This window comes from Oerskovia sp. NPDC057915, assembly GCF_042887685.1.
Taxonomy (GTDB): domain Bacteria; phylum Actinomycetota; class Actinomycetes; order Actinomycetales; family Cellulomonadaceae; genus Oerskovia.
Genome location: NZ_JBHVOS010000002.1, coordinates 57,672 through 114,631, shown reverse-complemented (window position 1 = coordinate 114,631; position 56,960 = coordinate 57,672). Strand labels below are relative to the sequence as shown.

48 protein-coding genes (2 of these 48 cut by a window edge) are annotated in these 56,960 nt (G+C 73.2%); 25 read left to right on the top strand and 23 right to left on the bottom strand.

Annotated elements, in window-relative coordinates; genetic code table 11:
* Positions 1-934 carry the 5' portion of a glycine betaine/L-proline ABC transporter ATP-binding protein gene (locus ACFVQ3_RS01870; RefSeq protein WP_387634354.1) on the bottom strand. The gene continues 494 nt to the left of window position 1, outside the view, so the window shows 934 of its 1,428 coding nt (coding positions 1-934); its start codon is at positions 932-934; its stop codon lies beyond the left edge, outside the window.
* Positions 935-1,554: 620 nt separating this feature from the next.
* Positions 1,555-2,433: a hypothetical protein gene (locus ACFVQ3_RS01865; RefSeq protein ID WP_387634351.1), complete on the bottom strand. Its 879-nt coding sequence runs from the start codon at positions 2,431-2,433 to the stop codon at positions 1,555-1,557.
* 417 nt (positions 2,434-2,850) lie between these two features.
* Here ACFVQ3_RS01865 and ahcY point away from each other — a divergent pair, with 417 nt between their 5' ends.
* The 5 genes from ahcY (at position 2,851) to ACFVQ3_RS01840 (ending at position 10,041) form a co-directional block, all read left to right on the top strand.
* Positions 2,851-4,383 carry an adenosylhomocysteinase gene (gene ahcY, locus ACFVQ3_RS01860; protein WP_387634349.1) on the top strand — a complete coding sequence of 511 codons (1,533 nt, stop codon included), beginning with the start codon at positions 2,851-2,853 and terminating at the stop codon, positions 4,381-4,383.
* 300 nt (positions 4,384-4,683) lie between these two features.
* Positions 4,684-6,117, top strand: a complete 1,434-nt coding sequence (locus tag ACFVQ3_RS01855) for a hypothetical protein (protein ID WP_387634346.1) — start codon at positions 4,684-4,686, stop codon at positions 6,115-6,117.
* A gap of 131 nt (positions 6,118-6,248) precedes the next feature.
* On the top strand, positions 6,249-7,712 hold the full coding sequence (locus ACFVQ3_RS01850; RefSeq protein ID WP_387634343.1) for a sensor histidine kinase: 1,464 nt from the start codon (positions 6,249-6,251) through the stop codon (positions 7,710-7,712).
* A gap of 79 nt (positions 7,713-7,791) precedes the next feature.
* Complete coding sequence (locus ACFVQ3_RS01845; RefSeq protein WP_387634340.1) at positions 7,792-8,451, top strand: response regulator transcription factor; 660 nt, start codon at positions 7,792-7,794, stop codon at positions 8,449-8,451.
* Between the two features lie 186 nt (positions 8,452-8,637).
* Positions 8,638-10,041 (top strand): acyltransferase family protein, encoded by a 1,404-nt coding sequence (locus ACFVQ3_RS01840; RefSeq protein WP_387634337.1) that lies wholly within the window; start codon positions 8,638-8,640, stop codon positions 10,039-10,041.
* Here the strand turns inward: ACFVQ3_RS01840 and ACFVQ3_RS01835 are convergent.
* Positions 9,953-10,774, bottom strand: a complete 822-nt coding sequence (locus ACFVQ3_RS01835; protein ID WP_387634334.1) for an RDD family protein — start codon at positions 10,772-10,774, stop codon at positions 9,953-9,955. The two genes, ACFVQ3_RS01840 and ACFVQ3_RS01835, sit on opposite strands and share 89 nt — an antisense overlap.
* 117 nt (positions 10,775-10,891) lie before the next feature.
* On the opposite strand from ACFVQ3_RS01835, the gene ACFVQ3_RS01830 reads away from it, so the two are divergent.
* Positions 10,892-11,881, top strand: coding sequence for a stage II sporulation protein M (locus ACFVQ3_RS01830; protein WP_387634331.1), 990 nt, complete (start codon positions 10,892-10,894; stop codon positions 11,879-11,881).
* Positions 11,882-11,969: 88 nt separating this feature from the next.
* Here ACFVQ3_RS01830 and ACFVQ3_RS01825 read toward each other — a convergent pair whose 3' ends face one another.
* The 6 genes from ACFVQ3_RS01825 to ACFVQ3_RS01800 all read right to left on the bottom strand — a co-directional run bounded on the left by ACFVQ3_RS01825 (position 11,970) and on the right by ACFVQ3_RS01800 (position 19,313).
* Positions 11,970-13,151, bottom strand: coding sequence for a winged helix DNA-binding domain-containing protein (locus ACFVQ3_RS01825; protein ID WP_387634328.1), 1,182 nt, complete (start codon positions 13,149-13,151; stop codon positions 11,970-11,972).
* A 381-nt stretch (positions 13,152-13,532) separates the two neighbouring features.
* Entirely contained in the window at positions 13,533-14,825 is a 1,293-nt protein-coding gene (locus ACFVQ3_RS01820; RefSeq protein ID WP_387634325.1) for a DUF58 domain-containing protein, read from the bottom strand.
* Between the two features lie 24 nt (positions 14,826-14,849).
* Positions 14,850-15,791, bottom strand: a complete 942-nt coding sequence (locus ACFVQ3_RS01815) for a MoxR family ATPase (protein ID WP_210411104.1) — start codon at positions 15,789-15,791, stop codon at positions 14,850-14,852.
* Between the two features lie 236 nt (positions 15,792-16,027).
* Entirely contained in the window at positions 16,028-17,287 is a 1,260-nt protein-coding gene (locus tag ACFVQ3_RS01810) for a DUF4350 domain-containing protein (protein WP_387634322.1), read from the bottom strand.
* Positions 17,284-18,039 (bottom strand): DUF4129 domain-containing protein, encoded by a 756-nt coding sequence (locus ACFVQ3_RS01805; protein WP_387634320.1) that lies wholly within the window; start codon positions 18,037-18,039, stop codon positions 17,284-17,286. Before ACFVQ3_RS01805 ends, ACFVQ3_RS01810 begins: the two co-directional genes overlap by 4 nt.
* Positions 18,036-19,313, bottom strand: a complete 1,278-nt coding sequence (locus tag ACFVQ3_RS01800; protein ID WP_387634318.1) for a hypothetical protein — start codon at positions 19,311-19,313, stop codon at positions 18,036-18,038. The genes ACFVQ3_RS01805 and ACFVQ3_RS01800 overlap by 4 nt, the downstream gene beginning before the upstream one ends.
* 208 nt (positions 19,314-19,521) lie before the next feature.
* Here ACFVQ3_RS01800 and mtrA point away from each other — a divergent pair, with 208 nt between their 5' ends.
* The 7 genes from mtrA to secA all read left to right on the top strand — a co-directional run bounded on the left by mtrA (position 19,522) and on the right by secA (position 30,155).
* Entirely contained in the window at positions 19,522-20,205 is a 684-nt protein-coding gene (gene mtrA, locus ACFVQ3_RS01795; protein ID WP_030150009.1) for an MtrAB system response regulator MtrA, read from the top strand.
* Positions 20,202-22,001: an MtrAB system histidine kinase MtrB gene (mtrB, locus tag ACFVQ3_RS01790; RefSeq protein WP_387634314.1), complete on the top strand. Its 1,800-nt coding sequence runs from the start codon at positions 20,202-20,204 to the stop codon at positions 21,999-22,001. Before mtrA ends, mtrB begins: the two co-directional genes overlap by 4 nt.
* A complete protein-coding gene (locus ACFVQ3_RS01785) occupies positions 21,998-23,731 on the top strand; it encodes an LpqB family beta-propeller domain-containing protein (RefSeq protein ID WP_387634312.1) in 1,734 nt (577 codons plus the stop codon). Before mtrB ends, ACFVQ3_RS01785 begins: the two co-directional genes overlap by 4 nt.
* Positions 23,732-23,870: 139 nt before the next feature.
* On the top strand, positions 23,871-24,833 hold the full coding sequence (locus ACFVQ3_RS01780; protein WP_387634310.1) for a ComF family protein: 963 nt from the start codon (positions 23,871-23,873) through the stop codon (positions 24,831-24,833).
* Between the two features lie 97 nt (positions 24,834-24,930).
* Positions 24,931-25,578 (top strand): ribosome hibernation-promoting factor, HPF/YfiA family, encoded by a 648-nt coding sequence (gene hpf / locus ACFVQ3_RS01775; protein WP_387634308.1) that lies wholly within the window; start codon positions 24,931-24,933, stop codon positions 25,576-25,578.
* A 115-nt stretch (positions 25,579-25,693) separates the two neighbouring features.
* Complete coding sequence (locus tag ACFVQ3_RS01770; RefSeq protein WP_387634306.1) at positions 25,694-26,965, top strand: winged helix-turn-helix domain-containing protein; 1,272 nt, start codon at positions 25,694-25,696, stop codon at positions 26,963-26,965.
* Positions 26,966-27,149: 184 nt separating this feature from the next.
* Positions 27,150-30,155 carry a preprotein translocase subunit SecA gene (secA, locus tag ACFVQ3_RS01765; protein ID WP_387634303.1) on the top strand — a complete coding sequence of 1,002 codons (3,006 nt, stop codon included), beginning with the start codon at positions 27,150-27,152 and terminating at the stop codon, positions 30,153-30,155.
* A 33-nt stretch (positions 30,156-30,188) separates the two neighbouring features.
* On the opposite strand, the gene ACFVQ3_RS01760 is transcribed toward secA, so the two are convergent.
* Positions 30,189-30,719 carry an Rv3235 family protein gene (locus tag ACFVQ3_RS01760; RefSeq protein WP_387634300.1) on the bottom strand — a complete coding sequence of 177 codons (531 nt, stop codon included), beginning with the start codon at positions 30,717-30,719 and terminating at the stop codon, positions 30,189-30,191.
* Between the two features lie 92 nt (positions 30,720-30,811).
* Complete coding sequence (locus ACFVQ3_RS01755) at positions 30,812-31,942, bottom strand: hypothetical protein (protein WP_387634297.1); 1,131 nt, start codon at positions 31,940-31,942, stop codon at positions 30,812-30,814.
* 172 nt (positions 31,943-32,114) lie between these two features.
* Here ACFVQ3_RS01755 and ACFVQ3_RS01750 point away from each other — a divergent pair, with 172 nt between their 5' ends.
* Entirely contained in the window at positions 32,115-32,639 is a 525-nt protein-coding gene (locus ACFVQ3_RS01750; protein WP_387634294.1) for a hypothetical protein, read from the top strand.
* Positions 32,640-32,734: 95 nt separating this feature from the next.
* On the opposite strand, the gene ACFVQ3_RS01745 is transcribed toward ACFVQ3_RS01750, so the two are convergent.
* Positions 32,735-32,950, bottom strand: coding sequence for a helix-turn-helix domain-containing protein (locus tag ACFVQ3_RS01745; protein ID WP_138823467.1), 216 nt, complete (start codon positions 32,948-32,950; stop codon positions 32,735-32,737).
* Positions 32,951-33,128: 178 nt separating this feature from the next.
* On the opposite strand from ACFVQ3_RS01745, the gene ACFVQ3_RS01740 reads away from it, so the two are divergent.
* Genes ACFVQ3_RS01740 through ACFVQ3_RS01730 form a run of 3 tightly spaced genes read left to right on the top strand, consistent with a single transcriptional unit; the run spans position 33,129 to position 35,750 of the window.
* On the top strand, positions 33,129-33,815 hold the full coding sequence (locus ACFVQ3_RS01740; protein WP_387634291.1) for a hypothetical protein: 687 nt from the start codon (positions 33,129-33,131) through the stop codon (positions 33,813-33,815).
* Positions 33,812-35,221: a CpaE family protein gene (locus tag ACFVQ3_RS01735; RefSeq protein WP_387634288.1), complete on the top strand. Its 1,410-nt coding sequence runs from the start codon at positions 33,812-33,814 to the stop codon at positions 35,219-35,221. Before ACFVQ3_RS01740 ends, ACFVQ3_RS01735 begins: the two co-directional genes overlap by 4 nt.
* 4 nt (positions 35,222-35,225) lie before the next feature.
* Positions 35,226-35,750, top strand: coding sequence for a DUF6912 family protein (locus ACFVQ3_RS01730; protein WP_387634285.1), 525 nt, complete (start codon positions 35,226-35,228; stop codon positions 35,748-35,750).
* Positions 35,751-35,853: 103 nt separating this feature from the next.
* Here the strand turns inward: ACFVQ3_RS01730 and hisN are convergent, their stop codons facing one another.
* From hisN to ACFVQ3_RS01705, 5 genes are all read right to left on the bottom strand, one after another.
* The gene (gene hisN, locus ACFVQ3_RS01725) at positions 35,854-36,633 is read right to left on the bottom strand and encodes a histidinol-phosphatase (RefSeq protein WP_387634282.1); all 780 of its coding nucleotides are present in this window, start codon (positions 36,631-36,633) and stop codon (positions 35,854-35,856) included.
* 3 nt (positions 36,634-36,636) lie between these two features.
* Complete coding sequence (locus ACFVQ3_RS01720; RefSeq protein ID WP_387634279.1) at positions 36,637-37,755, bottom strand: ribosome small subunit-dependent GTPase A; 1,119 nt, start codon at positions 37,753-37,755, stop codon at positions 36,637-36,639.
* Positions 37,755-39,098 (bottom strand): 3-phosphoshikimate 1-carboxyvinyltransferase, encoded by a 1,344-nt coding sequence (aroA, locus tag ACFVQ3_RS01715; RefSeq protein WP_387634276.1) that lies wholly within the window; start codon positions 39,096-39,098, stop codon positions 37,755-37,757. The genes ACFVQ3_RS01720 and aroA overlap by 1 nt, the downstream gene beginning before the upstream one ends.
* Positions 39,099-39,291: 193 nt before the next feature.
* Positions 39,292-39,918: a DoxX family protein gene (locus ACFVQ3_RS01710; protein ID WP_387634273.1), complete on the bottom strand. Its 627-nt coding sequence runs from the start codon at positions 39,916-39,918 to the stop codon at positions 39,292-39,294.
* Between the two features lie 280 nt (positions 39,919-40,198).
* Positions 40,199-40,744 carry a ferritin gene (locus ACFVQ3_RS01705; RefSeq protein WP_030149991.1) on the bottom strand — a complete coding sequence of 182 codons (546 nt, stop codon included), beginning with the start codon at positions 40,742-40,744 and terminating at the stop codon, positions 40,199-40,201.
* A 161-nt stretch (positions 40,745-40,905) separates the two neighbouring features.
* Here ACFVQ3_RS01705 and ACFVQ3_RS01700 point away from each other — a divergent pair, with 161 nt between their 5' ends.
* Both ACFVQ3_RS01700 and rsrA read left to right on the top strand, forming a co-directional pair.
* Positions 40,906-41,712 carry a sigma-70 family RNA polymerase sigma factor gene (locus tag ACFVQ3_RS01700; protein ID WP_372440752.1) on the top strand — a complete coding sequence of 269 codons (807 nt, stop codon included), beginning with the start codon at positions 40,906-40,908 and terminating at the stop codon, positions 41,710-41,712.
* On the top strand, positions 41,709-42,035 hold the full coding sequence (gene rsrA, locus ACFVQ3_RS01695; protein WP_387634268.1) for a mycothiol system anti-sigma-R factor: 327 nt from the start codon (positions 41,709-41,711) through the stop codon (positions 42,033-42,035). The genes ACFVQ3_RS01700 and rsrA overlap by 4 nt, the downstream gene beginning before the upstream one ends.
* A gap of 342 nt (positions 42,036-42,377) precedes the next feature.
* Here rsrA and ACFVQ3_RS01690 read toward each other — a convergent pair whose 3' ends face one another.
* Positions 42,378-42,452 carry a 50S ribosomal protein bL37 gene (locus ACFVQ3_RS01690; protein WP_370449906.1) on the bottom strand — a complete coding sequence of 25 codons (75 nt, stop codon included), beginning with the start codon at positions 42,450-42,452 and terminating at the stop codon, positions 42,378-42,380.
* A gap of 148 nt (positions 42,453-42,600) precedes the next feature.
* Between ACFVQ3_RS01690 and ACFVQ3_RS01685 the strand changes: the two genes are divergently transcribed.
* Genes ACFVQ3_RS01685 through ACFVQ3_RS01675 form a run of 3 tightly spaced genes read left to right on the top strand, consistent with a single transcriptional unit; the run spans position 42,601 to position 45,082 of the window.
* A complete protein-coding gene (locus tag ACFVQ3_RS01685) occupies positions 42,601-43,572 on the top strand; it encodes a DUF4097 domain-containing protein (protein WP_387634265.1) in 972 nt (323 codons plus the stop codon).
* Positions 43,572-44,174 (top strand): PadR family transcriptional regulator, encoded by a 603-nt coding sequence (locus ACFVQ3_RS01680; RefSeq protein WP_387634262.1) that lies wholly within the window; start codon positions 43,572-43,574, stop codon positions 44,172-44,174. The genes ACFVQ3_RS01685 and ACFVQ3_RS01680 overlap by 1 nt, the downstream gene beginning before the upstream one ends.
* Positions 44,171-45,082 carry a DUF4097 domain-containing protein gene (locus tag ACFVQ3_RS01675; protein ID WP_387634259.1) on the top strand — a complete coding sequence of 304 codons (912 nt, stop codon included), beginning with the start codon at positions 44,171-44,173 and terminating at the stop codon, positions 45,080-45,082. The genes ACFVQ3_RS01680 and ACFVQ3_RS01675 overlap by 4 nt, the downstream gene beginning before the upstream one ends.
* A 170-nt stretch (positions 45,083-45,252) precedes the next feature.
* Here ACFVQ3_RS01675 and ACFVQ3_RS01670 read toward each other — a convergent pair whose 3' ends face one another.
* Both ACFVQ3_RS01670 and ACFVQ3_RS01665 read right to left on the bottom strand, forming a co-directional pair.
* A complete protein-coding gene (locus tag ACFVQ3_RS01670; protein ID WP_387634256.1) occupies positions 45,253-45,900 on the bottom strand; it encodes a GDSL-type esterase/lipase family protein in 648 nt (215 codons plus the stop codon).
* A gap of 144 nt (positions 45,901-46,044) precedes the next feature.
* A complete protein-coding gene (locus tag ACFVQ3_RS01665; protein ID WP_387634253.1) occupies positions 46,045-46,959 on the bottom strand; it encodes an aldose 1-epimerase family protein in 915 nt (304 codons plus the stop codon).
* Positions 46,960-47,104: 145 nt separating this feature from the next.
* Between ACFVQ3_RS01665 and ACFVQ3_RS01660 the strand changes: the two genes are divergently transcribed.
* On the top strand, positions 47,105-48,100 hold the full coding sequence (locus tag ACFVQ3_RS01660) for an aldo/keto reductase (RefSeq protein ID WP_387634251.1): 996 nt from the start codon (positions 47,105-47,107) through the stop codon (positions 48,098-48,100).
* 133 nt (positions 48,101-48,233) lie between these two features.
* On the opposite strand, the gene ACFVQ3_RS01655 is transcribed toward ACFVQ3_RS01660, so the two are convergent.
* The 3 genes from ACFVQ3_RS01655 to ACFVQ3_RS01645 all read right to left on the bottom strand — a co-directional run bounded on the left by ACFVQ3_RS01655 (position 48,234) and on the right by ACFVQ3_RS01645 (position 54,256).
* Positions 48,234-52,088 carry a multifunctional oxoglutarate decarboxylase/oxoglutarate dehydrogenase thiamine pyrophosphate-binding subunit/dihydrolipoyllysine-residue succinyltransferase subunit gene (locus tag ACFVQ3_RS01655; protein WP_387634248.1) on the bottom strand — a complete coding sequence of 1,285 codons (3,855 nt, stop codon included), beginning with the start codon at positions 52,086-52,088 and terminating at the stop codon, positions 48,234-48,236.
* Between the two features lie 255 nt (positions 52,089-52,343).
* Positions 52,344-53,498 (bottom strand): ATP-binding protein, encoded by a 1,155-nt coding sequence (locus ACFVQ3_RS01650; RefSeq protein WP_387634246.1) that lies wholly within the window; start codon positions 53,496-53,498, stop codon positions 52,344-52,346.
* Positions 53,495-54,256, bottom strand: coding sequence for a response regulator transcription factor (locus ACFVQ3_RS01645; protein ID WP_225227495.1), 762 nt, complete (start codon positions 54,254-54,256; stop codon positions 53,495-53,497). Before ACFVQ3_RS01645 ends, ACFVQ3_RS01650 begins: the two co-directional genes overlap by 4 nt.
* Positions 54,257-54,490: 234 nt before the next feature.
* Between ACFVQ3_RS01645 and ACFVQ3_RS01640 the strand changes: the two genes are divergently transcribed.
* Together ACFVQ3_RS01640 and ACFVQ3_RS01635 are read left to right on the top strand one after the other, a co-directional pair.
* Positions 54,491-55,975: a hemolysin family protein gene (locus tag ACFVQ3_RS01640; protein WP_387634243.1), complete on the top strand. Its 1,485-nt coding sequence runs from the start codon at positions 54,491-54,493 to the stop codon at positions 55,973-55,975.
* Positions 55,972-56,960, top strand: partial view of a hemolysin family protein gene (locus tag ACFVQ3_RS01635; protein ID WP_387634240.1) — the 5' portion only. 127 nt of this gene lie beyond the right edge of the window; 989 of the gene's 1,116 nt are visible here — the first part of the coding sequence; the start codon lies at positions 55,972-55,974; the stop codon falls past the right edge of the window. The genes ACFVQ3_RS01640 and ACFVQ3_RS01635 overlap by 4 nt, the downstream gene beginning before the upstream one ends.

The window sequence follows — 56,960 nt, the reverse complement described above, 5'->3', positions numbered from 1 at the left end:
GGGTGCGGTCGACGTCGGCGACGAACTGCGCGACGTAGTCGTTCGCCGGGTCGGAGAGGATCTCCTCGGCCGTGCCGATCTGGACCGTGCGCCCGTCACGCATGACCGCGATGCGGTCGCCCAGGTGCATGGCCTCGTTGAGGTCGTGCGTGATGAAGATGATGGTCTTGCCCAGGGTCTGCTGCAGGTCGAGGAGCTGCTCCTGCATCTCGCGCCGGATGAGCGGGTCGAGCGCGGAGAAGGCCTCGTCCATGAGCAGCACGTCGGTGTCGGCGGCGAGCGCGCGGGCGAGCCCCACGCGCTGGCGCATGCCACCCGAGAGCTGCGACGGCAGCGAGTCCTGCCAGCCGCCCAGACCCACGAGGTCCAGGGCCCGCTGCGCCTTCTCGCGGCGCTCGGCCTTGCCCATGCCCTGGATCTCGAGCGGGTAGGCCGCGTTGTCCAGGACCGTGCGGTGGGGGAGCAGGGCGAAGTGCTGGAACACCATGCTCACGCGGCTGCGACGCAGGGCGCGCAGCTGCTTGGCGTTCACGGTCGCGAGGTCCTCGTCGCCGAGGAGGACGTGGCCGGCCGACGGCTTCCACAGGCCGTTGAGCATGCGGATGAGCGTCGACTTGCCCGAGCCCGACAGGCCCATGACGACGAAGATCTCGCCCTGCTTGACGTCGAAGCTCGCGTCGATCACGGCGGCCGTGCCCAGGGTCTTGACGTCGGCGCGGCTCGCGCCGTCCTTGAGGCGTCGGACGGCCTCCTGCGGACGGCGGCCGAAGACCTTGTAGACGCCCTGGACGCTCACGGCCACGGGCCGGTCGTCAGGCAGGGGGGCGGCGCCGTGGGCGCCGGGGAAGGGCTCGGTCTCGACAGGGATGAGGACGGGGGCGGTGCTCGTGGGTGGCTCGGTGCTCGTACTCGTGCTGGTGCTGCTGGCGGTCATGCTGGCGGGTCTCGCCACCTTCCGGGTGTCGTGGCAGGTCCGGAACGCTCCGCGGAGGGCGCCAGGGTGACCTGGCTGCGACCTCCCGGTGCGCTCAGCGCCGCGAGGCGCGTCACGGTCCACCGGATCGAGGCCCGCCGCCGGGGGCCACCCGGGTGGGTGGCCGCCGCGAGGCGCAGCGGGCGCTGACCTGTCGTGGGCCCGGCGCGAGCCGGTCCTGGACAGGTCGATCTGTCTCCAGCACCCTGCCCGATCTCAGGGCGAATTGCTACCGAGTGGCCGGTGTGCATGGCGGTTTCCAGGGAGATGCTTGACCGTACAATCGTTGAAAGCGCGCGGTTTTGACCATTCGCGGGATCGTTATCGCTTCGTGACCTTGATATGGTCAAGCACATTTGTTATCGCGCGCGGGCGCGAACTGTTCATCTGCTGCGGCTCGGCTGCTGGGGCCGCCGGCGGTGACGCTCCGTTGCGCCGAGGGTGACGCTCCTGCCCGCCGGCGGTGACGTGCTGGTGCGCCGGCGGTGACGCTCCTGCCCTCCGAGGGTGACGCCCCGGTGCGCCGAGGGTGACGGTGAGTGACGCCGTCGGGCCGACGACCGCCGCGCGAGAGCCCACCCTCACCACCGAGGGCGCCGCGCCTGCTCGAACAGCGCGGCCACCGCCGCGAACAGGGCCTCGCGCCGGGCGAACAGCGCGTTGTCCACGACCAGCAGACCCCACCCGTTCGCACGCACCCGATCACCGCGCACCCGGTCCCTTGTCGCCTGGTCGGGACTGAGGTGATAGGCGCCGTCGTACTCGACGCCGACGCGGAGCTCGGGGTTCGCCAGGTCGAGCCGCGCCACGAACGCCCCGGCCGCGTCGTGGAGCTCGTGCTGCGCGACGAGACGCGGGAAGCCCTCCAGGGCGAGGAGCACCCGCAGCATCGACTCGCGCACCGACTCGGCGCCGGCGTCGACGAGGTCGAACGCGCGGGGAACCATGGTGATCCAGCGGGCTCCCGGGTTGCGTTCGACGACGGGCCAGACGTCGGCGACGCCCAGAGCGGTCGCCCGGACGAGCGCGTCCAGCCGCGGGACCGACCGCAGGAGCACGGGGTCGCGGGCGAGGTCGTACGCCGTACGAGCAGGTGTCGTGACGAGCCCCCAGGGAGAGCCCTGCACGTCGTCGGGGTGGAACGAACGGCCCCGAGAGGTGCGTCCGTCGGCGGACCGGACCCGTCTGCCGTGGTGGGCGCCGACCTCGACCGGGTGTGCAGCGCTCGCCTGGTCCACGCCGTGGATCCACGCGGCCGTCGTCCCGCACAGGACGGCGTCCGTCGGAAGCGCGAGCCGGGTCGCGCGGACCCGGTCGCCGTAGGTGAGGGAGTGCCGCGCCGGTGCGAGCACGTCTCGTGCGACACGTCGCAGGAGCGGGCCGCCCAGACGTGCCGGGACGAGGTCCCGGGCGTCGGTCGTGCGCAGGAGGAGCTGTCCGTGGTCATCGATGTTCCGCATGGCTGGATGGTGCCGAACGTGTCGCCGTGGCGTGCGGGACGCGGAGTCGGCTGTGGGCGGCGATCCGTGGACGTGGCCTGTGCACGGGGAGTCCCCTACGGGGGCGGGGGCACCGCTCGGCGTCCTCCCACACCCGGCGTCCGGCCTCGGGATCGCGCCCCGGGCGCGGCGCCGTCGACGCGGGATCCGGTCACCGCCGGCGGCGGTGTGCGTCGCCCTCGGCGGCCGCGTCCGTCACCGTCAGCGGCGGTGTGCGTCACCCCCGGCGCCCCCGGTGGTCACCCTCGGCACCCGGGGAGCCGCCCCCGGTGGTCACCCTCGGCACCCGGGGAGCCGCCCACGGTGGTCACCCCAGCACCCGGGGCGCCGTCGCCGGTAGTCTGGGGAGACACCGTCAGAACCGTCGTTCGGAGCACCATGTCTTCTGCCACGCCCGCCTCCCAGGCCTCGTTCGACGAGGTGCCCGGCCGCTACAAGGTCCGAGACCTGTCCCTCGCTGAAGCGGGACGTCACCAGATCCGCCTCGCCGAGCACGAGATGCCCGGGCTCATGGCGCTGCGTGCCGAGTTCGGCGAGTCGCAGCCGCTGGCCGGCGCGCGCATCGCGGGCTCGCTCCACATGACCGTCCAGACGGCCGTCCTCATCGAGACCCTCGTCGCGCTCGGCGCCCAGGTGCGGTGGGCCAGCTGCAACATCTTCTCGACGCAGGACGAGGCTGCCGCGGCGATCGTCGTCGGCCCGCACGGCACGCCCGAGGACCCCCAGGGCGTCCCGGTCTTCGCCTGGAAGGGCGAGAGCCTCGAGGAGTACTGGGACTGCACCGAGCAGATCCTGCTGTGGCCGGGCAGCAACGGCGCTGGGGGCGCGAACCTCATCCTCGACGACGGCGGCGACGCGACCATGCTCGTCCACCTGGGCCTGCAGTACGAGCGCCTGGGCACCGTCCCCCCGGACACGCTCCCGGGCGAGCCGGACCACACGCACGAGATGAACGTCGTGCGCTCGGTCCTGCGCCGGGCGCTCGCGGCCGACCCGCTGCGCTGGACCGGCATCGCGGACCAGCTGCTCGGCGTGACGGAGGAGACGACCACGGGCGTGCACCGCCTGTACCAGCTCGCCGAGTCGGGCGAGCTGCTCTTCCCGGCGATCAACGTCAACGACTCGGTCACCAAGTCGAAGTTCGACAACAAGTACGGCATCCGCCACTCGCTGCCGGACGGGATCAACCGTGCGACCGACGTCCTCATGGGCGGCAAGGTCGCGTTCGTCGCGGGCTACGGCGACGTGGGCAAGGGCGCTGCGGAGGCGTTCCGTGGTCAGGGTGCGCGCGTGATCGTGTCCGAGGTCGACCCGATCTGCGCGCTCCAGGCGGCGATGGACGGCTACCAGGTCGCACGCATCGAGGACGTCCTGAGCGAGGCCGACTTCTTCATCACGACCACGGGCAACAAGGACGTGGTCACGGCCGAGCACATGGCGGCGATGAAGAACAAGGCGATCGTCGGCAACATCGGCCACTTCGACAACGAGATCGACATGGCAGGCCTCGCCCAGGTCCCGGGCGTCACGCGCACCGAGATCAAGCCGCAGGTGCACGAGTGGACGTTCCCGGCGGCAGACGGCGAGGAGACTCGCTCGATCATCGTCCTGTCGGAGGGGCGTCTGCTGAACCTGGGCAACGCGACGGGCCACCCGTCGTTCGTCATGAGCAACTCGTTCTCGAACCAGGTCATCGGCCAGATCGAGCTCTTCGAGGACAGCAGGCGCGCTGAGGGTGAGCGCACGTACGAGCGTCAGGTCTACCGCCTGCCCAAGGTCCTCGACGAGAAGGTCGCGCGCCTGCACCTCGACGCGCTGGGCGTGCGCCTGACCGAGCTCTCGAAGAGCCAGGCGGACTACCTCGGCATCCCGGTCGAGGGGCCGTACAAGCCGGAGCACTACCGCTACTGAGCGGTCGCGCACGCCCCTGAGCGAGGGGCCCGACGACGGAGGGCCGGGTTCCGGGAGGAGCCCGGCCTTTCGTGTGCGGTCACCTTGGGCGAGGTGGGACGTCACCCTCGGCGGGCGACCTCGTCGCCCTCGGCGGGCGGTCACGTCGCCCTGGGCGCGGCGGTGCGTCGCCGTCGGCGGGCGGTCGCGTCACCGTCGGCGGTCCTCGGCGTCGCCCTCGGCGGGCCCTCTCGTCACCGTGGGCGCTTCCGGCACTCCTGCGCGAGGATGGTCCCAGCAGCGCGCCGACAGGAGAAGACGATGGCGACGATCCCGAGCGAGCCCACGATCAGCGACCCCGAACGAGCAGAGCTCGAGGCCCTGCGTGCGGAGGTCCGGCGACTGCGGGCCGAGCGCGCGACCCCGCCCCCCGGGACGGTTCCCGCCGCAGCGCCCCGTCGCGGCGGGTGGCTCCGCTGGACGGCCGTCGCGGTGCTCCTGGTCCTCGCGGGCGTTCTCATGCTCGGCTCGGTCCTCGCCCGGTACGTGCGCGGCGAGATCCTCGACACCGACCACTACGTCGCGACGGTCACCCCGCTGGGCTCGGACCCCGCGATCCAGGCCGAGATCAGCACCAAGGTCTCGGACGCGATCCTCGAGCGGATCGACCTGGAGACCGTCACGACGCAGGCGCTCGCGACGCTCACGCAGAACGTCGACCAGGTCCCGCCCCAGGTGCAGGGCCTGGCGCCGCTCCTCGCGAGCCAGGGCGAGTCGTTCGTCCGCTCGACCGTGGACCGCATGGTCACGTCGCCGAGGTTCGAGGAGCTGTGGATCGTCGCGAACCGCCAGGCCCACAAGAACCTCGTCGCGGTCCTCACGGGCGAGGGCGGCACGGCGGTGACGGCCGACGCGAACGGCCAGGTCACGCTCTCGCTCGGGCCCATGATCGACGAGGTCACGAAGCGGCTGTCGGCGAGGGGCTTCACGTTCGTCGAGAACCTGCCGTCGATCAACCCGCAGTTCGTGCTGTTCACCTCGGACGACGTCGTGACGGCGCAGCGTGCGGTGGCCGCCCTGAGCAAGGCAGCGAACGTCCTGCCGTGGCTCTCGCTCCTCGTCGCGGTCGGTGCGGTGTGGGCGGCCCCTCGCGGTCGACGCCGCCGGGCGGTGATCCTCGCGGGCGTCACGTACGTCGTCGCGATGGCGGTCCTCGCGATCGGGATCACGGTCGGCCGGTCGCTGTACCTGAGCGCCGTGCCGTCGGAGACCCTGTCGCCCTCGGCGGCGACAGCGCTGATCGACGCGGTGCTGGTCCCGCTGCGCACGTCGTTGCGTGCGGTGTTCGCGTTCGGGGTGGTCGTCGTGCTCGCCGCCTACCTCACGGGTCCCAGCCGGTCGGCGGTCGCGGTCCGCGGCGGGTTCAACTGGCTCGTGCGCGCCGTCAGCCGCGGCCACGCCGGGGACAGCGGGCGGGCTCCGCACCCGTTCGAGGTCTGGGTCGCGCGGCTGCGCTGGCCGCTGATCGCGCTCGTCCTCGCCGGGGCGCTCGCCGTCCTGGTGTTCTCGCGCTACCCGAGCGGGAGCACGATCCTGGTCATCGCGCTGGTCGCGGCCGTCCTGGTGGTCGCGGTCCAGGTGGTGTCGGCGCCCGCGCGTGGTGCGGCGAGGGTGAGCGGGCCGGGGGAGCCGGGGGCCGCCGTCGGGCAGGAGGGCCGCGCCGAGGAGGAGGCCGGCACGCCGGCCGCGCACTGAGCGGGGCGCCGTGAGAGGGGGGACATCCCCCCTGCACGACGGCGGCGCGCACCCTGGGCGTGCGGGCACCGGTCGGCGAGACTGGTGGTACCGCTCGAACCAGACCCAGGAGTCCTGCCACCATGTCTGCTGTGACATCCCCCCAGCCGCCGCTCGGCGACGCCGCGCCCGACGGCGGACCCACGCCCGGGTACGCGCCGCCCGCCGAGCAGGTCCCGTCCTTCGAGACCGAGCCGGTCGCACCCGGTGACCTGCGGCACGTCCACGCCGGGCTCGACCCTCGCTACGTTGACCTGCGCGAGCCGGTCGGCTTCCTGGCCGCCCCGTTCGCGCGCCAGACCTGGCGCGAGTTCGGCTACCTGTGGCTGTCGTTGTTCGTCGCGCCCTTTGCGTTCACGTACGTGATGTTCACCGTGAGCTTCACGGCGGGGATCCTCGTGACGGTCGTGGGGCTCGTGGTCTCGGGCGGCCTGGTCCTCGGGGCGCGCGGCTGGGGCGGCATGTACCGCACGATGGCGCGCTCGATGCTCTCGGTCGACGTGCTGCCACCCACGCCGCACACGCCGCGGCGCGGGTTCTGGCGCATGCTGTGGTCGAACCTGTCGGACGGTCCCGGGTGGCGGGCCATGACCTTCATGTTCGTGAGCTTCTTCCTGGCGCTCGTCGCCTTCGTCGTGTCGGTGACGTTCTTCTTCGTCTCGCTGGGGGCCGCGACGCACTGGTTCTGGTCGCAGTTCCTGCCCGCGCAGCTCGGCTCCGACGGTGAGTGGCACCGCGGTGCACAGATGGGGTCGGGCTGGTTCGTCGACACCCCGCTGCGCCAGTCGGCGCTCGCGGCCGTGGGGATCGCGCTGTGGTGGCTGTGGCCGCAGCTCGTGCGCGGGTTCGCCCAGCTCTTCCGTCTCCTGTCGGTCAACCTGCTCGGCCCGACCCGGGCGAGCCTGCGCGTGGCCGACCTCGAGAAGTCCCGCGGCAGGACCGTGGAGGACGCGGACGCCAAGCTGCGCCGCATCGAGCGCGACCTGCACGACGGCACCCAGGCCCGGCTCGTCGCGGTCGCGATGCAGCTCGGCGAGGCCAAGGAGCAGCTCGCGGCGGGCGGTGACGCGTCCGACGCCCTCGAGCTCGTCGACAACGCGCACGCGTCGACCAAGGAGGCGCTCGTCGAGCTCCGCGAGCTCGCCCGGGGCATCCACCCGCCCGCGCTCGACAACGGCCTCGCGGTCGCCCTCGAGACGCTCGCGGCCAGGTCCCCGCTGCCCGTGACGGTCGACGTCGACCCGGGCATCGCACCGTCGCCGGCCGTCGAGACCATCGCGTACTTCTGCGTCGCCGAGCTCGTGACGAACGCCGCCAAGCACGCGCGCGCCTCGGGCGTCTACGTGCTCGTCGAGGAGGACGGCTCGCGGCTGCGCCTGCGCGTGCGCGACGACGGGCAGGGCGGTGCACGCATCTCGACGCCCGACGCGCGCGGCCACCGCTCGGGGCTCGCGGGTCTCGAGGAGCGGGTCCGGTCGGTCGACGGCACGTTGGACCTCGTGAGCCCGGTCGGTGGGCCTACGGTGGTCACGGTCGTCCTGCCGAGCAGGGTGTGACCGGCCCCGACCCCCGGACCGGCCCGGGCGCCTCGACCAGGCGCCCGGGCCGACCCATCGACACAGAAGAGGTACCACCGTGCGGCTCGTGATCGCCGAGGACTCCGTCATCCTGCGCGACGGGCTCGTCGCACTGCTCACCCGTCGTGGCCACGAGGTCGTCGCGGCCGTGGGTGACGGTGACGCGCTCGTCGCGGAGGTCGGGCGCCTGGCCACGCTCGGCGAGCTGCCCGACGTCGTCATCATCGACATCCGCATGCCCCCGACGTTCACGGACGAGGGCCTGCGCGCGGCGCTCACCCTGCGTGCCGCGTCGCCGGGGCTGGGGGTGCTGCTGTTCTCGCAGTACGTCGAGACGCGGTTCGTGAGCGAGCTGCTCACGGGCGGCGCCGAGGGCGTGGGGTACCTCCTGAAGGACCGTGTCGCGGACGTGAGCGAGTTCCTCGACGCCCTGACGCGCATCGCCGCGGGCCAGACGGTGCTCGACCCGGAGGTCGTGAGCCAGCTCATGGGTGCGTCGCGCTCCGACGACGGCCTGGCACGTCTCACGCCGCGCGAGCGCGAGGTGCTCGAGCTCATGGCGCAGGGGCGCTCGAACACCGCGATCGCGGAGAACCTGTTCCTGTCCTACGGGGCCGTGGAGAAGAACGTCACGGCGATCTTCGGCAAGCTCGGGCTGCCGCAGGACGCGGGGGACCACCGTCGCGTGCTCGCGGTGCTGAGGTACCTGCGGGACTGAGCACGACGCCGCGGTACCAGCGGGACCGAGGTCGCCCGAGCTCGCTGGACGGGGGCGCCCGGGGGACATCCCCCGCACTGGTGACCGGACGGCCGCCCGGCCCTCGGGGGCGGCTCCCATTCCGGGACGTACCGGGATTTTCGAGACTGGTGGGGAACCCTTTCCCTCCGTCCCGAGGAGCATCCAGTGGCCGTCGTCGACGTCCCTCGCCTTCCTGTCCGGCCCGCCCGGACGCCCCGTCCGTCGCCGCTCGCCGGCCCGTCCTCGTCCCCCACGGGTCTCGCGGCCCGACGCCCGGAGCCTGCGCCCCGCCGTCGGGCCGTCGCCGGTTCCCCTGCCCGTCGCGACGTGTTCGTCGACGCGGTGCGTGCGCTCGCGACCCTCGCGGTCCTGAGCGTCCACTGGCTCATGCCCGAGGTCACCTGGGACGGCGAGCGCCTCGGGATCGGCAACGCCCTCGCCCACGGTGGGGCGTGGACGCTCACGTGGGTCCTGCAGGTCCTGCCGCTGCTGTTCTTCGCGGCCGGGGCGTCGGCGGCGTACCAGCTCTGGCGCCCGGGCACGGCGAGCGGGCCCGACGGCGCCGCTCGCCTCCCGGGGGCGGTGCGGCCGGGCGCAGCACCAGGTCTCGTCGCGGCCGGGTGGGACGTCGTGCGGCGCCGGATGCCGCGCATCTGGAAGCCGGTCGCGGCGTTCGTGGTCGCCTGGGCCGTCGCTGCCGTCGTGCTGGTCGCCGCAGGCGTGCCGGAGGCGGCCGTCCTGCAGGTCGCCCGGATCGCGCCGCAGCTCCTGTGGTTCCTCGGGGTGTACCTGCTGCTGCTCGCGGTCACCCCGGCCCTGCTGCGGGCCTATCGGGCGTGGGGCCGGCGCACGGTCGCGGTCGTCGTCGCGGCGCCCTTCGTCGTGGACGTGCTGCGCTTCGCGGCGGGCGCCGAGCACGTGGCCGTCGCGAACGTCCTGCTCGGCTGGGCGGTGCCCTACGTCCTGGGGATCGTCTACGTCGACCTCGTGCGGCGCGACGCGCTGCCCTCGCGGCGCACGCTCACCCTCGTGGCCACCGGCGCGCTCGCCGCGATGGCGGGCCTCGTCGTCGTCGGCCCCTACCCGCCGAGCCTCATCGGGATGCCGGGCGACGCGATCTCCAACCTCGGACCGCCCACGGCCCTCGCCGTGACCCACGCGGTGCTCCAGGTGAGCGTGGCGCTCGCGGTGCGCGACGTCGTCGTGCGCTGGGCGCAGGGGCGCGGTGCGACCCTCGTGGGGTGGGTCGCCGGCCGGTCCATGACGCTGTACCTGTGGCACCTGACCGCGATGTTCGTGGTGCTCGGCGTGGTCCTGCTGGGTCTCGGCACGCCTCTGCCCGCGTCGTGGAGCGCCGACTGGTGGGCGAGCCGGCCCCTGTGGTTCGGGGCGGCCGCGCTCGTCCTCGGCGCGCTCGTGCTGGCGTTCGGGCGCTTCGAGGCGGGGGCTCCGCGTCGGGCGGGCGTGCGGAGCGTGCGCGTCAGCTCCGGGGGTCGGGCACCGAGTACGGCAGGCGGTGCAGCATCTCGCCCTGCTCCTGCGCGAGGACGCGTCCCCGCTGGGCGCTGACCCAGTCCCGGCTGCGCCGCTCGGCCAGGACCGCGCACAGGAAGTCCTCGGGCGGCGTCCCGGGCGGCGGGCCGGGGGCCACGTACTGCTCGATCCGGCCTGCGAGGTCCTGGCCGATCCGGACGCGCGAGGCCGGGTGGAGCTGGGCGGCCCGCCCGAGGAACTGGCGCACCGCGAGGGCCAGGCCGTCCGGGAGCCTGCGCATGTCGGCGTGCGCGGCCCAGCCGGCCAGGTAGGGCGGCATCGCGATCGCCGCGTACGTCGGCTTCCCGCCGCGCACCCGGACCGCGTAGGTGCCGGCGAGCATGTCCCCGACCCGCTTGCCCTTGTCGTTCGACAGCGACGCGACGATCGCGACCGCACCGAACGTCATCCACAGCTCGCCCACACCCACGAGCGCACGGATGAAGGCGTGCCGGAAGCGGACGGGGCCGCCGTCGTCGCGCACGATCCGGACCCCCGTCGCGAGCTTGCCGAGGGAACGGCCCCGCGTGAGGGTCTCGACCGTCGTCGGGATGCCGACCATGACCAGGACCAGGAGGACGATCCACACCGCGGGCGCGAAGTCGATGCTGACGGCGTTGAGCGCCGCTCCCGCGACCGCGACGAGCAGGAGGACGAGGAGGGTCCCGAGCGCGACGAGGTCGATCACGGCCCCCAGGGCGCGCGTCACGAAGGATGCCGGTCGCGCGTCGAGCACCACGCCCTCGCCGGTCAGGATGCCGTCTCGCACGCGTGGTCCTCCAGGGTCGTCGACGCAGGTCGCAGGATCGTCGCCGCTCCCGAACGGTGACCGGGTGGCGACGAGGGGTCCGGCCCACTGTAGGGCAAGGTGTGGCAGGGTAGCCGCGTGGACCTCGATGCCTTCAGCGCCGTGCACAGCGACGAGTGGTCGCGGCTCGCCGAGCTGACCAAGAAGCGCTCGCTCGACGGCGCCGAGGCGGACGAGCTCGTCCGCCTCTACCAGTCGGTCGCGACGCACCTGTCGACGATCCGCTCGTCGGCGCCCGACCCCGTCCTCATCACGCGGCTCTCCGACCTCCTGGCCCGCGCGAGGAGCCGCATCGCGGGCGCGCACGAGCCCGCCTGGCGCGACGTGACGCGCTTCGCCACCGTCTCGGTGCCGGCCGCGCTGTACCGCATCCGGTGGTGGACCGTGACGGTCATGGTGCTGTTCCTCCTCGTCGCCGTGGTCGCGGGCTGGTGGGTCGCGACGACCCCCGACGCGCTCGCCTCGATGGGCACGCCCAGCGAGCGTGAGGCCTACGTCAACGAGGCCTTCGCGAGCTACTACGACCCGGGTGCGGACTTCGCGACGGTGGTCTGGACGAACAACGCCTGGATCGCCGCGCAGTGCATCGCCCTGGGGATCTCGGGCGTCTTCCCGGCCTACGTCCTGTTCTCCAACGCCGTGGGCGTCGGGTCCACGGGCGGCATGATGGCCTCCTACGGCGAGCTCGACACGTTCCTCACGCTCATCGCCCCGCACGGCCTGCTCGAGCTCACCGCGATCTTCGTCGCGGGGGCCGCGGGGCTGCGCCTGTTCTGGACCATGGTCGACCCGGGCCCGCGGACCCGCCTCCGTGCCCTGGCGGAGGAGGGGCGCGCGCTCTTCACTGTCGCGGTCGGGCTCGTGGTCGTCCTGGGCGTCTCGGGCCTCATCGAGGGGTTCGTCACCGGTTCGGGCATGGCGTGGTGGCTCAAGATCGTCATCGGCGCGGTCGCGCTCGCGGCCTTCTGGGCCTACACGATCGTGCTCGGTCGCCGGGCGGTGCGGGCGGGGGAGACGGGCGACCTCTCGGCCGACCTCGCGGGAGACGTCGCCCCGGTCGCGGGCTGAGCCTCCCGGCCCGACGGGCCGCGCGCCGTGGTCGTCCGAGGCGCCGCGCGCCGAGCCGCGCTCCCCGGCTCCGGTCGGTGGCCGCCCGCTACGCGGCCGCGACGGTGACGACGTGCTCCGACGCCTCGGGGGCGACGAACCGCAGCAGCTCGGCGCCGCGCGCGTCGAGGGCGGCCCGCTGGGCGCGCGTGAACGTGTGGCGGAGCGGAGCGACGTCGAGGTGAGCGACGGCGTCGGGCGTCGTGGTCGGCCGCGTCCCGGCACGCCGCACCTTCCACGTCGCGGCCACGTAGCCGTCCACGAGGACCGTCCCGGGCACCTGCCCGTTGACGGTCGTGATCGCCCTGCGGCGCACGTCGTCGACGACGCGCGTGCGGTCCGCGTGGCCCAGCACCAGGTTGTCGAACTCCGCCACGAGCACGAGGGGAGCGGGGACCCGTGCGCCGGGGCGCGGGGCGTCGGGCAGGTCGAGGAACTCCTTGCCGTCGGGGCCGGTGAAGGTCACGAGCTCGGGCCGCAGCCGCCCGACGGCGTCGCGCAGGCCGCTCAGCCCGGACCACCGCTGGGCGTCCATGACCGTGGCGGGACCGAACGCCGCGAGGTAGCGGCGGACGAGGCGCACGAGGGCCGCGGCGCGCTCGTCGGGGTCGAGGAGCGGGCGGCTCGGCCGTCCGAACCAGGCGTCGGCCGTGGTCCAGGTCGTCGTCGTGCCGGGGCCGTTGGCACCCCAGAGCCCGCGGGGCGTGACCTGGACGAGGGGGAGGAAGCAGCGGGCCGTGTAGGCCAGGTGCTGGGGGTGGACGTCGGGCCAGCGCTCGCCGAGCAGGCGTCCCAGGTCGCCCGAGGTCAGCGGGGACTCGCCGAGGAGGTCCCGTGCGGCGGCGGCGACGTCGTCGAGGTCCGTGCCGGCCAGCGCCTTGGCGTGCGCGCTGCCCGTGCGCACCCCCGACTCGAGCAGGGGGCGCAGCGCGCCCGGGAGCTCGAGGGCGTCGTCGGCCGTGACGAGATGGACCGTGCCGCGCATGACCGCGATGCGGGTCACCGAGCGGTCGAGGAACCGCTGCGAGAGGTCGTCGGTCCGGAAGCCGTCGAGGCGCGACCACAGCCCCGGGTAGGGGCTCGTCGGGGCCTGCGACTGGAGGCCCACGAGGTGGTCGACCTCGGCGACGGTCGACGACGCGGCGGGGGAGAGCAGGTGCTGGCGGGCCAGCAGCGCCCGGTTGAGGTCGTCGAGGGTGAGGCTGGGCCCGTGGCGGCCGACGGCGGTCATGGAGCCATCCTGCCGCGTGGCGCCCACGGCCGCGTGGCGCCCACGGCGGTCCCTGAGCGGCTCGGGACGCGGCTGGGGCATTCGCCCGGTGCGCTGAGCGCGCCCGGTCAGAAGATGAGGAAGCCCAGCGCCGGGATGACGAAGGTCGCGGACAGCGCGAAGATCACGATGATCGCGACCCGTCGGTTGCGGGCTTCACGGTCGCGTGGGGTGGCCGGTCGGGTCACGGTGCTGCTCCTCGGGAGTCGGGGGTGTCCACCCACCAGCCTAGGCCGTGGGGTGGGGGCATCCCGCCGGGACCGTGTGACGGTGGGGTGAGAGCCGGGCGGACGAGCCGTCAGGCCGAGGGCCCCCGAGGGCACGCTCGTCCTGACGGCTGGGTCACAGGCGCCCCGCGGCCTTGAGCGCGAGGTAGGTGTCGGCGAGCCGGGGCGCGAGCTCCTCGGGCAGCCCTTCGACGACCTCGACCCCCTTGCGGGACAGCACGGTGCGCACCGCGGTGCGTTCGAGCTCGACGCGTGCGGCTGCTGCGGCGTCGTAGACCTCGGCGCTCGAGTCCCGCGCGTCGCGCAGTGCGGCCACCTCGGGGTCGGCGACCGAGGCGACGACCACCTGGTGCTTGGCCGTCAGCTGACCGACGACGGGCAGCAGGCCCGTCTCGACCGCGGCCGGGTCGAGGGTCGTGAGCAGCACGACGAGCGCGCGCTGCGAGAGCCGCTGGTGGACCGAGCCGACGAGCCCGGGCCAGTCGGTCTCGAGCAGCGCGGGCTGGACGGGGGCGAGCGCGTCCGCCAGGGCGGGCATGAGCCGAGGCCCTGCCGCGCCCGCGACGCGGGCGCGCACGCCACGGTCGTACGCGAACAGCTCGACGCGGTCGCCCGCGCGGCCGGCGAGGGCCGAGAGCAGCAGCGCCGCCTCGATGCTCGCGTCGAGGCGGGGCTCGTCGCCGATGCGCGCCGCCGAGGTCCGCGAGGTGTCGAGGACGATCAGGACGCGGCGGTCGCGCTCGGGGCGCCACGTGCGCACGACCATGTCCGCGCGGCGGGCCGAGGCTCGCCAGTCGATCGACCGGACGTCGTCACCGATCACGTACTCCCGCAGCGAGTCGAACTCCGTCCCCTCGCCGCGCACCTGGACGGCCGAGCGGCCGTCCATCTCGCGCAGCCGCGCGAGCCTGCTCGGCAGGTGGCGGCGCGACGCGAACTCCGGGAGCACGCGCAGCCGACCGGGGACCTCGAGCGAGACCTGGCGGGCCGCGAGACCGAGCGGGCCCGAGGACCGGATCGTGACGGCGCCCGCCGCGCGGTCACCGCGCCGGGTCGGGACGAGCACGGTCACCAGGCGTGCCGACTCCCCGGGCGGCAGGTCGACGGGGTGTCGGTTGCCGTGCGCGCCCGCCGAGGGGGCCCAGGCGTCACGCACCACGGCGCGCAGCCGCCGCCCGGTCAGGTTCGTCACGACGAGCTGCGACGTCGCCCGCCCCGTGAGGCGCACCGAGCCGGGCACGCGCCGCTCGACGGCCACCTGGCGCGGGGAGGCCGCGAGGGTCACGTCGAGCGCGCACAGCGCCACCACGACGAGCGCCCAGACCAGCACCGTGCCGTACGAGGGCGCCACGAGGACCGCCACCACGCCGAGGGCCGCCAGCGCGACGGCGCGCCACGTCAGAGCCATGTCATCCCTTCAGGCACGCGGCGCTCAGCGGGGGACCGGCACGGAGGCCAGCACCGTGTCGAGCACGCTCTCGGCGGTCACGCCCTCGAGCTCGGCCTCGGGCCGGAGCTGGACGCGGTGGCGCAGCGTCGGGTGGGCCAGGGCCTTGACGTCGTCGGGCGTGACGTAGCCGCGACCGGAGAGCCAGGCCCACGCACGGGACGTCGCGAGCAGCGCCGTGGCGCCTCGCGGCGAGACGCCGAGCGACAGCGACGGCGAGTGGCGTGTGGCACGGCACAGGTCGACGGCGTAGCCGAGGACCTCGCGCGACACCTGCACCTGGGCGACCTCGGCACGTGCACGGTCCAGGACGTCGCGGCCCGCGACGGGCCGCACTCCCGCTGCGGCCAGGTCGCGCGGGTTGAAGCCTGCGGCGTGCCGCGCGAGGACCTCGATCTCCTGGTCACGCTCGGGCAGCGGCAGGACGAGCTTGAGCAGGAAGCGGTCGAGCTGGGCCTCGGGGAGGGGGTAGGTCCCCTCGTACTCCACGGGGTTCTGCGTCGCGATGACGAGGAACGGGTCCGGCAGCATCCGAGGCGTCCCGTCGACCGAGACCTGGCGTTCCTCCATGGCCTCGAGCAGCGACGCCTGGGTCTTGGGAGGCGTGCGGTTGATCTCGTCGGCGAGCAGCAGGTTCGTGAAGACGGGGCCTTCGCGGAAGCTGAACTCGGCCGTGCGTGCGTCGTACACGAGCGAGCCCGTGACGTCACCCGGCATGAGGTCGGGCGTGAACTGGACGCGCTTGGTGTCGAGGTCGAGAGAGGCCGCGAGCGTGCGCACGAGCAGCGTCTTGGCCACACCTGGCACACCCTCGAGCAGCACGTGGCCCTTGCAGAGCATCGCGATGAGCAGGCTCGTGACGGCGGCGTCCTGACCGACCACGGCCTTGCCGACCTCGGTCCGCACGGCCGCGAGGGCCGCGCGCAGCTCGTGCGAGGGGCCCGACGGCGCAGGCTGGGCGGGTGCGTCGGCGACCGGGTGCGCGGCGGGGGCCGCGGGCGCCGGAGGGACGGAGGCGCCGTACGCGGGTGGCTGCACCGGGGGCTCGGCCTGGGCCTGGGGGTGCGCCGCTACCGGGTGGGCGGGCTGCGCGGGCTGGGCCTGCGGCGGCGCGTAGCGGTCCGCGGGCTGCTGATAGGGGTTCGACCCCTCGGGGTGGTGCGTCACGGGTGGAAGACCTCGCTCTCCAACTGGTCAAGGTGACGTGCGAGCTCGAGCAGCGCTGCGTCGTCGGCGGGTGGTGGGCCGTACAGGAGGTGCGCGACCTGCTCGGCCGGGCGGTGCGTGGCGCGGACGACCGCGTCGATCAGCGCGGGGGCGGCGGCGGACCGGGGCAGGCCCAGACGTGAGGCCATGCGGTCGGCGCTGTGCGCCCGCAGGCCTGCCGCGGCGTGGCCGCGCGAGCGGGACCGGCGGTACAGGCGCCCCCGTCCGCGGGTGGTCTCCGACGCGCGGACGACGACCGGGAGGTCCTCGGTCACGAGCGGCCCGAGGCGACGTCCGCGCCAGAGCGCCGCGAACAGGGCGACGACCAGGAGCTGGACGAGGACGATCGGCACCCACGGCGGCAGCACGGCGGAACCCACGGTCGAGGTGTCCGTGGACGAGGTGTCCAGGAGGTCGGGGACGAACCACGTCAGGGTCTCGTGCCGACCGAGCGAGCGCAGCGCGAGGGCCGCGTTGCCGTCCTGGTCGATCCGGGAGTTGGTGATCAGCCCCGCGTCGTCGAGCGCGACGACCCGGCGCTCGCCCTCGTGGACCAGGTAGGCGCCGGTAGCGGGCGGGCTGTCGTCGCCGGGGAAGCAGACGACCGACCCGGGCCCGGTCGCGGTGAGACCGAAGCCCGTGCTGCGGATCTCCTCGGCGGCGGTCGCGTCGGGGTCGGCGCACTGCGGGCTCCGCAGCGCGTCGGGCGACGACCAGTCGTCACCCAGGGTCGCCGCGCCGCCGGTCGCGCCCTCGAGCAGGTCGTACCCCGGCTCGAGGAGCACCAGGTCGGCCTCGGTCGCCAGGATCGCGTCGACCTGCTCGGGCAGGAGGTTGAGGTCGGAGGTCACGAGGAGCGTCGTCCCGGCGTCGGCGCGCGAGACCGCCTCCGCGGTCGTGGTCACGTGCTCGACGTCGACCCCCTGGTCGCCCAGCACCTGGGCCAGGGCCCGGGCGCCGTTCGGCCCGGCGTTGTCCGGGGCGAACGGGGTGCTCGAGACGGCGGGGCGCGACAGTGCTGCGAGACCCGCGACGACCGCGATCAGGAGGAGCACGGCGAGCGGCCAGCGGGCCGAGCGCCACCGGCGTGCGGCACGGGAGCCGGCCGTGGTGCCGTCGCCCACCACGGGCACCGGGACGTACGCCGTGGTGACGGCCGCACCGGCCGTGTCGGGCGCCGAGACCGGGGGCGGCGGCGCGTCGAGACCAGTCGTCACCGGGAGCCTCCGGAGGGGACGGGCGCCGGCGCGGGGGAGTCGGCCCCCGGGCCGCCGAGCAGGTGGGCGGGCGGCGTCGGCGTCGTGGTGAGGGCCGCGGCGTCGAGCTCGCGCAGCGCCTGGTCGGCCGCAGGGCCGACCGACACCTTGCCGTACCGGACGTCGTCGAACAGGCGCGCGCCGGCCGTGAGCCGGTCGGCGAGGGCGGGCAGGCGCAGGGCGGCCTCGTCCGCGGCCTCGTGGGCCGTGCGACCGGGGCGCGGGTCCAGGATCACGCGCTCCTCGAGCGAGCGCACGACGGCGCGGTAGCGCTCGACGACGGCGGTCGCCCAGTCGCCCGCCGAGGCGGCGGCGTCCGCCGCGCTGCGCAGGTCCTCGGCCGAGCGCTCGTCGTCGTCGAAGACCGCGGCGGACGGACGGGCTCGTCGGGAGAGCCGGACCGGTCCTGCGACCACGTAGGCGACCACCGCCACGGCGAGCACGACGCCGACGATGACGAGCGAGGCCACGACGGGGTTCACGTCGAGGACGCGGACGTCGGTGAACAGACCGGTCACCCAGTCGATGAAGCGCATCAGGAGCGAGGGCTGGTCCACGTACACGGGGTCGAGGAGCTCCTCCCTCAACCACTGACGTGCGGTGTCGGCGTCCGGCACGACGGGGACGTCGGTGCCGACGCCCAGGGGAAGCCCGAGGCGTGCCGGGGCGACCGCCTGCCAGGCGGCGAGCGAGGCGGGGAGCGCGCCGGTCACGCGTGGTCGGTGCGCTCGTCGGCCGCCGCCGTGAGCTCGACGTCCAGCCCCTCACGACGCATGCGCACGTCGATGTAGAGCAACGAGACGACGCCCGCGAGGAACACCGCGCTGACGACCCCGGTGACGACCGTGCCCACGGCCACGAACGCGTACATGGCGAACGTGCTCCAGATCGAGAGCATGCCTCCGACCAGCCCGAACGGCTGGGCCACGAGCGACGTGATGAACGAGACCGCGACGTAGGCCAGCAGGTAGATCCCGAGCAGGCGCCAGAACGACCCCCGCGAGACCGTCCAGCCCCGCTTGACGCCGTCCGCGAACCCCTGGCCCTCGAGGACCATGGCCGGGGGGACCAGGAGCGTGCGGACGCCGAACCAGGCCATGAAGACCAGGACGGCCAGCAGGCCGAGGAGTGCGACGGCGACGCCCAGGCCGACGTCCGCGGTGAACGACAGGACGGTCAGGAGGAGGTAGACGAACCAGACGATCCCGATCACGAGGGACCACAGGATCGAGAAGCCCAGCAGGCGCCACACCCGCGACCGCGCCTGTGCCCAGACCTCCCCGGCGGTCGCCTTGCGACCGATCACCGACTGGCCCACCGACGTGATGAGGATGCCGTTGACGACGGGCATGGCGAGGCTCAGCACGAGCGAGGAGGCGATCGTGGCCCCGAACAGGGGGAACGACTCCGTGATGCCCGTCGCCTCCGCGCCGAGCTCGGCCTCGAGCTGGGCGATCTGGGGCGCGAAGATGCCGCTGACGAGCACGCCCAGGGCCAGCCCGAGGATCGTCGCGACCGCGATCACGGTCGCGCTCATCCCGAGCATGACCTTGGGGTTGGCACGGATGGCGCCGAACGCGCCGTCGAAGACCTCACCCAGGCTCAGCGGGCGAAGAGGGATGATCCCGGGCTTGTTCGCGGGCGGCGCGTAGGGCTTGCCCGCGAAGGACGGCGGACCGTAGCCGGGCTGCTGAGGACCGCCGTACTGCGGTGCGCCGTACTGGCCCGGCTGCCCCTGCTGCCCGTACTGCGGTGCGCCGTACTGGCCGGGCTGGGCAGGCTGCCCGTACTGCGGCTGGCCCCACGCGTTCGAGGCTGGCTGGGCGGGCGCGGGCTGGCCGGGCTGTGCCGGGGGGCCGTACCCGCCGGGCTGCGCGGGCGCCCCGCCGCCGGGCGGCGTCGGGCTCACCGGCGGCTGCGGGGCGCGCTGGCCGTACCGCGGGGTGTCGTCCGGTGCTGGCGTGCCGGCGTCGTCGGGCGTCGTCATCTGCTCTGCTGTCCCCGCTCGGTTCTGTCGGGCCCCGAGGGCTCGTCCTGATGAGGCCGTGCAGGTCGCCACGACGGCGTCCGGCCCGGTAGCGGACCACCCTAGTACGGGGGACCGGGCGACGCGGCGGCCGGGCCGCTCGGGTGAACACCGGACGCCCTACGGTGGGTCGGACCGACGGGCCCGCGGTCGGTGGCAAAATGGGGCCATGAAGGTACGTGTGCTTGTGGTCGACGACGACACCGCTCTCGCCGAGATGATCGGCATCGTGCTGCGGTCCGAGGGGTTCGACCCGGTGTTCTGTGCGGACGGGGACCTCGCCCTGGCGACGTTCCGCAGCACCCAGCCGGACCTCGTCCTGCTGGACCTCATGCTGCCCGGCAAGGACGGCACCGAGGTGTGCCGCCTGATCCGTGCGGAGTCGGGGGTGCCCATCATCATGCTCACGGCCAAGAGCGACACGGTCGACGTCGTGCTCGGCCTGGAGTCTGGCGCCGACGACTACATCTCCAAGCCGTTCAAGCCCAAGGAGCTCGTGGCGCGGATCCGGGCGCGCCTGCGCCGCTCGGACGAGCCCGCGCCGGAGCACCTCGCGATCGGGGACGTCGAGATCGACGTGACCGGGCACCGGGTGACGCGCGACGGCCGCCCCATCGCGCTGACGCCCCTCGAGTTCGACCTCCTGGTCGCGCTCGCCCGCAAGCCCTGGCAGGTCTTCACGCGCGAGGTCCTCCTCGAGAAGGTCTGGGGCTACCGTCACGCGGCGGACACGCGCCTGGTCAACGTCCACGTGCAGCGTCTGCGGTCGAAGGTCGAGCACGACCCGGAGAACCCGGAGATCGTCCTGACCGTGCGCGGCGTCGGGTACAAGGCGGGCGCGGCGCGCGGGTGAGCGCTCCGTCGCTGCGCGTGCGGGTGGGGCGGTCGTTCCGCCGTGCCCGACGGCGGGTGCGCGCCGCGGTCGGTCGTCTCACCTGGCGGGCACGTTCGTCGATGCAGCTGCGCGTGGTCGGGACCGCGCTCGTCGTCGGGGTCATCACGGTCGCGGCGCTGGGGGCGTACCTGTCCAGCACGATGCGGGACGGGCTGTTCGACCAGCGGCTCGAGCAGATCAACGTCGAGAGCGCCAACTCGATCCAGCAGGCGCAGAGCCTGTTCACGGCCTCGGTGTCCAAGACGAAGGACTCCGAGATCCAGACGCTCCTGCTCGACGTGCACAACACCCTGCGCACGAGCGGCAGCCCCGACCGCAAGATCTTCCTCATGCGGCCCGAGGGGGCGCCGTCGCGCCTCAACGACGTGAGCACCGACAACCAGCTAGCGAGCCTGGTCTCGGACGAGCTCCGGGCCGCGGTCATGGAGAGCGACGGGCGTGAGCTCCAGTCGGTCGCGATCCCGCGCGACCCGTCGGACCCCCACTCGCCCGTGGACCCCGGGGTCCTCGTGGGGTCGAAGGTCCAGGTCCCGACGGTCGGCGTCTACGAGCTCTACTTCCTGTACACGCTCGCGCCCGAGCAGGAGACCCTCTCGTTCCTCCAGGGCACCCTGGTCGTCGGTGCGGTGTTCGTCGTGGGCATCCTGGGGCTCATCACCTGGGTCGTCACCCGTCAGGCGGTCCAGCCGGTCCGCAACGCCGCGGGGGTCGCGGAGCGGCTCGCCGATGGGCACCTGAACGAACGTCTCCCCGTCAAGGGGCACGACGAGCTCGCGACGCTCGCCCGGTCGTTCAACGAGATGGCGGAGAGCCTCCAGCTCCAGATCGGTCGGATGGAGGAGCTGTCCCTGCTGCAGCGGCGCTTCGTGTCGGACGTGTCGCACGAGCTGCGCACGCCGCTCACGACGATCCGGATGGCGGGCGAGGTCCTGCACGCCTCGCGCGACGACTTCGACCCGGCGTCCAAGCGGTCGGCCGAGCTCCTGCAGACCCAGCTCGACCGGTTCGAGGACCTCCTGGCCGACCTGCTGGAGATCAGCCGGTTCGACGCGGGGGCCGCGCAGCTCGACGCCGAGCGCCGCGACGTGCGGGACGTGGTCAACGCCGCCGTCGAGCTCGCCGCGCCGCTCGCGGAGCGCAAGGGCGTGTGGATGTCGGTGCACCTCCCGGACGAGGCCGTGACCGCGGACGTCGACCCTCGTCGGGTCGAGAGGATCGTGCGCAACCTCGTGGTCAACGCGATCGAGCACGCCGAGGAGAAGCCGGTCGAGATCACGGTCGCCCACGACCGGTACGCGGTCGCGGTGGTGGTCCGCGACCACGGTGTCGGGATGACCCAGGAGGAGGCGCTGCACGTGTTCGACCGCTTCTGGCGGGCCGACCCGGCGCGCGCCCGCACGACCGGCGGGACCGGGCTCGGCCTCGCGATCTCGCTCGAGGACGCGCACCTGCACGGGGGCTGGCTCGAGGTCTGGGGGCGCCCCGGACAGGGGGCCGCCTTCCGGCTCACGCTCCCGCTGCGCGCGGGGATCCGGCTCGTGGCCTCCCCGCTGCCGCTGGTCCCCGAGGAGCCGACCCACGGGCGCGGTCTGCGCCCGCCGACGGGACAGATCGAGCGGGTCGAGGACCCGACGGAGGGCACCACGAGCCCCTCGGCGCTGCCCGTGCTGCCCGACGAGAACCTCACGTTCGTCCGCCACGGGGGCGTCACCGAACGACCCAGCACGTCCGCCGACGAGGAGCAGGCACGATGACCCACCGACGACCTGGCAGGCCTGCGGGTGCCCTCGGGGCGGGGCTCGTCGTGGCGGCCCTCGCGCTGTCCGGCTGCGCGTCGATCCCCACCTCGGGGCCCGTGATCCGCGGCAGCGACGTGGTGCAGGGGTTCAACGCACCGGGTCTGCGCGCGCGGGGGCCGGTCGCGGGGGACGACCCGGTGCGGATCGTGTCGGGCTTCCTGACCGCGCAGGCGGCCGGACCGGCCGGTGACTTCGACGTCGCCCAGGAGTTCCTCACGGACGCCGACGCGTGGAGCTGGGACTCCCAGGTCCTGGTCTTCGACGGTGACCTCGACCTGACGGTGGACGAGGAGGCCGTGAAGACGGGTCGGGCGACGGTCACCGGCAGCGCGACCGTCGTCGGGGCTCTGGACAAGCGGGGCGTCTACACCGAGGACGTCCCCGGCGGGGAGGGCGGCGCGGTCCCGGTGTCGTTCGGTCTGGTCCGCCAGGGCGACGGGCAGTGGCGGATCGAGACGGCCGAGGACGGGCTGCTGCTCTCCGAGAGCAGCTTCCAGGCGGCGTTCCGGCAGACCCGCCTGTACTTCCCGTCGGCCGATCGCGAGGTGCTCGTCCCCGACGACCGCTGGTTCCCCAACAGGGGGTGGCAGACGAGCGCCGTGACCGAGATCCTGGTCGGGCCGGCCGAGTGGCTGAGGGGCTCGACCGCGCCCGTGGTCCCCGAGGGGACTCGTCTGAGCATCGACGCGGTGCCGAGCGAGGGCGGCGTCACCGAGGTCCGGCTGACGGACACGATCTCGCTCGCGCCGCCCGAGGACCGTGCGCTCCTCAAGGCCCAGCTCGAGGCGACGCTCTTCGACGCGCTGCCGCTCACCGTCAACCTCTACCGCGGGGAGGACCTGCTGAGCACCCCCACGGGCGGCGCGGTGCCGATCAAGGCGGCGACGGAGGGGAGCGAGGTCGTCGCTGCCGAGGGCGAGGTCAAGGTGCTCGGCAGCGGAGCGGACGAGGCGACCTCCTTGTCCCCGGCAGTCTCGCTCGCCGGGACCAACGCCACCGCGCTGGCGCAGGGCAGCGGTGCGCGCCCGCTCGTGGTCCGCGACGGCACGGGCGGACTCGTGCGGCTCGCGACCAAGAACCTGCCGGAGGTCCAGCTCCTGACCGGGGAGGATCTCCTGGCGCCGAGCGTCGACCGCTTCGGCGGGGTGTGGTCGGGGCCTCAGGCGCAGGTGGGTGCCCTGCAGGTCGTCCGTGCGGACCTCGCGGAGGCGGGCGAGCCGGTCGCCGTCGCCGCGCCGTGGCTTGCCGGGCGCACCGTGCAGTCGATCCGTGTCGCGCACGACGGAGCCCGGATCGCGGTGGTCAGCTCGGACGGTGCCAGTACCCGGGTAGACGTCGCCGGGATCGTGCGCGACGACAAGGACGTCCCCACGGGGCTCTCGGAACCGTTCCGCGTCGGCGCCCCCATCACCTCGGCGTCGCAGGTCGTCTGGGCCGACGAGACGACGCTCGCGGTCCTGGGCACGGACGACACGGAGGCCGCGCCCACGGTCCACCTCGTCCTGGTCGGCGGTGAGACGACGAGGCTCTCGCCCGTGGCGGGGGCGACGGCGATCAGCGCCGGCGACGGCGACCGGACGGTCCAGGTCCTCACCCAGGACGGGACGCTGTTCGGGCGCAGCCGGTCGGGTGCCGTCTGGGAGAAGCGGATCGAGAACGTCGCGCTGCCGGCGTTCCCGGGCTGAGGTCCTGAGGTCCCGAGGTCCTGGCCCCTGTGGCACGGGCGGGCCGTGAGGGCCGTGCACAGGTCGCACGTGACGGCTTCTCCCCACAGCTCGCGCCGGGCGAGGTTCACCGTGGTGCGCTGACCAGGAGGATCGGCGCATGCGCCACCGTCCCCAGCAGTCCGAGCCCGCCCACCTCCCCGGGCCCCTCGCCGCCGCGCGCGGGTGGGGACGTGCGCTCGCGCGCCTGGTCGTCCCGGTCGAGTGCCCCGGCTGCGGTGCTCAGGACGTCACGCTGTGCTCGACGTGCGCCCAGGCCTTGGAGCGCGCCCCCGCCCGGCGCGAGGCCGACGCTCCGCGGCTCGACAGGATGGACGGGACCCCGCCGCTGCCGGTGTGGGCGCTCGCGCCGTACGCCGGCCCGCTCCGGGGCGTCGTGGTCGCGTGGAAGGACAGGGGGCGTCACGACCTCTCGACGGTCCTGCAGGGGGCCGCGTACCGCGCGGGGCGTGCGGTCGCGCCCTGGGTGCGCGACGCCGTCTGGCAGGCGGACGGGCCGTGGGCGCGCGCCTCGGCGCACGTCCTGGTCGTGCCCGCGCCGTCGTCCGCCGCGGCACGCCGCGCGCGCGGCTCCGAGCCCGTCCAGGGGCTCGCCAGGGCCCTCGCCCGCGGCCTCGTGGACGCCGGGGTCCCCGCGGTCGCGGCGCCCGTCCTGGCGCAGCGAGGACGGCAGGGACGGGACCAGGTGGGCCTGGGGTCGAGGAGCCGAGGTGCGCGTCTCCAGGGGGTCCGGGTCGCCCGTCGAGCGGCGCGCAGAGGGCTCCCGCGACCCGGCTCCGTGTGCCTCCTGGTGGACGACGTGCTCACCACCGGGGCCACGCTCGCGGCGTGCGAGCGGGCGCTCGAGGACGCCGGAGCCCGGGTCCTCGGCGCGGTCGCGCTCGCCGCGACACCCCCTCCGCGGCGAGGCGACGCGCCACCTGAAGTTCATCTCCCGAAGATGCTGCCTTTACCTACCGGGAGGGTTAACCTGGGGACCAGTCGTCACGGGGAACGGTTGGTAGGGGACCCGTGCGGCCACAGAGCGATCGACCCGAGGCAAGGTCCTCGGGCAGGGAGGTGATAGGTACTCCGGATCCCCCTCGGGGGAGCCAGACCCAGGACCACACGGGACGCTCTGGAAGCACCGAGAGCGTCCGAGACCCTTTGCGGAGGCTCACATGGAGATCGTTGTCGTCGGCAGGCACACGGAAGTGGCTGACCGCTTCCGCCGACACGTGGAAGAAAAGCTCGCGAAGTTCGAGCAGCTCGCACCGACCGCCCAGCGGATCGACGTCGAGGTCACCCACGAGAACAACCCCCGGCTGTCCGAGGTGCGCGAGAGGGTCGAGCTGACCGTCCGCGCCAAGGGACCCGTCGTCCGCGCCGAGGCGGCAGCAGACGACAGGTTCGGGGCACTCGACCTGGCCATGAACAAGCTCCAGGAGAGGCTGCGACGCGTCAGCGACCGTCGCAAGAACCACCGCAACAACAACCCTGCCCCGCCCGTCGACGTCCGCCCGTTCATCCCGGAGGACAAGCACCCCGAGCCCACGCCGGAGCACCCGGCAGCACCGGGGGACGCGGTCGAGACCCAGCTCGGCGACTCGCCCGTCGTCATCCGTCAGAAGCTCCACTCCGCAGAGCCCATGACGATCGACGACGCCCTCTACGAGATGGAGATGGTGGGCCACGACTTCTACCTCTTCGTCGACGTGGAGACGGCCCGCCCCTCGGTCGCCTACCGGCGCCGCGGCTGGAGCTACGGGGTCATCGCGCTCGACACGTCCTGCGCAGGCGGCACCAAGGCCGCACCCGAGGCGAGCTGACCGCCGCCACCAGCTGACCCGACGGGGTGACGTCGCCGACCAGGCGGCGCCGCCCCGTCGGCGCGTCCGGACGGGTTCGCGCCGGGCAGGGCGGGTGTCGGTGGCGCGCGGCAGGATGGGTCGGGTGAAGACCGAGTCGATGTCGCTCGCCCAGGCCCGCCGGGTCGCCCTCGCCGCGCAGGGCCTGCACGCCCCCCGGCCCGACGCCGCCGCGCCCCGGCAGGTCACGCTGCGCCAGGTGCAGCGCACCGTGGACCGGCTCGGGCTCCTCCAGATCGACTCGGTCAACGTCCTGGCCCGGGCCCACCTCGTCCCGCTGTACTCGCGGCTCGGCCCGTACGACGTGTCGCTGCTCGACCGGGCGGCGGGACGCGCACCGCGACGGCTCGTCGAGTACTGGGCGCACGTCGCGTCCTACGTCCCGCCCGAGACCTACCGGCTCCTGGAGTGGCGCCAGCGCGCGTACCGCACCGAGGCCTGGGGGTCGATCAGCGGGGTCGAGGCCTCGCACTCGGCCGTCGTGGAGCACGTCCGGCGGATCGTGGCCGAGCGCGGGCCGGTCACGGCGAGCGAGGTCCACGAGATCCTCGAGGCCCAGGGCATGGGCGAGGCGCGCGGCACCGTGGAGTGGGGCTGGAACTGGTCGCTGGCCAAGCGGGCGCTCGAGCTCCTCTTCTTCACGGGCGAGATCACGGCAGCGCGCCGCAACGCGGCGTTCGAGCGCTGCTACGACCTGACCGAGCGGGTCCTGCCGCCTGCGGTGCTCGCCGCGCCGCCCGTGAGCGACGAGGACGCGGTCCGTCGCCTGCTGGAGATCGGAGCGCGGGCGCACGGCGTCGGGACGCTGCGCTGCTTCCAGGACTACTTCCGGCTCAAGGGCCCGGCCCCGCGCCGCGCGCTGGCCGAGCTCGTCGAGGACGGTGTGCTCCGTCCCGTCGAGGTCCGCGGCTGGGACGAGACCACGTACCTGCACCGCGACGCCGCGCTCCCGCGCCGCGCCCAGGGCCGTGCGCTGCTCAGCCCCTTCGACCCCCTCGTGTTCGAGCGCACGCGCCTCGAACGGCTCTTCGGCACGCACTACCGCATCGAGATCTACGTGCCCGCGGCCAAGCGGGTCCACGGCTACTACGTGCTGCCGTTCCTCCAGGGGGACCGGATCACCGCGAAGGTCGACCTCAAGGCGGACCGTCGCGCCGGGCTGCTCCGCGTCCTGTCGGCGCACCGCGAGGAGCATGCGGACGCGGGCACCGCGCCCGCGCTCGCGGCCGAGCTCCGCCTCATGGCGACCTGGTTGGGGCTGGCGGACGTCGTCGTCGGGCAGGCGGGGGACCTGGCACCCGCGCTCGCCGCCGAGGTCGGGCGGGTGGACGCCGGCGCGGCGGGGTAGCCCGCGCGGCTCGTGGCGACTTTCGCCGCAGAGCGAAACCACAGGTACCGGACAGAAGCCCACCCACGTGCCGGACTCGCCTACGATGGTCTGTGGTGTGATCCAGCCGACTGCCGCCAGGTGGTCGCCTCGCATTCGCCCCGGACCGTCCGGCCCGGGGGCGCGATCGATACGGGAGTACTGCGTGCCTGCGATCCTCGAGAAGGTCCTGCGCTTCGGCGAGGGCCGGATCCTGAAGAAGTTGTCCGGCCTGGCAGAGCAGGTCAACAAGCTGGAGCCCAGCTTCGAGGACCTGACCGACGAGGAGCTGCGCGAGGAGACCGACCGCTTCAAGGAACGGCTCGAGAACGGCGCGACCCTCGACGAGATCCTCCCCGAGGCGTTCGCCGCCGTCCGTGAGGCAGCCCGCCGCACCCTCGGGCAGCGCGCCTACGACGTGCAGCTCATGGGCGGCGCGGCCCTGCACCTGGGGAACATCGCCGAGATGAAGACCGGTGAGGGCAAGACCCTCGTCGGTACCTTCCCGGCGTACCTCAACGCGCTCACGGGCAAGGGCGTGCACGTCGTCACGGTCAACGACTACCTCGCCAAGTACCAGAGCGACCTGATGGGCCGCGTCTTCCGCGCCCTCGGCCTCACGACCGGCTGCATCATCTCGGGCCAGACGCCCGCGGTGCGCCGTGAGCAGTACGCCGCGGACATCACGTACGGGACGAACAACGAGTTCGGCTTCGACTACCTGCGCGACAACATGGCGTGGAGCACCGACGACCTGGTGCAGCGCGGCCACAACTTCGCGATCGTCGACGAGGTCGACTCGATCCTCATCGACGAGGCGCGCACCCCGCTCATCATCTCGGGCCCCGCGTCGGGCGACGCGAACCGCTGGTACGGCGAGTTCGCCAAGGTGGTCCGCCGCCTGAGCCCGGAGACCGACTACGAGGTCGACGAGAAGAAGCGCACCATCGGTGTGCTCGAGCCCGGGATCGCGAAGGTCGAGGACTACCTCGGCATCGACAACCTGTACGAGTCGCTCAACACGCCGCTCATCGGGTTCCTCAACAACGCGATCAAGGCCAAGGAGCTCTTCAAGCGCGACAAGGACTACGTCGTGCTCAACGGCGAGGTCATGATCGTCGACGAGCACACGGGTCGTATCCTCGCCGGCCGCCGCTACAACGAGGGCATGCACCAGGCCATCGAGGCCAAGGAGGGCGTGCAGATCAAGGCCGAGAACCAGACGCTCGCCACGATCACGCTCCAGAACTACTTCCGCCTGTACGACAAGATCTCCGGGATGACCGGTACGGCCGACACCGAGGCCGCCGAGTTCCAGGGCACGTACAAGCTGGGCGTCGTGCCCATCCCCACGAACCGCAAGATGCAGCGCGTGGACCAGCCCGACCTCGTGTACAAGAACGAGGAGGGCAAGTTCGACGCCGTGGTCGCGGACATCGTCGAGCGCCACGCCGAGGGCCAGCCGGTCCTGGTCGGGACCACGAGCGTCGAGAAGTCCGAGCTCCTGTCCTCGAAGCTCAAGAAGCAGGGCGTCCCGCACGAGGTCCTCAACGCCAAGCAGCACGAGCGCGAGGCCGCGATCGTCGCGCAGGCAGGCCGCAAGGGCTCGGTCACGGTCGCGACCAACATGGCCGGCCGTGGTACCGACATCATGCTCGGCGGCAACGCCGAGTTCATGGCGGTCGCCGACCTCGCCGCGCGCGGGCTCGACGCCACGGAGAACCCCGAGGAGTACGAGGCCGCGTGGCCCGAGGCCGTCGAGCGCGCCAAGGCCGCCGTCGCCACGGAGCACGACGAGGTCACCGAGCTCGGCGGGCTCTACGTCCTGGGCACCGAGCGCCACGAGTCGCGCCGCATCGACAACCAGCTGCGTGGTCGTTCCGGCCGTCAGGGAGACCCGGGCGAGTCCCGCTTCTACCTGTCGATGCAGGACGACCTCATGCGCCTGTTCAACTCGGGTCTCGCCGAGTCCATGATGAACCGTGCAGGCTTCCCCGACGACGTGCCGCTCGAGTCCAAGATCGTCACGCGCGGCATCGCGAGCGCGCAGGGTCAGGTCGAGGCGCGCAACTTCGAGATCCGCAAGAACGTCCTCAAGTACGACGACGTCCTCTCGCGCCAGCGCACCGTCATCTACGACGAGCGTCGCCGCGTGCTCCAGGGTGAGGACATGCAGGAGCAGGTCCAGCACTTCATCACGGACGTCGTCACGGCCTACGTCGACGGCGCCACGTCCGAGGGCAACCCGGAGCACTGGGACCTCGAGGCCCTGTGGACGGCGCTGCGCGCGGTGTACCCGGTCTCGATCGAGGTCGACGAGGTGCTCGAGCAGGCCGGGGGAGCCACGCGTCTGACGCGCGAGCTGATCCTCGAGGAGATCCTGTCCGACGCCCGCGTGGCCTACCAGGACCGCGAGGCGTCGCTGGGCAGCTCGAACATGCGCCAGCTCGAGCGCCGCGTGGTGCTCTCGGTGCTGGACCGCAAGTGGCGCGAGCACCTCTACGAGATGGACTACCTCAAGGAGGGCATCGGCCTGCGCGCCATGGCGCAGCGCGACCCGCTGGTCGAGTACCAGCGTGAGGGCTTCCAGCTCTTCCAGGCCATGACCGAGGCCATCAAGGAGGAGTCGGTCGGCTTCCTGTTCAACCTCGAGGTCAAGGTCGCCGAGCCCGACGCGTCGCCGGTCAACCCGGTGTCGGCGGCGGCTGCCGCGCAGTCGGTGGCCGGTCAGGCGTTCGGCGGCACGGCCGGGGCGGCCGGAGCTGCCGCGGCGGCCGGAGCCGCGGCGAAGGCTGCGGCGGACGCCAAGGCGGCTGCGGAGGCCCAGGCGGCGGCGCAGGCCGACGCGATCGAGGACGAGCCCGTCGAGGACGAGCTCGTGACCGCTCCGGTCGCTCCTGCCGCGAAGGCCGAGCCGACGCTCATCGCGAAGGGCCTCGACGGCCCCGGCGAGCAGGTGCCGCTGCAGTACTCAGCGCCGTCCGACGACGGCTCGGGCCAGGCCGTGGTCTCGGGTGACGGCTCGCGCCGTGCCCGCCGCGCCCTGCACGGTGAGGCCACCGCGGTCGAGGGCGACGGGCGCACGTTCCCCGGCACGCCCCGCAACGCCAAGTGCCCCTGCGGCTCGGGCAAGAAGTACAAGCTCTGCCACGGCCTGAACGAAGAGGAGTAGCCCTCCCCGAGAGGACACCCCCGCGAGCGGCGGTCAGCCGATCTCGAGGACCACGACGCGCCACACGCCGCGACGGGCCTCGAGTCGGAGGGCCGCCGCTCGCACTCTGTCCAGGTCCTCCAGGATCACCGTGGCCTCGGCCGTGGTCTCGCCGAGACGCACGAGCCGCGCCCGGCGGACGACGACGGGCCGCGCCGCCGCATCCGTTTCGGTGGTGCCCTGCATCAGCAGCGCACGCCGGCCCAGCGAGTCGAAGACGTCCGGGGCGAGCCAGCGCTGGAGCTGTGCCACGGGGCGTTCGCCACGCAGGACCTCCACGGCCGCCCGGACGACCGAGCAGCAGATCGCCGTCGGGTCCGGCAGCGCGAGCTCCGCTGTCGACGTGACGGGACGACCGTTGTCGGCGAGGTCCTCGGCGACGGGGAACTGCGGCGCGCCGCCGAACGTCAGGACCCGGGGCCCCCGCGGGACGGCTCGAGGGAGCGTGGCCGCCGGGGCGGTGAGGCGTGGGGCCGCGCCGGAACGGATCGGGCGGGCGTGGTGGCGGACGGCGGTGATCGGCATGGCGTCTCCTGGGTCGGCAAGGACCGGTGCGTCGGCGGACGCCCGGTGGGACGGAGTGAGAGGTCGACGGTGCGGTGGAAGAGCGCGGAGGGTCAGGGAGTTCGGGGAGCCTGCAGGACCTGACCCGGTCTGATGAGGTCAGGGTCCTGGCCGATGACCTCGGCGTTCGCCGCGTACCAGCGCTGCCACTCCGCGGCGACCTGGGCGTCGGTCGCCCCCTCGCCGAGCGTTCGTTCGGCGAGCGACCAGAGGGAGTCGCCGCGCAGGACCACGACGGACACGGTCGAGGCGTCGTTCGGGACCCTGGGCAGGAGGCCAGCGGCGCCAGGACCCTCCGCCCTGGCCGGGCCCGGCGGTGTCGCGGCGAGCGGGGTGCCGGAGTGCGGTGCGGGGGCTGCAGGCTGCGTGCCGCCCAGGAGCCCGCTGAGCGGGACGTGACCGGGAGCCGTCACGCCGGCGCTCGACGCCACGTCGGGTGGGCCTGACGTAGGGCCCTCTGCGCCGCGGTCACGTGGCGTGTCGGCTGACGGTACGGGCGCGTCCGGCTGCCCCGTGCCCGGTACCGGGAGAGTCGGGCTGCCCGGGGCGACCGTCGGGGTGCCGGTGCTGGTATCCGTGCCGGCAGCGCGCTGCCCCCGGGCGCCGTCGGGCAGAGGGAGCGCACTCGCCGTGCTCTCGTCGGCGGCGCCGGAGGGGACCCCCGCCGGTCCGGCTGCGGAGAGCGCCGGCTCCGGGGCGACAGCCTGCTCGAGGGGCGTGCTCTGCCAGCCGAGATCGACGACGACCGGTGTCGCGACGGGCGCCGGGGGGTCGACCTCGGCCGCCTGCGCGCTCCCTGCCCCCAGCACGAGTCCGGCGCCCACCGAGAGGGCGACGCTCGTGCCGGCGAGACGACGGACGAGGGCGGGGGCGTGCCGATGGACGAGCCGTTCGCCGGCTGCCCAGCGGCGTCCTGCGACGCGCGCGAGGGCGCACCACGCGGCGAGCACGGAGCTGGTCGCGACCCAGGCGGCGAGCAGGCCTCCCACCCCGACGAGCGGGAGCTCCAGGTAGGTCTCGAAGCGAGTGGTGGGGAGGCCGCCCGCGAGGGTCAGGACCCGCAGGGTCAGCAGGGCTGCGGCGGCGCCTGTCGCGGCTGTGAGGCCGAGGAGTGCGGCCAGCCGCGGGCCGTGTCGAGGTTCCTGCCGAGCGTTCGCGTGGGCGGGCCCGAGGTGCTGCGCCATGCTTCCCCCTGAAGATGGACGACGACGTCGGGTCCGTGGCCGGATCGATCATCGCGTTTGATGCAGTTTGATCGTGCTACATCAAACTAGACCACTCTCGAGTTGTCCAGAGGTAGTTCGCAGTTCGGACGCCTCTGGACGAAACCCCCGGACCGACCGCTACGGTGTGGGCGTGCGCTGGGACCTGCTGTTCGCCGACCTCGAGGCGCAGCTCGACGCCGCCGACGTCCAGGCGGACGCCCACGTGCTCGCGGACCTCACCCGTGCCGAGCAGGCCACGATCTCGCTCGCGGACCGCCTGCGGGGGAGCATCGAGGGTCGCCCGGTCGGGGTCCGGCTCACCGACGGGTCGCACGTGACCGGGCAGGTCCGAGCGGTCGGCGCCGACTGGTTCCTGCTCGGGGACGGGAGTCGACGGCACGTCGTGCCGCTGCTCGCGGTCATGGTGCTCGACGGGCTCACTGCGCACGCCGTCCCGGGGCCCTCCGGCTCAGGAGCCGGGCGCGGTCTCCCGTCCCTGCTGAGGGCGCTCATGCGTGACCGTGCCGTCGTCCGTGTGCGGACACCGGGAGGTGAGGTCGACGGACGGGTCGCCCGCGTCGGCAAGGACCACCTGGACGTCATGGGCACCGAGGGCGGTGCGAGGAGCAGCCGTGTCGTCCCGTTCGCAGCGCTGGTCTGCGTGAGCGAGCCGTAGGCGACGGACCAGGGGACGGGCGGGTGCAGGGGGAGCGGGGGGTGCGTGGCGCGATGGCTCCGTCACGCCCGCCGCGACCCCTCGTGCGCGGGACCTCAGGACTCGAAGTCGCCCGCGTCGATGCGGGTACGGGTCTGCGCGTACATGCGCTGGATGTACCCCTCGAGCTCGCTGGCCTCGACCCGCCACTGCCCTCGTCCGCCGACCTGGATCGCCGGGAGGTCACCGCTGCGGACCAGCGCGTAGGCCTGTGCCGCAGAGATGTTGAGCTCCTCCGTGACGTCCGCGAGGGTGAGGAAGCGCTGTGACATGGACACAGTCTTTCACGGTGCCGGCACCGGTCCGGGTTGTCCACAGGCGACCGCCCCCTCGGCCCACGAGGGTGGCGCTGGTCGGCATGATGGCCCCCTGCCCCCGTGATGCTCGCCGCTCGGGGGCGCCGCTCCCGTCCCTGCCCGATCGAACCTCCCGACGACGAAACGGACCCTCATGACGAGCTCTCCCGACCTGCTGCCGAACCCCACCGTGGCCCGGCTGCGCCGGCCCGGTTGGCGGGACCCACGCCTCCTCCTGGGGCTCGTGCTCGTCGCCGCCTCGGTCGCCCTCGGTTCGTGGGCCGTGTCGTCGGCCGGTCGGACCGTGGCCGTCTACGCCGCAGCGGGCCCGCTCACACCCGGTGAGCCCGTCGACGCGAGCAGCCTCCGGGCCGTCGAGGTACGCCTCGGGTCGGGGGACGGGAAGTACTTCCTCGCGGGACGACCGCTGCCCGACGACCTGGTGGCGCTCCGCGTGGTGGGCGACGGCGAGCTCGTGGCTCGTTCCGCGGTCGGCGGTTCGGAGGAGCTCGAGGTGCGTGCGGTGGCGATCCCGGTCGCGGGGGCCCTGTCCGACAGGGTCACCGACGGCGCGCTCGTGGACGTCTGGTTCGTCCCGACCGCCGAGGACGTGGCCACGGCGACCGACGGCACGGCGGACGAGAAGGACGGGGCGGAGCCCTACACGCTCGCCGCGCAGGTCGTGGTCGCGCAGGTCGCCGAGTCCGGCGGGACGCTCGTCACCGGAGGACCGACCACCCTCCACGTCCTGGTTCCGACGGACGAGCTGCCCGGCGTCCTCGCGGCACTCGCGGCCGAGGGCGAGATCGCGGTCGTTCCTGTCGCAGGCGGCAGCGCATGACCGCCGACTCGACCCTTCCTGTCGCGTCGGTGCTGTGCGCGGTGCGGGGCAGCGGTGAGACCGCGGTCGTGACGGCCCTGACGACTCCCGGGTCCGGCGTCGCCGTGGCGCGCCGCTGCGCGGACCTCACCGAGCTGCTCGCCGCGGCCGGGGCCGGCGCCGGGACGGCGGCGATCATCTCGGCCGACCTCCCCGGGATCGACCGTGAGTCGATCGCGCACCTGCACGGCTGCGGTGTGCGGGTCGTCGTGCTCGCCGGGCGGCAGGACTGGCTCGGGGACCGGCTGCGTACCATCGGGGTCGACGTGGTCCTCGACGAGGACACCCCGAGCGCGGTCCTCGTCGCGACCGTCCGGGACGAGGCGCACGGGCGAGGTCGGCACGGCGGTCAGGGAGGCCCGCCGTCGGGCGCCCGCCCCGGGGAGCCGCAGGGCGGCGCTGCGCACGACCCGGCCCCGCGGACCGGGACCGTCGTCGCGGTCTGGGGGCCGGCCGGTGCGCCCGGGCGGACGACGCTCGCGGTGCACCTGGCGGCCGAGCTGGCCGGTTCGGACGCCCGTCGGGCGCAGCGCGGCGGGCGACGTCGCCGCCGCGGCCAGGACGCGCCGTCGGGCACGGAGGGTGGAGACCTCGCCGAGGCGCTCCTCGTCGACGCCGACACCTACGCCGGGTCGGTGGCGCAGCACCTCGGTCTCCTCGACGAGTCGCCGGGACTCGCGGCGGCCGCCCGCAGCGCGGGGCAGGGGACCCTCGACCTCGCGGGGCTCGCACGCCTCGCCCCGGTCGTCGCTCCGCGCCTGCGCGTCCTGACCGGGATCACGCGTGCCGCGCGCTGGCCCGAGCTCCCGGCGACGTCGCTCGACGTCGTCTGGGGGCTGTCCCGGGCGCTCGCCGACTGGACCGTGATCGACTGCGGGTTCGGGCTCGAGCAGGACGAGCTGCTGTCGTACGACACGCACGCCCCGCAGCGCAACGGGGCGACGCTCAGCGCGCTCGCCGCCGCCGACGTCGTACTGGTCGTCGGAGGGTCGGACGCCGTCGGGATCCAACGGCTCGTCCGGGGCCTGGGAGACCTGGCGGACAGCGGCGCGACGAGCGGGGCGTCGCGGATCGTGGTCGCGAACCGGGTCCGCTCCTCGGCGGCCGGGCCCCGCCCCGAGGCCGCGGTCCGGGACGCGCTCGGACGGTACGGCGGTGTCACGGACCTGCACGTCCTCCCGGACGACCGGCAGACCCTCGACGCGGTGCTGCTCGCAGGCAGGACCCTCGCCGAGCACGCGCCGGAGACCCCGGTCCGGCGGGCGGTCGTCGAGCTCGCCCAGCGGGTGAGAGGGGCCGTGAGACCCCCTGCGAGCACGTCCGCGCCGGGCGGACCACGCGAACGCGTCCCGGAACCGGCACACTGATCCCATGCGCATCTACGTTCCCGCCACCGTCGACGAGCTCGACGCCGTCACCGTGACCGGCGACGAGGCCGTGTGGTCCCTCGCTCCGCGAGCCGCCCACGCCGTCACGTCCGCCCTCTCCCGCGAGCTGCCCGACGAGGACGAGGAGGGCCTGGAGTTCGCCGCGGCCCTCGAGGCCGCCGACGACTCGCTCGCGCTCATCGCCGGTCGCGTCGGCGCCCCGCGTCAGCGGCTCGTCGTCACGGTCGAGGTGCCCGACGAGATGGTCGCGCTGACCCAGCCCGGGGACGACGAGTCGGCCGACGACCTCGCGCCCAGCGCGGTCGACGTCACGGCGTCCATCCCCGAGGTGCGCATCGTGTGCGTCCACGTCGACGAGCCCGAGGCCGCGGTGGACATCGCCGAGGTCTTCGCGGCCGCCGACGAGGAACGCGACGAGGATTTCGACGCAGCGATCGACCGCGTGAACGAGCGCGACCTGCTCTGGTACGACTGGTCGGAGCTCAAGAGCGTCCCCCGCGCCAAGTAGCCTGTCGCGCAGCGTCAAGGCGTCGAGAACGGACCTGGGGCCGCCATCCACCGGATGACGGCCTCAGGTCCGTTCTCGTCAGCCGAGCACCAGCCCGGCCGGGTCAGGAGAGACGGCCCAGGATCTCGTCGTGCAGCAGGCCGTTCGTGGCCACCGCGTTGCCGCCCCACGGTCCCGGAGTGCCGTCCAAGGACGTGAACGTCCCGCCGGCCTCGGTGACGATGGGGACCAGGGCCGCCATGTCGTAGAGCTCGAGCTCGGGCTCGGCGGCCGCGTCCACGGCCCCCTCGGCCACGAGCATGTAGGACCAGAAGTCGCCGTAGGCCCGGGTCCGCCAGGTCTCGCGGGTCAGGTCGAGGAACGCGTCGAGCTTCCCGCGCTCCTCCCACCCCGACAGCGACGAGTACGACAGCGAGGCGTCGTCCAGCTTGCCGACCTGGGAGACCCGCAGGCGGCTGGCGGCCGCGAGCGAGCGCCCGCTCCACGCGCCCGTGCCCTTGGCGGCCCACCAGCGGCGGCCCAGCGCGGGGGCGGACACGAGCCCGACGACGATCTCGTCGCCGTCGGCCAGCGCGATGAGCGTGGCCCACACCGGGACCCCGCGCACGAAGTTCTTGGTGCCGTCGATCGGGTCGACGATCCAGCGGCGGGCGCCGTGCCCGGTCTCGCCGAACTCCTCACCGACGATCGCGTCGCGCCCGCGGGCCCGCGAGAGGTGGCTGCGGATGATCTCCTCCGCGGCGCGGTCGGCGTCGCTGACCGGGGTGTTGTCCGGCTTGGACTCCACGGACAGGTCGAGGGCCTTGAAGCGGGACATGGTGTGCGAGTCGACCTGGTCGGCGATCACGTGAGCCAGGCGCAGGTCGTCGTCGTAGGTCGGCATGGCTCACACCGTACCGGTGCGCGCCGCCAGCAGACGTCGGAACGACTCGACACGCGCGGTGCGCGCCGCCTTCTCGTCCTCGGGGGAGGCCTCGAGCCAGTCGTCGAGCGCGCAGTCGGGCGCGCCGTCGAGGTGCGTGCAGCCGCGCGGGCAGTCGTCGGCGACCACGTCGAGGTCGTCGAACGCCTTGAGGAGGTTCTCGACGTCGACGTGCGCGAGCCCGAACGAGCGCACGCCGGGCGTGTCGATGACCCACCCCGCGGGGTTGCCGTCGGCGTCGGGCAGGCGCAGCGCGACGGCCGACGTCGACGTGTGCCGACCACGGCCCGTGACGTCGTTGACGACGCCCGTGGCCCGGTACGCGTCCGGCACGAGGGCGTTGACGAGCGTCGACTTGCCGACGCCCGAGTGGCCCACGAGCACCGACGTGCGGCCCTCGAGCTCGGCGCGCACGGCCTCGAGCGGCTCGATGCGCCACGCTTCCTCGGCCGCGTCGGACGAGTTGTGGCCGGGCTCGTCGCCGTGCCCGGCGTGCCCGGCCCCGGTGGCGGAGTCGTGCACCCGCCGCGTCACGACGACCTTGACCCCGATGGGCTCGTAGAGCTCGCGCAGCGACGTCGCGTCGGCGAGGTCCGCCTTGGTGAGGCACAGCAGGACGTCCATGCCCGCGTCGTACGCGGCCACGACGCAGCGGTCGATCATGCGCGTGCGGGGCTCGGGCTGGGCCAGGGCCGTGACGATCACGAGCTGGTCGGCGTTGGCGACGATGATGCGCTCGTACGGGTCGGTGTCGTCGGCCGTGCGCCGCAGGGTCGAGGTGCGCTCCTGGATGCGGACGATGCGCGCGAGCGTGCCGTCCTCGCCCGTGGTGTCGCCCACGATGTCGACGCGGTCGCCGCACACCACGCGGTTGCGCGTGAGCTCGCGCGCCTTCATCGCGAGGATGGTGCGCTCGCTCGGCTGGTCCTCGTCGAGCAGGAGCGTGTAGCGCCCGCGGTCGACGCCCGTGACGAGACCGGTCTCGGCGTCCTCGTGCTGGGGACGCTGCTTGGTCCGGGGGCGAGAGTTCTTGTTGCTCGCCCGGTCGCGGAAGTCCGACTCGTCGCGGACGCGCCGCGCCATCAGCTCGCCGATCCCGCGGCGCTCAGCATGCGGTCCCACATGGTGGTGAACCCGGGCAGGGTCTTGGCGGTCGTCTCGACGTCCTCCACGAGCACGCCGGGCACGCGCAGGCCGATCAGCGCGCCCGAGGTCGCCATGCGGTGGTCGTGGTACGTGCGGAACGTGGCGCCGTGCAGCGGGCGCGGGGTGATGACGAGGCCGTCGTGCGTCTGCTCGGCCTGCCCGCCGAGGCGCGTGATCTCGGTGGCGAGCGCGGCCAGGCGGTCGGTCTCGTGGCCGCGCAGGTGCGCGATGCCGCGCAGCCGGCTGGGGGAGTCGGCGATCGCGGCCAGGGCTGCGATGGTCGGGGCGAGCTCGCCGGCCTCGTGGAGGTCGACGTCGATCCCGCGGACCTCGCCCGTCCCGGTCACGGACATGACACCGCCGGCCAGCTCGGCGCGCCCGCCCATCGCGGTGAGGAGCTCGGCCATCATGGCGCCCGGCTGGGTCGTCACGGTGGGCCAGCCCGGGACGCGCACCGTGCCGCCGACCACGAGGGCCGCAGCGAGGAACGGGCCCGCGTTGGAGAGGTCGGGCTCGACGTACACGTCGCGCGCGGCGATCGGCCCGGGGGAGACGGTCCAGATGGTGGGGCGCGAGTCGTCGACCTGGACGCCGACCTCGCGCAGGACCTCGACCGTCATGTCGATGTGGGGCACGCTCGGCAGCGTCGGGCCCGTGTGGCGCAGCGTGACGCCCTCGTCGAAGCGCGCCGCAGCCAGCAGCAGGCCCGAGACGAACTGGCTCGACCCCGACGCGTCGACGTCGACGTGCCCGCCGCGCACCGCACCGCGTCCCGTGATCGTGAACGGCAGGGTGTCCTTGCCCTCGACGGGCACGCCCAGGTCGCGCAGGGCGTCGAGCACGGGGCCCATGGGGCGCACGCGCGCGCCCTCGTCGCCGTCGAACCGGACGGTGCCGTCTGCGAGGGCCGCGACCGCGGGGACGAAGCGCATGACCGTGCCCGCGAGGCCGCAGTCGATCTCGGCGGGGCCGCGCAGCGCGCCGGGCGTCACGTGCAGCTCGCTCGGGTCGTCGCCCTCGGTGATGCCCACGCCCAGGTCGCGCAGCGCCGCGGCCATGAGGTCGGTGTCGCGGCTGCGCAGCGCGCCGCGCAGGACGCCCGGCCCGTCGGCGAGGGCCGCGAGCACGAGGAGGCGGTTCGTGAGCGACTTGGAGCCCGGGACCGCGACGGTCGCGTCGAGCGGGGCACCGGCGGTCGCGCCGGTCCGGCTGGGCGCGGGCCACGCCGTCGGCGCGGGGGTGGTCTCGTCGGGGCGGGCGGCAGGAAGGTCGCTGGTCACATGCCCCAGGTTATGGCACGGGGCCCTCGGCGGGGCCTTCCGTCCGGTCCTCGGCCGGGCCCGTCCACCGCCCGACGGCGTCGCTCGCCGCCGCGGTCGGGCTGCGGCGGGCGACGCCGTCGGTGGGGCGGGAGCGGTCCCGCGGGGAGCCCGGTGCCGGCGTCGTCGGTGGTGGACGTGGTGCGGCTGGTCCTCAGCGCGAGACGGCGCCCTTGACGGTCTCGGTCGCGGTGCTCGCCGCCGAGCTCGCGGCGCGACGCGCCCTGCGGGTCGCGGTGCGGGCGCTCGCCGTCACGGCGTGCGTGGCCTTGTCGGTCGCGGACTCGACCTTGTGCTTGGCCGCGTCCACCTGGTGCTTGGCGTTCTTGGCCAGGTCGAGGTCCTTGCGGGCCCGGTCGACGCGCCACCGGACGCCGGGGCGTCCCTCGTAGTCGGCCCCGGCGATGAGGGCCGCCCCGATCGCGCCGAGGTTGCCCACGAACTTGCGGGTGCGCACGTCGCGGGGCACGTCGCTCGGGGTGAAGGGCTGGTTGACGACCGCGAGGGGGACGCTCAGGGCCGCGAGCGTGAGGGCTGCGGTCCGGGGTGCCTTGCCGACGGCGAGGAAGAGCCCGGCCACCGCGGTCGCGGCGCCGTGCACCCGGACCAGCGCCGACACCTGCTTCTCGCTGAGCGGCTCCTCGACGCCGAGCTGCTGACCGACGAGGCTCGCGCCCCGACGGGCGGCTCGCACGTGCTCCGCGGGCTTGAGGGCGGCCTGCACGCCGTCGTAGATGAACCAGGAGGCCAGCATGGGCCTCGCGACGTGACGCAGCAGCATCGGTGGGTCTCCTTCGTCGAACGGGTGCCGGTGAGGACGGCGGACACCGGGACGCTGGTGCCGCCCCCGGTCGACCCAGCCTGTCCCATCGCTGCTCAGCATGCCACCGGGCGTGCACTCTCCGGGCGACCCGCGCCGGTCGAGCGGGGTGATCGAGGACCGGGCGACGCCGAGAGCCAGGGGTGGGCGCCGCCGTCGGGCGGGGACGGGTCGGAAGGTCCGGGGCCGGGCACGGCGAGGGCGGGGCCGGGAACCGTCCGGCCCCGCCCGTGCGCTCAGGTCAGAGCGCGCCGCCGGCCGCCTCGGGGGCGTCGGCGGACTCGCCGCCGTCCCCGATGGTCTCGCGGGCCACGTAGTTCTCGAGGTCGAACAGGTTCTCCCCGGCGCGGCGGGCGACCGTCAGGAGCGTCGTGGCCGATGCGACCTCCTCGACCTGCTCCTTGAGGAACCACAGGAGGAACTGCTCGCCCAGGGCGTCGCCCTCCTCGCGGGCCGCACGGAAGATGGCCTCGATCTGGTCGGTGACCTGCTTCTCCTGGTCGAGCGCGAGCTGGAGGGGCTCGAGCACCGAGTCGAAGTCGTTGCGCACCGCCCCCGTGCCGGGGATCGAGATCTCCAGGTCACGGTCGAGGTGGTACTGGACGATCATCATGGCGTGGTTGCGCTCCTCGACCGACTGGCGGTAGAAGTGCGCGGCGAGCTGGGGCAGGTCGTGCGAGTCGAACCACACGGCGATCGCGATGTACTGCTGGTGGGCGTCGAGCTCGTGGCCGACCTGCTCGCGCAGGAGGGTGCGGAACCGGGAGTCGGGTGTCGTGGTCGTCATGCGGTCACGCTAGCGAGGATCGTGCCCGAGCACACCCGATGGTTGCCTGTCCTCACCGAGCACAGCCTCGCCTGACCTCTCCGCGTCCCCCCGGACGCGCGGGAACCGCGGGATCCGGCCCCTGCGGGAATGACACGGCGTACCCGGCGGTTGTGCTGAGCGTGACATGTGTACTGGAAGCGGAAGCGGCCGTGAGCGCCCCCGCCGCACCGAGCCTCGAGGTCGTGCCGTTCGGCGCGGTCGCACCTTCTGCGCTCTCGGCGGACACCCGACCGGCAGGAGGACTAGGCTCGTTGTCGATGACGGACCAGATCAGCAGCAGCGCAGGCGACCTCTCGGGCGCCGATGACGCAGAGGACACCCACCGGGCTCCCTCCACGGAGGACGACGCGGCCCGTTCGGCGCGCTTCGAGCGCGACGCGCTGGTGTACCTCGACCAGCTCTACTCGGCGGCGCTGCGCCTGACGCGCAACCCGACCGACGCGGAGGACCTGGTCCAGGAGACGTTCACCAAGGCGTTCGCCGCGTTCCACCAGTACCGCCCGGACACCAACCTCAAGGCGTGGCTCTACCGGATCCTCACCAACACGTTCATCAACAACTACCGCAAGAAGCAGCGCGAGCCGCTGCAGTCCGCGGCAGAGGACGTCGAGGACTGGCAGATCCACCGCGCGGCGTCGCACACGTCGCAGGGGTTGCGCTCGGCCGAGGCCGAGGCGTTGGACCGGCTCCCGGACTCCGACGTGAAGAAGGCTCTCCAGGAGCTGCCGGAGGACCGCCGGATGGCCGTGTACTACGCGGACGTCGAGGGCTTCCCGTACAAGGAGATCGCCGAGATCATGGGCACGCCGATCGGGACCGTGATGTCGCGGCTCCACCGTGGTCGGCACCAGCTGCGTGATCTGCTGAGCGACTACGCAAAGGACCGAGGACTGGTGGGGGCCAAGACCCCCGGAGGTGAGTCGTGAGCAAGCAGAACGTGAGCACGGAGGCGGAGGAACCCGTCATCGTGCCGATCCCTCACTCGACCGAGGGCGAGACCGAGTGCGAGCACGCGCTCAAGCACCTGTACGAGTACCTCGACTCGGAGATGACGTCGGACGACGAGGTGCGCATGCGAGCGCACGTCGCGCACTGCTCGCCGTGCCTGGCCGAGCTGAGCGCCGAGGAGCTCGTCAAGCAGCTCGTGCGCCGCTCGTGCCACGAGCAGGCTCCCGTGGAGCTCCGGCTGCGCATCCAGGCGCAGTTCACCGTACTGCGTACGACGACGACGGTCGTCGAGGGCATCTGACGCCCTGCCCGGGGGCTTGAGGCCTTCGGGCTCTGCGCTCCGGTGCCGGCGGTCCTCTGGGAGCGCGCCGTCGTCCTGACCACGCCCGCGGTGCGCCCGATGGCGGCCGCGATGCCGGGCTGTCCTGGCGTCGACCGCGACATCGGAAGGTGCTGACGTCGGCCGCGATGCCGGGCTGTGCTGGCGTCGGCCGCGATGCCGGGCTGTGCTGGCGCCGGCGCCGACCGTGGCCACGGGGTGACCCGAGAACGTCGAAAGGGCCCGTCCTCACCGAGGTGAGGACGGGCCCTTTCGACGCACTCGCCCGCAGGGCGCGTGATCGCGGCCCTGGCGGGCTCGTGATCAGGCGTTGGGGCGCCTGCCGTGGTTCGCTGCGCTGCCCTTGCGGCTGCGACGCTTGCGTCCGCGCTTGCTCATGGTTGCTCCTCACGCCGGATTCTGTCTGCTCAATGCTCCCACATCTGGGGCTTGTCCTCGTCCAAGACGCGATATATCGTGTGAACAGAAACGCGATACATCGCGTTCACGGGACCGGGCGGGACACCGCAGGAACGCGAGGAGAGACATGGCGACCGAGAACTGGACCGTGACCGGTCCGCAGACGATCGACGTCGGGCCCGTGGCCCGCCTCGACGCGAACCTGCTCAACGGACGCATCGACGTCGTGGTGCACGACGAGCCGGGCGTACGCGTCGAGGTCCACTCGATCGAGGGGCGCCCGCTCGAGGTCCGCCTCGACGGTGACAGGCTCACGGTCGGGTACTCGCCCACGGGCGGGTGGCAGGGCTTCCTCGACTCGTTCCGCAACTACCGCGGCAAGGACCGCGCCGACGTCTACGTCGGCGTGCCCGCCCACGTCCGCGTCAAGCTCGCGACCGTGCGCGGCGACGGCCTCGTCGCCGGGACCCAGGCCAAGGTCTCGGTCGCCACCGTCGGCGGCTCGGTCATGACGACACAGACGACCGGCGCCGTCCGCGTCGACACGGTCTCGGGCGAGGTCACGGTCCGCGACCACGTGGGCACCCTCGTCATGGACTCCGTCTCGGGCGACCTCACGGCCTCGGGCGCCCTGACCGACGTCAAGCTCAACACCGTCTCCGGGAACGTCACGCTCGACTCGAGCGCCACCCCCGACGTCATGAACGTCAACGCCGTCTCGGCCGACGTCCTGGTGCGCGTCCCCGAGCCCGACGACCTCGACTACACCCTGCGCTGCGTGAGCGGCCGCCTCGTGGTCGACGGCGTCGAGCACCGCGGCACGCCCGGCGGCTCCTACCGCCAGGCCGGCCCGTCCGGGACCCCGGGCAAGAGGCTCCAGGTCAACTCGGTCTCGGGCAACGTGACGGTGCTGCGGGGCGAGCCCGCCGACACCGCGGCATGGGGAGGCCCAGGCGCGCAGGCCGACGACGCGGGCGCCCACCCGTGGTCGTACGACGACGCCCCGGCCGATGCGTACCCCGGCGCCCCGTGGGGCACCTCGGACAGCCGTGCGGGACGGCCGGGCGGCGGCCCCGCGGACGGACCGGCGGACCGCTGATGGCCTCCGTCTTCGCCCACGGCGAGCTCCGGCTCTACCTCCTCGCGCTGCTCGAGTCCGGGCCCAAGCACGGCTACGAGCTCATGACGGACCTGAGCGACCGTTTCGGCGGGACCTACCGTCCCAGCGCCGGCACCATCTACCCGCGCCTCGCCCGGCTCGAGGAGGAGGGGCTCGTGCGTCGCAGCGACAGCGCCCGCAAGTCCACGTACGAGCTGACGCCCGCAGGCAGGGCCGAGGTCGCGGCACGCCGCGCCGACGTCGCGGCGCTCGAGGACGGGATCGCACAGACCGTGCGCACCCGGGCGCACGCCCTGCGCGCCGACATCCAGGGCTCCATGCAGGGGCTGCGTGCCGAGCTCGCCGCCGCGGCCCAGGAGGCGCGCGTGCGCCCACGGCCCGCCGCCACCCCGGACCCTCGCCGCGGCGAGTCGTACGCCCGCCGCGTCGAGGCCGAGGCCATGGTGCAGCGGTTCCGCGACGACGTGCGCGCCGACCTCCGGCGCGCCGACGCGAGCAGCGCGGTCACCGAGCTGACGCTCGAGACGCTGCGCACGGTGCTGGACTCGGCCCGGCGCGCGGTCCGGGGGACGCTGCCGTGACCGGCGGCCCCGAGGCGGCGGAACCGCACGACCCGCACGACCCGCACGACCAGCACGACCCGAACCAGCACGACGACCGGCACGACACGCAGACGACGAAGGAGAACGACATGGGAACCGAGTCCTGGGTCATCGCAGCACCGCAGCAGATCGAGGTCGCCGACGTGGCGTCGCTCGTCGTGGGCCTCACGAACGGGGCGGTCGAGGTCGTGAGCGACCCGAGCCGGGAGTCCGGCGCGACCGTCGACGTGACCGACGTGAGCCCCCGGCCCCTGCGCGTCACGACGCACGCGGGCGAGCTGAAGATCGCCTACGACTTCGACGGTGTCGAGGGGGCCGTGGACCGTCTGCGCGGGCTCAAGGACAAGGACACCGCCACCGTGCGGGTCGTGCTCCCGGCGCACCTGCCCGTCAAGATCGCGACCGCCCGCGCCGCGACGACGGTCAGCGGCACCCGCGCGCCGGTGTCCGTGACGACGGCCGACGGGTCGGTCACCGTGACCGACACCGTGGGCACCCTCTCGGTCAAGACCGTCGCGGGCCGCGTCGCGGTCACGACGCACGAGGGTGACGTCAAGGTGGGCACGGCCTCGGGTCGTGTCGAGGCCGAGGGTGCGCTCGGACGGGTCACGATCAGCACGGTCACGGGCGACGTGGTCGTGGAGGCGCGCGAGACGACACCCCTCGTGACCGCCAAGACCGTCTCGGGCGACGTCACCCTGCGACTGAGCGAGGGCGCGGGGGTCAACCTCAAGGCGCGCGCGGTCACGGGCAAGGTCGTGCTCGACGGCGCCCCCGTCCCCAGCGCACAGTCCCGCACCACGTCCGTGGACCACTCCGAGGGCACGAGCGGCGCTTACGTGTCGGTCAGCACGGTCTCGGGCGACCTCACGGTCTCGCGGGGCTGAGGCCCCCGGGCGTACAGCGCCCGGAGACGCGACAGCGGCCTGCGGTCACCCCTGACGGGAGGCCGCAGGCCGCTGTCGTCACCGTCGGCGGGTGGCCCGGTCACCCTCGGCGGGTGGCCCGGTCACCGTCGGGGTGCGGGGCGTCGCCCTCGGCGAGCCGAGGGCCCGGCCTACGCGACGTCGTCGGGCAGGCCGAGCCACGCGTGCCAGCCCGTGTGCAGGACCAGCCACGCCATGAGCCCGTAGCCCGCCTGCCCCGGATACCCGCCGCCGCTCGTCGCGAGGTCCGCGAGCCACTGCTCGTGCGTGACCAGCGGCGTGAACGTGTCGACGTACGGGACGCGGCGGCGGTTGGCGACGTCCGCGAAGGCCGCGGAGAGCTCGGCGACCCGGTCGTTGTCCTCGGGACGACCGGGCGGCGGCCCGACGACGAACGTCGGCAGACGACGGTGCTCGGCCACGTCCAGGACGTTCGCCAGGTTGAGCCGCGACCGCGCCACCGACAGGCCCGCGTCGAGGTCGTGCCGGCCCAGGGCGAGGACGAGCCGGTTGTCGGCCTCGGGGTCGTGGTCGAAGCGCCTGCTCGTCTCGGCGTCCCACCGCTGGCTCATGGCGGTCGTCGTCTCGCCCGGGATCGCGAGAGGAAAGACCATCGCCGTCCCCGGGAAACGGGTGCGCGCGACCACTCGCCCGGCCCAGCCGAGGCCCTTGGCGTCGCCGACGCCCGCGCTCAGCTCGTCGCCGACCACGCAGATCCGTACTTCAGGTTCTCCCACGGTGATGTGCTCCTCGTTCGCTCGCGCACCATTGTCCGTCACGACAAGGCTCCCGTGCGGGATGTCCGGCCGGTCGGGTGCGACCCGGACCGGGAATCGTCGACCTCTCCCCGGTGCGGGCGGGCCCAGGGGGAGAGAGGTGCCCCGACGTCGGGCCGGACAGGACGTGACCGGCGCCACGCCGCATCAGAGGAGAGTCGCACCCCAGACGGCGTCGTGCGAGGCGCCAGGAGCGAGGCGCACGAGGCGCTCGCCCGTCCGGAAGGCGTCCGCGATGCAGCTCATGGGTTCGGCCGCGACCCCTGTGCGCCGGTAGCCGGCCGCCGAGACGTGGTCGCCCGTGCACACCTGCCACGTGTCCATCGTGGAGTCCATCCACACCGCGGCCGTGCGGCCGTCAGGAGCCGTCAGGCGCATCCAGGACAGCCCGTCCTCGTCCCGCAAGACGTCGACGAACGCGTCGTCGAGGTCGATGCCCGCGAGCAGGCGCGGCTCGCGCAGGTCGAAGTCACCTGCTGCGGGTTCGGTGCCCGTGGGCAGCAGCCGCTCGTCCGTCGTGACCCGGGTACGCGCGTCGAGGCGCAGCGTGCACTCGTCGACGGCTGCGGGGCCCGGCGACAGCCACGGGTGGAAGCCGACGCCGTAGGGTGCGTCGGTCGTACCGACGTTCGTCGTGCGGGCCGTGACGCGCAGGCCCGCGTCGCTCAGCGCGTACGTGACACGGGCGACGAGGTCGAACGGGTAGCCCGGTGTCGAGACGAGGTGCAGCTCGAAGGTCACGGCCGAGGGCGACTGCTCGACGACGTCCCAGCGCTCCCAGGACACCAGACCGTGGATGGCCGTGCTCCGCGGGACCTCGGTGATCGGGAGCTGGTGGTCGACCCCGTCGAACGTGTACCGCCCGTCCTGCAGGCGGTTGGGCCAGGGGAGCAGCACCGCGCCGTGCGACGCGGGAGCGATCTCGTCCTCCGCGAAGGGGGTGAAGACGTCGCGCCCGGCGACCGAGTACTCCCGGACGGTCGCACCGACCTCCGTGAGCGTGGCACGGTGGTCACCGTGCTCGATGCGGATCTGGACCCCGGACGGTGCGTGGATGTTCACGTGCACACGCTACTGGGTGCGGAACTCTCCCCGAGCAGGGACAGTAGAACCCGGTCGTGACGCCCTCCCGGGCGCACGCCCAGCGACGCACCGTCGCCGGCGCTGCCGGGGGCGGGAGCACCACCCGCAGGACGAGGAGGAACACATGGAACGACGAGTGCTCGGACGCACCGGACGACTGGTCTCGGTCGTCGGGCTCGGGACCTGGCAGCTCGGGGCGGACTGGGGCGAGGTCAGCGAGGCCGACGCCCGCGCCGTGCTCGACGCCTCGGCCGAGTCGGGCGTGTCCTTCTTCGACACCGCCGACGTCTACGGCGACGGCCGCAGCGAGGAGATCATCGGGTCCTACCTCGCCGACAACCCCGGCGCGGGCATCACGGTCGCGACCAAGATGGGCCGACGGGCGCCGCAGGAGCCCGCGAGCTACACGCTCGCGAACTTCCGCGAGTGGACGGACCGTTCGCGGCGCAACCTGCGCACCGAGCGTCTCGACCTCGTCCAGCTCCACTGCCCGCCGTCGTCGGTCGTCGACGACGACGAGGTGTACGACGCGCTCGACACGCTCGTGGCCGAGGGATCGGTCGCGGCCTACGGCGTGAGCGTCGAGACCGTCGACGAGGCGCTCGCGGCCATCGCGCGCCCCGGCGTCGCGACGGTCCAGATCATCCTCAACGCGTTCCGGATCAAGCCCCTCGACAAGGTGCTGCCCGCGGCCTCCGACGCGGGCGTCGGGATCATCGCGCGGGTGCCCCTGGCCTCGGGCCTGCTGTCCGGGAAGTACACGCGCGAGACGACGTTCGCCGAGAACGACCACCGGAGCTTCAACCGCGACGGCTCCGCGTTCGACGTCGGCGAGACCTTCTCCGGGGTCGACTTCGCGACCGGGCTCACGGCGGCGGGGGAGTTCACCGCGCTCGTGCACGACGTGCTCGGACCCGACGTGACCCCGGCCCAGGCCGCGATCGCCTGGATCTGGCAGCAGCCCGGTGTCTCGACCGTGATCCCTGGCGCTCGCAACGTCGAGCAGGCCCGCGCGAACGCCGAGGCCGGCTCCGCGGAGGTGCTCGGACCGCTGTTCGCGTCGGGGGTCCGTGAGATCTACGACCGGTACCTGCGCGAGCAGGTCCACGGCCGCTGGTAGGTGATCCGGCCGTGGCGACACGGCCGTCGGCGGGCGAACCCGACCGGCGATCCCCACGCACGACGAAGGCCGCCTCCCGGACGGTGAGGCGGCCTTCGTCGTGGCCCTCAGGGGGTCAGCGTGCGGGTCCTGCTCAGCGGGCGAAGGCCTGCTCGAGGAGGACGGCCTGCTGGGCCTGGTGCTTCTTGGCCGTGCCGGCTGCGGTCGAGGCCGACGCCGGGCGCGAGACGACCCGGACGCGAGGCAGGTCCTCGGGCAGGTTCACGTGGACGAACGACCAGGCACCCTGGTTCTCCGGCTCGTCCTGGACCCACACGATCTCGGCGCCCGCGTACTTCGCGACCTCCCGGCGGATGCCGTCCACGTCGAGCGGGTAGAGCTGCTCGAGGCGCACGATCGCCGTCTTGTCGTCACCGCGCTTGGCGCGCTCGGCGATCAGGTCGTAGTAGACACGACCCGTGCAGAGCAGGACACGGTCGACGGACGCGGGGTTCGCCGTCGGGTCCCCGAGCACGGGCTGGAACGTCCCGGTCGTGAAGTCCTCGACCCCGGACGCTGCCGCCTTGAGGCGCAGCAGCTGCTTGGGCGTGAACACCACGAGCGGACGACGCGGGCGGGCGTACGCCTGCTGACGCAGCAGGTGGAAGTACGACGCCGGGGTGGACGGCTGGGCGACCGTGAGGTTGTTCTCCGCGCAGAGCTGGAGGAACCGCTCGATGCGGGCCGACGAGTGGTCGGGCCCCTGGCCCTCGTAGCCGTGCGGCAGGAGCATGACGACCGAGGAGTTCTGGCCCCACTTCTGCTCGGCGGACGAGATGAACTCGTCGATCACGGTCTGCGCGCCGTTGACGAAGTCGCCGAACTGCGCCTCCCACAGCACCAGGGCGTCAGGACGCTCGACCGAGTAGCCGTACTCGAACCCGAGGGCCGCGTACTCGCTCAGCGAGGAGTCGTAGACCCAGAACTTCGCCTGGTCCGCCGACAGGTACAGCAGCGGGGTCCACTCGGCACCGGTCTCGCGGTCGTGCAGGACCGCGTGGCGCTGGACGAACGTGCCGCGGCGCGAGTCCTGCCCGGCGAGGCGCACGGGCGTGCCCTCCACGAGCAACGAACCGAACGCGAGCAGCTCGCCGTAGCCCCAGTCGATGCCGCCGTTGGCGGACATCTGGTTGCGCTTCTCGAGGAGCTGCGCCAGCTTGGGGTGGACCGTGAAGCCCTCGGGCGGCGAGACGTGCACCTGACCCACGCGCTCGATGATCGACTGGTCGATCGCGGTCTTCCACCCGACCATCGTGCCGGCGTCCTCGCGCTGGGACTCGGGACGCTCCAGGCCCGCGACGGGCTCGGTGGCGGGCGACGGCGTGAAGCCGCCTTCCTTGGTCTCGGTGAAGACGCGCTCGAGCTGGGCCTGGTAGTCCTGCAGGACGTGCTCGGCCTCCTCGAGCGTGATGTCGCCGCGTGCGACGAGGTTCTCGGTGTAGAGCTTGCGCACCGAGCGCTTGGCCTCGATCAGGTTGTACATGAGGGGCTGCGTCATCGAGGGGTCGTCGCCCTCGTTGTGGCCGCGGCGGCGGTAGCAGATCATGTCGATGATCACGTCACGGTCGAACTGCTCGCGGAACGCGAAGGCGAGCTCGGCGACGCGCACGCACGCCTCGGGGTCGTCACCGTTCACGTGGAAGATCGGGACCTGGTAGCCCTTGGCGACGTCGGTCGAGTAGAGCGTCGAGCGCGACGAGGACGGGCCCGTGGTGAAGCCGACCTGGTTGTTGATGATGACGTGGATCGTGCCGCCGGTGCGGTACCCGCGCAGCTGCGCGAGGTTCAGGACCTCGGGGACCACACCCTGGCCCGCGAAGGCCGCGTCGCCATGGATGAGGATCGGCAGGACGGAGAACCCGTCGCCGCCCAGGTCGATGCGGTCCTGCTTGGCGCGCACGATGCCCTCGAGCACCGGGTCGACCGCCTCGAGGTGCGAGGGGTTGGCCGCGAGGTAGACGCGCGTCTGGGCACCCGACTCGGCCGAGAACGTGCCCTCGGTGCCGAGGTGGTACTTGACGTCTCCCGAGCCCTGGACGCTCTTGGGGTCCTGGTTGCCCTCGAACTCCGCGAAGATCTGCGCGTAGCTCTTGCCCGCGATGTTCGCGAGGACGTTGAGGCGACCACGGTGGGCCATGCCGATGCAGACCTCGTCGAGGCCGCCGTCGGCCGCCTTGGACAGGACGGCGTCGAGCAGCGGGATGACGGACTCGCCACCCTCGAGCGAGAAGCGCTTCTGGCCGACGAACTTGGTCTGCAGGAACGTCTCGAACGCCTCGGCGGAGTTCAGGCGGCGCAGGATGCGCAGCTGGTCCTCGCGCGGGGTGCGGGCGTAGCCGGACTCGAGGCGCTCCTGGAGCCAGCGGCGCTGGGCGCGGTCCGCGAGGTGCATGTACTCGATGCCGATCGAGCGGCAGTAGGAGTCGCGCAGCAGCCCGAGGATGTCGCGCAGCGTGGACTTCGTCCTGCCGCCGAACCCGCCCGTGGGGAAGGTGCGGTCCAGGTCCCACAGCGTGAGGTCGTGGGTCTGGACGTCCAGGTCGGGGTGCTTGCGCTGGCGGTAGGCGAGCGGGTCCGTGTCTGCCATGAGGTGGCCGCGCGAGCGGAACGAGTGGATGAGCTCGGCGATCTTGGCGGGCTTGGCCGCCTCGATCTCGGCGTCCGTCGTGTTGTCGCGGGTCCAGCGGACCGGCTCGTAGGGGATGCGCAGCGCGGCGAAGACGCGGTCGTAGAACCCGTCCTCACCGATCAGCTTGGTCCCGAGGATGCGCAGGAACTCTCCGGACTGGGCGCCCTGGATGATGCGGTGGTCGTAGGTCGACGTGATGGTCAGGACCTTCGAGACGCCCAGACGGGCGAGCTGCTCGACCGAGGCGCCCGCGAACTCCGCGGGGTAGTCCATGGCGCCGACGCCGATGATCGTGCCCTGGCCCTGCATGAGGCGCGGGACCGAGTGCACGGTGCCGATGCCGCCGGGGTTGGTGAGCGAGATGGTCGTGCCGGCGAAGTCGTCGACCGTGAGCTTGTTGCCGCGGGCCCGGCGGACCAGGTCCTCGTAGGCCGCCCAGAACTGGGCGAAGTCCATCTGCTCGGCCTTCTTGACGCTCGGCACGAGGAGCTGGCGGGTGCCGTCCGGCTTGGCGAGGTCGATCGCGAGACCGAAGTTGACGTGGGCCGGGTTGTTCACGGCGGGCTTGCCGTCGAGCTGGGTGTAGCTCGCGTTCATGGCGGGCATCTCGCCGAGGGCCTCGACGAGCGCGTAGCCGATGAGGTGCGTGAACGAGATCTTGCCGCCGCGCCCGCGGGCGAGGTGGTTGTTGATCACGATGCGGTTGTCGACCATGAGCTTGGCCGGCACGGCGCGCACGGAGGTCGCGGTGGGGACCTCGAGGCTCGCCTCCATGTTCACGACGACGCGTGCGGCGGGCCCGCGCAGCTTCTGCACGTCGTCCGCGGTGTCGGGTGCGTCGGACTTCGACTTCGCGGCGGCCACGGCCGCGTACGGTGCCGTGGCGGGCTGCGCGGTCGCGACCGGGCGGTTGGCCTTCACGGCCGCGATCGCGGCGTTGACGGTCGGGTCCGCGGGGACCACGGGGGACTTGGGGCGCTGCGCGGACTCGCCGGCGGCCGAGCCGTCGGTCGCGGGCACGGCGCTCGCGGCGCGGGCCGGCGGCGCTGCCGGTGCGTTCGCCGGGATCTGGACCGCGGGGGCCGGGGTCGCGACCGGGGGCGTCGAGGTCCCGGCGGCGGGGGCGGCGGTGGTGCTGCTTCCGTTCACCTCGCTCGCCTTGTCCCCGGGACGGTAGTCCGCGAAGAACTCCCACCACGCGGGGTCGACCGCGTTCTTGTCCTTGAGGTATTGCTCGTAGAGCTCGTCGACGAGCCATTCGTTGGCGCCGAACACAGAACTTGCTGCGCTGATCGACTCTGACTCAGCCTTCGGGGACACGCGAGGATCGCCCACTTTCACCACTGATCGTCACTGGATATCGGGTACCTAGTCCGGAACCGGACCCGTCAAGCCTAGGCCCTCCCGTCTGCCCGACAGGGCTTCGTCCGGCGGAAATGTGCAGGGTGTCGGCTGGTTCTTCACGGGACGTCTGCCAGAGGCAAACAGGGGGGCAACAGCGACCTGTTCGCTGACCAAAGGTCAGGTCGTTTAGACCATCGCCGGGTATGCCGGGCGCAGAGTGTGACGAAGGTCTCACTCGGTGGTGTCGCGGCGGCGTCGCTCCTGGTCGTCCGGGTGAGGGGTGCCGGGGTGCCCCAGGATCTCCGGCAGGTCGTCGGGGAGGCCGGTCGTGTGCGGCTGAGGACGAGCCGGGAAGGTCAGGCGCATCGTGGCGCCCTGGAGGGAGTCCGCGACCTCGATCCGCCCGCCGTGCAGGTCGACCGCCCAGCGCACGATCGCGAGCCCGATCCCCGTCCCACCGGTCGAGGAGTGGCCCTGCGACGGGGCGTTGCCCCGGGCGAAGCGCTCGAAGATCCGTTCACGGTCCTTCTTTGCGATGCCGGGCCCCTGGTCGATGACCTCGATCACGACGTCGTCGTCGACGGGGTAGGCCTCGAGCCGGATCTCGCCGTTCTGGGGCGAGTGCCGGATCGCGTTCTGGAGCAGGTTGATGATGATCTGGCGCAGCCGCTCGGGGTCCGCAGGCAGCGTGAGGTCCTCGGGGGTCACGTCGACCACGTACTGGAGCTGCTTACCGGCCTCGACCATCGAGACGGCGTCGGCGTTCTCCTCCAGGAAGTCGCCGAGCGGGATGTCCTGGAAGTTGAGCGCCGCGGCGCCCGCCTCGATCCGGGACAGGTCCAGGAGGTACGTCACGAGGCGGGTCAGGCGCTCGGTCTGGGCGAGCGCCATCTCCATGGTCGCCGGGTTCGCCTCGCTCACGCCGTCGACGACGTTCTCGAGCTGGGCCTGGAGCGCCGCTATCGGGGTGCGCAGCTCGTGCGACACGTTCGCGATGAGCTCCCGGCGCATCTGGTCCGACGACGCCAGGTCCTCGGCCATGATGTTGAAGGCGACCGCGAGCTGGCCCACCTCGTCCCGGCTCGTCGCGCGCACGCGCCGGGTGTAGTCGCCGTCGGCCATGGACTGCGCGGCCGCCGTCATCTCGCGCAGGGGCGAGGTCATGCCGCGCGCGAGGATCTGCGTGAGCAGGAGCGAGAGGACGATCGCCAGCGGGAACGTGCGGGTGGGGCCGAGCTTGTTCTGCTGCCCGAGCCAGGTGATGAGGACCGCGAGCGTGACGGTCGCGAAGACCAGCACGCCGAGCTTGATCTTGAGCGACCGGAACGAGTCGAGGGGCCGGACGTCCGGGAGGTGGGGGCGGATGGTCCGGGTGCCGGAGGTCACGCGACCGGGGGCTCGAACGCGTATCCGACACCGTGGACCGTGCGGATCAGGTCGGGCCCGAGCTTGCGGCGCAGCGCCTTGATGTGGGAGTCGACCGTGCGGGTCCCGCTCGCGTCGGCCCAGTCCCAGACCTCGGCGAGGAGGCGCTCGCGCGTGAGCACCGTCTTGGGCGAGCTGGCCAGCATGACGAGCAGCTCGAACTCGGTCGGGGTCAGGTGGACCTCTTCACCCGCGCGGTGCACGCGCCGCTGGGCGCGGTCGATCACGACGTCGCCCACGACCATGGGCGGGTCCGTGGGGGTCGACGTCGCCGCCTGGGCCGCGCGGTCGACGCGCCGCAGCAGCGCCTTGACCCGGGCGACCAGCTCGCGCATCGAGAAGGGCTTGGTCATGTAGTCGTCGGCGCCGACGCCGAGCCCGATGAGCATGTCGGTCTCGTCGTCGCGCGCGGTGAGCATGAGGATCGGCACGGGCTGCTCGGCCTGGATGCGGCGCGTGACCTCGAGCCCGTCGATGCCCGGCAGCATGACGTCGAGCACGATCACGTCGGGTCGCAGGCGGGTCGCCGCCTCGACGCCCGAGAGCCCGTCGCGTGCGACCTCGACGCGCCAGCCCTCGGCGCTCAGGCGCTGGGCGATGGCCGTCGCGATGGCCGGCTCGTCCTCGACGACGAGGATGTTCGCGGACTGCGCGGGTGTGCCTGCGGGTCCACCAGCGCTCGTCGCGCCGGTACCGGTGGGGAATGCGCTGGCTGTCATGGGAACAGCGTGGCACAACCGGGGCTTCGTTGGCCGCAGGACAGGGCGAAAGGTCCACCGATGTCCGTGGTGTTCCCGTGGGAGTTCCGTGCGGTTCCGGTGGTGCCGCGCCCACGGGCGGACGGCCGTGAGGGAGGCGCACGTGGCGCCTGCGCTCCGGATGGACGGCGGGCCCCCGGCCGATAGCATCGTCCTCACGATGAAGAGCACACCCCGATATCCGTGGAGCACCCCGTGGTAGGCGACTGGTTGATGGTCGCGCTGGGGGTGCTCCTGACCGCAGGTACAGCAGTCTTCGTGGCGAGCGAGTTCTCGCTCGTCACCCTCGATCCCGCGGTCCTGGCCAAGCCGGACGGCGACGAGGCCCGCAGCGCCGAGGGGGGAGGCGCCGGCGGTGCTCGGGACGGGGCGCGCGAGGCCGACGCACCCGAGGCCCGCAGCAGCCGCCGCGACCGCAGCGTCCGGGCGGGCCTCAAGCACCTGTCGACCGAGCTCTCGTCGGCGCAGGTCGGCATCACGATCACGACGATCCTGCTCGGGTACACGGCCCAGCCGGCCCTCCAGAGCCTCATCGGCGACGCTCTCGGGAGCACGGCCCTCGGGGCGAGCGCGGCCACGGTCGTCGCGGTGGTCCTGGCGCTCGTCGTCGTGAACCTGTTCTCGATGCTCTTCGGTGAGCTCATCCCCAAGAACTTCGCGCTCTCGACCCCGTACGCCACCGCACGTCAGGTCGTCCCGGTCCAGCGGCAGTTCACCAAGATCTTCCGACCGGTCATCTCGGTGCTCAACGGGTCCGCGAACGCGATCCTGCGACGCATGGGCGTCGAGCCGCGCGAGGAGCTGTCGGGCGCGCGCTCGGCGTCCGAGCTCGCGGCCCTCGTCAAGCGGTCCGCCCAGGAGGGCACCCTGGACACCTCGGTGGCGACGCTCCTGACCAACTCGATCGAGCTCGACGAGCTCAGCGCGGTCGACGTCATGACGGACCGCATGCGCATGGTGGTGCTGCGCCGTGACGACACGGCCGAGGACGTCGTGGCGCTCGCCCGGACGTCGGGACACTCGCGCTTCCCCGTGATCGGCGAGGACCGCGACGACGTGCTCGGTCTGGTGCACCTGCGCCGGGCCGTGGGGGTGCCCCACGAGCGCCGCGGCGAGGTGCCGGCGGCCGCCCTCATGGTCGAGGCCCCCCGCGTCCCCGAGACGGTCGCGCTGGGTCCGCTGCTCGTCGAGCTGCGCGGCTTCGGTCTGCAGATGGCCGTGGTCGTGGACGAGTACGGCGGCACCTCGGGGGTCGTGACCCTGGAGGACGTGGTCGAGGAGCTCGTGGGCGACGTCGCCGACGAGCACGACCCGCGCCGGGCCGGCACGGCCCGTGGGGCCGACGGCTCGTGGATCGTGCCGGGGGTCGTCCGCCCGGACGAGCTCGTGGAGTCGACGGGCCTGGTGGTGCCCGAGGACGGTGCCTACGAGACCCTCGGAGGACTCGTCATGGCCGACCTGGGCCGGGTGCCGGAGGTCGGGGACGAGGTCCGGGTCGGCGACGTCGTGCTGCGCGTCGAGGCCATGGAAGGGCGCCGCGTCGAACGGCTCCGGGTCCGCGTGCTGGCCGCGCAGGACTCGCAGGAGCAGGGCGACCAGGACGGCCACCGTGCCCGACCTCCCGGCGGGTCGAGCGCGGACCGGCACCCGGGTGACGGCTCGCAGGGAGGTGCCCGATGAGCTCGACCGCAGCCCTGCTCCTGGGCCTCTTCCTCCTGGCCGCGAACGCGTTCTTCGTGGGCGCGGAGTTCGCGATCATCTCGGCCCGGCGCAGCGCGATCGAGCCGCTCGCCGCGCAGGGCAACCGCCGTGCGCAGACGGTCCTGTGGGCCATGGAGCACGTCTCGCTGATGCTCGCGTGCGCCCAGCTCGGCGTCACGGTGTGCTCGGTGGGGCTGGGTGTCGTCGCGGAGCCGGCCGTCGCGCACCTCATCGAGGTGCCCCTGCACGCCCTGGGGGTGAGCCCGTCGCTCACCCATCCTGTCGCGTTCGTGATCGCGCTGGCGATCGTGGTGTACCTGCACGTGGTCCTGGGCGAGATGGTCCCGAAGAACCTCGCGGTGTCCGGGCCCGAGAAGGCCGTCATGTGGTTCGGTCCGCCGCTCGTCGTGCTGGGGCGCATCCTCAAGCCGATCATCGTCTCGCTCAACTGGCTCGCGAACCACGTCGTGCGCTGGACCGGTGTGGAGCCCAAGGACGAGGTCGCGTCGGTCTTCACGGCCGAGCAGGTGCAGTCGATCGTGGAGCACTCGCAGGCCGAGGGCATCCTCCAGGACGAGCAGGGTCTGCTCTCGGGGGCCATCGAGTTCTCGGAGCGCACGGCGGCCGAGGTCATGGTGCCGGTCGACCGTCTCGTGACGGTGGTCGAGGGGTGCACGCCCGACGAGATCGAGCGTCTGGTCGCCAAGACGGGCTTCAGCCGCTTCCCGGTCGCCGACGTGCACGGCGAGCTCGTCGGCTACCTGCACCTCAAGGACGTGCTGTACGCGAGCGGTGAGGACCGGTTCCGGCCGGTGCCGTCGTGGCGTGTGCGCGCGCTCGCCACGGCCGAGCCGGGCGACGAGATCGAGGACGCGCTGCGGGCGATGCAACGCTCGGGCGCGCACCTGGCGCGCGTCGACCCCGGGGCGCTGGACCGCGAGGGCGGCGTCGTCGACCCCGCGTC

Bases quoted from the DNA above. Each gene is read 5' to 3' on its own strand.
- ahcY (WP_387634349.1), top strand. From the start codon at position 2,851: ATGTCTTCTGCCACGCCCGCCTCCCAGGCCTCGTTCGACGAGGTGCCC.
- ACFVQ3_RS01820 (WP_387634325.1), bottom strand. From the start codon at position 14,825: ATGGCTCTGACGTGGCGCGCCGTCGCGCTGGCGGCCCTCGGCGTGGTG.
- ACFVQ3_RS01780 (WP_387634310.1), top strand. From the start codon at position 23,871: ATGCGCCACCGTCCCCAGCAGTCCGAGCCCGCCCACCTCCCCGGGCCC.
- ACFVQ3_RS01720 (WP_387634279.1), bottom strand. From the start codon at position 37,755: ATGGCGCGGCGCGTCCGCGACGAGTCGGACTTCCGCGACCGGGCGAGC.
- ACFVQ3_RS01785 (WP_387634312.1), top strand. From the start codon at position 21,998: ATGACCCACCGACGACCTGGCAGGCCTGCGGGTGCCCTCGGGGCGGGG.
- ACFVQ3_RS01770 (WP_387634306.1), top strand. From the start codon at position 25,694: ATGGGTCGGGTGAAGACCGAGTCGATGTCGCTCGCCCAGGCCCGCCGG.
- hisN (WP_387634282.1), bottom strand. From the start codon at position 36,633: ATGCCGACCTACGACGACGACCTGCGCCTGGCTCACGTGATCGCCGAC.
- ACFVQ3_RS01855 (WP_387634346.1), top strand. From the start codon at position 4,684: ATGGCGACGATCCCGAGCGAGCCCACGATCAGCGACCCCGAACGAGCA.
- ACFVQ3_RS01660 (WP_387634251.1), top strand. From the start codon at position 47,105: ATGGAACGACGAGTGCTCGGACGCACCGGACGACTGGTCTCGGTCGTC.
- ACFVQ3_RS01705 (WP_030149991.1), bottom strand. From the start codon at position 40,744: ATGACGACCACGACACCCGACTCCCGGTTCCGCACCCTCCTGCGCGAG.
- hpf (WP_387634308.1), top strand. From the start codon at position 24,931: ATGGAGATCGTTGTCGTCGGCAGGCACACGGAAGTGGCTGACCGCTTC.
- ACFVQ3_RS01735 (WP_387634288.1), top strand. From the start codon at position 33,812: ATGACCGCCGACTCGACCCTTCCTGTCGCGTCGGTGCTGTGCGCGGTG.
- ACFVQ3_RS01710 (WP_387634273.1), bottom strand. From the start codon at position 39,918: ATGCTGCTGCGTCACGTCGCGAGGCCCATGCTGGCCTCCTGGTTCATC.
- ACFVQ3_RS01755 (WP_387634297.1), bottom strand. From the start codon at position 31,942: ATGGCGCAGCACCTCGGGCCCGCCCACGCGAACGCTCGGCAGGAACCT.
- ACFVQ3_RS01740 (WP_387634291.1), top strand. From the start codon at position 33,129: ATGACGAGCTCTCCCGACCTGCTGCCGAACCCCACCGTGGCCCGGCTG.
- ACFVQ3_RS01825 (WP_387634328.1), bottom strand. From the start codon at position 13,151: ATGACCGCCGTCGGCCGCCACGGGCCCAGCCTCACCCTCGACGACCTC.
- ACFVQ3_RS01800 (WP_387634318.1), bottom strand. From the start codon at position 19,313: ATGACGACGCCCGACGACGCCGGCACGCCAGCACCGGACGACACCCCG.
- ACFVQ3_RS01685 (WP_387634265.1), top strand. From the start codon at position 42,601: ATGGCGACCGAGAACTGGACCGTGACCGGTCCGCAGACGATCGACGTC.
- ACFVQ3_RS01730 (WP_387634285.1), top strand. From the start codon at position 35,226: ATGCGCATCTACGTTCCCGCCACCGTCGACGAGCTCGACGCCGTCACC.
- ACFVQ3_RS01865 (WP_387634351.1), bottom strand. From the start codon at position 2,433: ATGCGGAACATCGATGACCACGGACAGCTCCTCCTGCGCACGACCGAC.
- ACFVQ3_RS01680 (WP_387634262.1), top strand. From the start codon at position 43,572: ATGGCCTCCGTCTTCGCCCACGGCGAGCTCCGGCTCTACCTCCTCGCG.
- mtrA (WP_030150009.1), top strand. From the start codon at position 19,522: ATGAAGGTACGTGTGCTTGTGGTCGACGACGACACCGCTCTCGCCGAG.
- ACFVQ3_RS01760 (WP_387634300.1), bottom strand. From the start codon at position 30,719: ATGCCGATCACCGCCGTCCGCCACCACGCCCGCCCGATCCGTTCCGGC.
- ACFVQ3_RS01745 (WP_138823467.1), bottom strand. From the start codon at position 32,950: ATGTCACAGCGCTTCCTCACCCTCGCGGACGTCACGGAGGAGCTCAAC.
- ACFVQ3_RS01645 (WP_225227495.1), bottom strand. From the start codon at position 54,256: ATGACAGCCAGCGCATTCCCCACCGGTACCGGCGCGACGAGCGCTGGT.